At 71.9% G+C, this 57,671-nt stretch carries 51 protein-coding genes and 1 tRNA gene (1 of these 52 only partly in view); 16 read left to right on the top strand and 36 right to left on the bottom strand.

Annotation, left to right across the window (positions count from 1 at the left end):
• A protein-coding gene (locus tag DDW44_RS21185; protein WP_108907380.1) for a PepSY domain-containing protein crosses the window boundary here: on the top strand, positions 1–129 show its final stretch. Its footprint begins 537 nt before the window's first position; only the last 129 of its 666 coding nucleotides appear in the window; its start codon lies beyond the left edge, outside the window; the stop codon is at positions 127–129.
• A 326-nt stretch (positions 130–455) separates the two neighbouring features.
• Here the strand turns inward: DDW44_RS21185 and meaB are convergent, their stop codons facing one another.
• Both meaB and DDW44_RS21175 read right to left on the bottom strand, forming a co-directional pair.
• Positions 456–1,412, bottom strand: coding sequence for a methylmalonyl Co-A mutase-associated GTPase MeaB (meaB, locus tag DDW44_RS21180; protein WP_018891382.1), 957 nt, complete (start codon positions 1,410–1,412; stop codon positions 456–458).
• 26 nt (positions 1,413–1,438) lie between these two features.
• The gene (locus DDW44_RS21175; RefSeq protein WP_018891383.1) at positions 1,439–2,641 is read right to left on the bottom strand and encodes an acetyl-CoA C-acetyltransferase; all 1,203 of its coding nucleotides are present in this window, start codon (positions 2,639–2,641) and stop codon (positions 1,439–1,441) included.
• 148 nt (positions 2,642–2,789) lie between these two features.
• Between DDW44_RS21175 and mce the strand changes: the two genes are divergently transcribed.
• The 7 genes from mce to DDW44_RS21140 all read left to right on the top strand — a co-directional run bounded on the left by mce (position 2,790) and on the right by DDW44_RS21140 (position 12,529).
• Positions 2,790–3,230, top strand: a complete 441-nt coding sequence (mce, locus tag DDW44_RS21170; RefSeq protein ID WP_017946860.1) for a methylmalonyl-CoA epimerase — start codon at positions 2,790–2,792, stop codon at positions 3,228–3,230.
• A gap of 166 nt (positions 3,231–3,396) precedes the next feature.
• Positions 3,397–7,347 (top strand): polarized growth protein Scy, encoded by a 3,951-nt coding sequence (gene scy / locus DDW44_RS21165; RefSeq protein ID WP_108907379.1) that lies wholly within the window; start codon positions 3,397–3,399, stop codon positions 7,345–7,347.
• Between the two features lie 115 nt (positions 7,348–7,462).
• The gene (locus DDW44_RS21160) at positions 7,463–8,401 is read left to right on the top strand and encodes a coiled-coil domain-containing protein (protein ID WP_108907378.1); all 939 of its coding nucleotides are present in this window, start codon (positions 7,463–7,465) and stop codon (positions 8,399–8,401) included.
• A gap of 192 nt (positions 8,402–8,593) precedes the next feature.
• Entirely contained in the window at positions 8,594–9,544 is a 951-nt protein-coding gene (locus DDW44_RS21155; protein WP_017946863.1) for an ABC transporter ATP-binding protein, read from the top strand.
• A gap of 4 nt (positions 9,545–9,548) precedes the next feature.
• A complete protein-coding gene (locus DDW44_RS21150; RefSeq protein WP_017946864.1) occupies positions 9,549–10,328 on the top strand; it encodes an ABC transporter permease in 780 nt (259 codons plus the stop codon).
• Between the two features lie 165 nt (positions 10,329–10,493).
• Positions 10,494–11,702: an ABC transporter ATP-binding protein gene (locus DDW44_RS21145; protein WP_108907377.1), complete on the top strand. Its 1,209-nt coding sequence runs from the start codon at positions 10,494–10,496 to the stop codon at positions 11,700–11,702.
• On the top strand, positions 11,699–12,529 hold the full coding sequence (locus DDW44_RS21140; protein WP_108907376.1) for an ABC transporter permease: 831 nt from the start codon (positions 11,699–11,701) through the stop codon (positions 12,527–12,529). The genes DDW44_RS21145 and DDW44_RS21140 overlap by 4 nt, the downstream gene beginning before the upstream one ends.
• Positions 12,530–12,590: 61 nt before the next feature.
• On the opposite strand, the gene DDW44_RS21135 is transcribed toward DDW44_RS21140, so the two are convergent.
• Entirely contained in the window at positions 12,591–12,920 is a 330-nt protein-coding gene (locus tag DDW44_RS21135; RefSeq protein WP_026165124.1) for a hypothetical protein, read from the bottom strand.
• Positions 12,921–13,134: 214 nt separating this feature from the next.
• Here DDW44_RS21135 and DDW44_RS21130 point away from each other — a divergent pair, with 214 nt between their 5' ends.
• Entirely contained in the window at positions 13,135–14,175 is a 1,041-nt protein-coding gene (locus DDW44_RS21130) for an LLM class flavin-dependent oxidoreductase (RefSeq protein WP_027735095.1), read from the top strand.
• A 128-nt stretch (positions 14,176–14,303) separates the two neighbouring features.
• Here the strand turns inward: DDW44_RS21130 and DDW44_RS21125 are convergent, their stop codons facing one another.
• Positions 14,304–14,696: an SCO5389 family protein gene (locus DDW44_RS21125; protein ID WP_017946869.1), complete on the bottom strand. Its 393-nt coding sequence runs from the start codon at positions 14,694–14,696 to the stop codon at positions 14,304–14,306.
• Positions 14,697–14,978: 282 nt separating this feature from the next.
• Here DDW44_RS21125 and nucS point away from each other — a divergent pair, with 282 nt between their 5' ends.
• Complete coding sequence (gene nucS / locus DDW44_RS21120) at positions 14,979–15,641, top strand: endonuclease NucS (protein WP_017946870.1); 663 nt, start codon at positions 14,979–14,981, stop codon at positions 15,639–15,641.
• A gap of 646 nt (positions 15,642–16,287) precedes the next feature.
• Here nucS and DDW44_RS21115 read toward each other — a convergent pair.
• From DDW44_RS21115 to DDW44_RS21105, 3 genes are all read right to left on the bottom strand, one after another.
• On the bottom strand, positions 16,288–18,936 hold the full coding sequence (locus tag DDW44_RS21115; RefSeq protein ID WP_108907375.1) for an ATP-binding protein: 2,649 nt from the start codon (positions 18,934–18,936) through the stop codon (positions 16,288–16,290).
• Between the two features lie 214 nt (positions 18,937–19,150).
• A complete protein-coding gene (locus tag DDW44_RS21110) occupies positions 19,151–19,474 on the bottom strand; it encodes an STAS domain-containing protein (RefSeq protein WP_018891390.1) in 324 nt (107 codons plus the stop codon).
• Between the two features lie 231 nt (positions 19,475–19,705).
• Positions 19,706–20,554, bottom strand: a complete 849-nt coding sequence (locus tag DDW44_RS21105) for a 3-hydroxyacyl-CoA dehydrogenase family protein (protein WP_108907374.1) — start codon at positions 20,552–20,554, stop codon at positions 19,706–19,708.
• Between the two features lie 344 nt (positions 20,555–20,898).
• Between DDW44_RS21105 and DDW44_RS21100 the strand changes: the two genes are divergently transcribed.
• Positions 20,899–21,471, top strand: a complete 573-nt coding sequence (locus DDW44_RS21100; protein ID WP_108907373.1) for a cob(I)yrinic acid a,c-diamide adenosyltransferase — start codon at positions 20,899–20,901, stop codon at positions 21,469–21,471.
• Between the two features lie 170 nt (positions 21,472–21,641).
• On the opposite strand, the gene DDW44_RS21095 is transcribed toward DDW44_RS21100, so the two are convergent.
• Positions 21,642–22,259, bottom strand: a complete 618-nt coding sequence (locus tag DDW44_RS21095) for a hypothetical protein (RefSeq protein ID WP_108907372.1) — start codon at positions 22,257–22,259, stop codon at positions 21,642–21,644.
• Positions 22,260–22,411: 152 nt separating this feature from the next.
• Here DDW44_RS21095 and DDW44_RS21090 point away from each other — a divergent pair, with 152 nt between their 5' ends.
• From DDW44_RS21090 to DDW44_RS21080, 3 genes are all read left to right on the top strand, one after another.
• Positions 22,412–23,620, top strand: coding sequence for a sensor histidine kinase (locus DDW44_RS21090; RefSeq protein ID WP_108907371.1), 1,209 nt, complete (start codon positions 22,412–22,414; stop codon positions 23,618–23,620).
• Positions 23,617–24,255: a response regulator gene (locus DDW44_RS21085; protein WP_108907370.1), complete on the top strand. Its 639-nt coding sequence runs from the start codon at positions 23,617–23,619 to the stop codon at positions 24,253–24,255. The genes DDW44_RS21090 and DDW44_RS21085 overlap by 4 nt, the downstream gene beginning before the upstream one ends.
• Before the next feature lie 154 nt (positions 24,256–24,409).
• Positions 24,410–26,263 carry a glycoside hydrolase family 18 chitinase gene (locus tag DDW44_RS21080; protein WP_108907369.1) on the top strand — a complete coding sequence of 618 codons (1,854 nt, stop codon included), beginning with the start codon at positions 24,410–24,412 and terminating at the stop codon, positions 26,261–26,263.
• 161 nt (positions 26,264–26,424) lie between these two features.
• Here the strand turns inward: DDW44_RS21080 and DDW44_RS21075 are convergent, their stop codons facing one another.
• The 11 genes from DDW44_RS21075 to DDW44_RS21025 form a co-directional block, all read right to left on the bottom strand.
• On the bottom strand, positions 26,425–27,195 hold the full coding sequence (locus DDW44_RS21075; RefSeq protein ID WP_108907368.1) for a hypothetical protein: 771 nt from the start codon (positions 27,193–27,195) through the stop codon (positions 26,425–26,427).
• 305 nt (positions 27,196–27,500) lie between these two features.
• Positions 27,501–27,947 carry a DUF2550 domain-containing protein gene (locus DDW44_RS21070; RefSeq protein WP_037735415.1) on the bottom strand — a complete coding sequence of 149 codons (447 nt, stop codon included), beginning with the start codon at positions 27,945–27,947 and terminating at the stop codon, positions 27,501–27,503.
• A 140-nt stretch (positions 27,948–28,087) separates the two neighbouring features.
• Positions 28,088–28,459, bottom strand: a complete 372-nt coding sequence (locus tag DDW44_RS21065; RefSeq protein WP_017949942.1) for a F0F1 ATP synthase subunit epsilon — start codon at positions 28,457–28,459, stop codon at positions 28,088–28,090.
• Between the two features lie 186 nt (positions 28,460–28,645).
• The gene (gene atpD, locus DDW44_RS21060) at positions 28,646–30,100 is read right to left on the bottom strand and encodes a F0F1 ATP synthase subunit beta (protein ID WP_017949943.1); all 1,455 of its coding nucleotides are present in this window, start codon (positions 30,098–30,100) and stop codon (positions 28,646–28,648) included.
• Positions 30,100–31,017, bottom strand: a complete 918-nt coding sequence (locus DDW44_RS21055) for a F0F1 ATP synthase subunit gamma (protein ID WP_017949944.1) — start codon at positions 31,015–31,017, stop codon at positions 30,100–30,102. Before DDW44_RS21055 ends, atpD begins: the two co-directional genes overlap by 1 nt.
• A gap of 20 nt (positions 31,018–31,037) precedes the next feature.
• On the bottom strand, positions 31,038–32,636 hold the full coding sequence (gene atpA, locus DDW44_RS21050) for a F0F1 ATP synthase subunit alpha (RefSeq protein WP_018892818.1): 1,599 nt from the start codon (positions 32,634–32,636) through the stop codon (positions 31,038–31,040).
• A gap of 146 nt (positions 32,637–32,782) precedes the next feature.
• Complete coding sequence (locus DDW44_RS21045; protein ID WP_017949946.1) at positions 32,783–33,598, bottom strand: F0F1 ATP synthase subunit delta; 816 nt, start codon at positions 33,596–33,598, stop codon at positions 32,783–32,785.
• Positions 33,595–34,140 (bottom strand): F0F1 ATP synthase subunit B, encoded by a 546-nt coding sequence (locus DDW44_RS21040; protein WP_108907367.1) that lies wholly within the window; start codon positions 34,138–34,140, stop codon positions 33,595–33,597. Before DDW44_RS21040 ends, DDW44_RS21045 begins: the two co-directional genes overlap by 4 nt.
• 41 nt (positions 34,141–34,181) lie before the next feature.
• Positions 34,182–34,418, bottom strand: coding sequence for an ATP synthase F0 subunit C (atpE, locus tag DDW44_RS21035; RefSeq protein ID WP_027735301.1), 237 nt, complete (start codon positions 34,416–34,418; stop codon positions 34,182–34,184).
• 81 nt (positions 34,419–34,499) lie between these two features.
• On the bottom strand, positions 34,500–35,318 hold the full coding sequence (gene atpB / locus DDW44_RS21030) for a F0F1 ATP synthase subunit A (protein ID WP_027735302.1): 819 nt from the start codon (positions 35,316–35,318) through the stop codon (positions 34,500–34,502).
• A gap of 226 nt (positions 35,319–35,544) precedes the next feature.
• Positions 35,545–35,982 (bottom strand): Cg1360 family ATP-synthase-associated protein, encoded by a 438-nt coding sequence (locus tag DDW44_RS21025; RefSeq protein WP_027735303.1) that lies wholly within the window; start codon positions 35,980–35,982, stop codon positions 35,545–35,547.
• A gap of 507 nt (positions 35,983–36,489) precedes the next feature.
• On the opposite strand from DDW44_RS21025, the gene DDW44_RS21020 reads away from it, so the two are divergent.
• Positions 36,490–36,864, top strand: coding sequence for a hypothetical protein (locus tag DDW44_RS21020; protein WP_108907366.1), 375 nt, complete (start codon positions 36,490–36,492; stop codon positions 36,862–36,864).
• A gap of 73 nt (positions 36,865–36,937) precedes the next feature.
• Here DDW44_RS21020 and DDW44_RS21015 read toward each other — a convergent pair whose 3' ends face one another.
• The 17 genes from DDW44_RS21015 to DDW44_RS20940 form a co-directional block, all read right to left on the bottom strand.
• On the bottom strand, positions 36,938–38,278 hold the full coding sequence (locus DDW44_RS21015) for an MraY family glycosyltransferase (RefSeq protein ID WP_108907365.1): 1,341 nt from the start codon (positions 38,276–38,278) through the stop codon (positions 36,938–36,940).
• A 113-nt stretch (positions 38,279–38,391) separates the two neighbouring features.
• Positions 38,392–39,654: a serine hydroxymethyltransferase gene (locus DDW44_RS21010; protein WP_108907364.1), complete on the bottom strand. Its 1,263-nt coding sequence runs from the start codon at positions 39,652–39,654 to the stop codon at positions 38,392–38,394.
• A 166-nt stretch (positions 39,655–39,820) separates the two neighbouring features.
• Positions 39,821–40,471, bottom strand: a complete 651-nt coding sequence (locus DDW44_RS21005; protein WP_108907363.1) for an arsenate reductase/protein-tyrosine-phosphatase family protein — start codon at positions 40,469–40,471, stop codon at positions 39,821–39,823.
• 28 nt (positions 40,472–40,499) lie between these two features.
• On the bottom strand, positions 40,500–41,147 hold the full coding sequence (locus tag DDW44_RS21000; RefSeq protein WP_018892821.1) for an L-threonylcarbamoyladenylate synthase: 648 nt from the start codon (positions 41,145–41,147) through the stop codon (positions 40,500–40,502).
• Between the two features lie 139 nt (positions 41,148–41,286).
• Complete coding sequence (prmC, locus tag DDW44_RS20995; protein WP_206307189.1) at positions 41,287–42,168, bottom strand: peptide chain release factor N(5)-glutamine methyltransferase; 882 nt, start codon at positions 42,166–42,168, stop codon at positions 41,287–41,289.
• A 43-nt stretch (positions 42,169–42,211) separates the two neighbouring features.
• On the bottom strand, positions 42,212–43,285 hold the full coding sequence (gene prfA / locus DDW44_RS20990) for a peptide chain release factor 1 (RefSeq protein WP_018892823.1): 1,074 nt from the start codon (positions 43,283–43,285) through the stop codon (positions 42,212–42,214).
• A 104-nt stretch (positions 43,286–43,389) separates the two neighbouring features.
• A complete protein-coding gene (gene rpmE, locus DDW44_RS20985; RefSeq protein ID WP_017949958.1) occupies positions 43,390–43,614 on the bottom strand; it encodes a 50S ribosomal protein L31 in 225 nt (74 codons plus the stop codon).
• Positions 43,615–43,853: 239 nt separating this feature from the next.
• The gene (locus DDW44_RS20980; protein ID WP_108907361.1) at positions 43,854–44,942 is read right to left on the bottom strand and encodes an LCP family protein; all 1,089 of its coding nucleotides are present in this window, start codon (positions 44,940–44,942) and stop codon (positions 43,854–43,856) included.
• Between the two features lie 369 nt (positions 44,943–45,311).
• Positions 45,312–45,458, bottom strand: a complete 147-nt coding sequence (locus tag DDW44_RS32135) for a hypothetical protein (protein ID WP_166802702.1) — start codon at positions 45,456–45,458, stop codon at positions 45,312–45,314.
• Positions 45,459–45,645: 187 nt separating this feature from the next.
• Positions 45,646–47,439: a trypsin-like serine protease gene (locus DDW44_RS20975; protein ID WP_244224076.1), complete on the bottom strand. Its 1,794-nt coding sequence runs from the start codon at positions 47,437–47,439 to the stop codon at positions 45,646–45,648.
• Between the two features lie 271 nt (positions 47,440–47,710).
• A complete protein-coding gene (rho, locus tag DDW44_RS20970) occupies positions 47,711–49,711 on the bottom strand; it encodes a transcription termination factor Rho (RefSeq protein ID WP_206307188.1) in 2,001 nt (666 codons plus the stop codon).
• Positions 49,712–50,104: 393 nt separating this feature from the next.
• A complete protein-coding gene (gene thrB / locus DDW44_RS20965) occupies positions 50,105–51,022 on the bottom strand; it encodes a homoserine kinase (protein ID WP_017949963.1) in 918 nt (305 codons plus the stop codon).
• Between the two features lie 626 nt (positions 51,023–51,648).
• Positions 51,649–52,716 (bottom strand): threonine synthase, encoded by a 1,068-nt coding sequence (gene thrC / locus DDW44_RS20960; RefSeq protein WP_017949964.1) that lies wholly within the window; start codon positions 52,714–52,716, stop codon positions 51,649–51,651.
• A gap of 6 nt (positions 52,717–52,722) precedes the next feature.
• Positions 52,723–54,015 (bottom strand): homoserine dehydrogenase, encoded by a 1,293-nt coding sequence (locus DDW44_RS20955; RefSeq protein WP_017949965.1) that lies wholly within the window; start codon positions 54,013–54,015, stop codon positions 52,723–52,725.
• Between the two features lie 96 nt (positions 54,016–54,111).
• Complete coding sequence (lysA, locus tag DDW44_RS20950; protein ID WP_018892829.1) at positions 54,112–55,503, bottom strand: diaminopimelate decarboxylase; 1,392 nt, start codon at positions 55,501–55,503, stop codon at positions 54,112–54,114.
• A gap of 13 nt (positions 55,504–55,516) precedes the next feature.
• Positions 55,517–56,545 (bottom strand): ArgS-related anticodon-binding protein NrtL, encoded by a 1,029-nt coding sequence (nrtL, locus tag DDW44_RS20945; protein WP_108907358.1) that lies wholly within the window; start codon positions 56,543–56,545, stop codon positions 55,517–55,519.
• A 55-nt stretch (positions 56,546–56,600) separates the two neighbouring features.
• Entirely contained in the window at positions 56,601–57,026 is a 426-nt protein-coding gene (locus DDW44_RS20940; protein ID WP_037757822.1) for a response regulator, read from the bottom strand.
• A gap of 454 nt (positions 57,027–57,480) precedes the next feature.
• On the opposite strand from DDW44_RS20940, the gene DDW44_RS20935 reads away from it, so the two are divergent.
• A tRNA-Arg gene (locus DDW44_RS20935) sits at positions 57,481–57,552 on the top strand.
• Positions 57,553–57,671: the final 119 nt, after the last annotated feature.

The raw sequence follows: 57,671 nt of genomic DNA, 5'->3' as shown, positions 1-57,671 counted from the left end.
TCAGGAGCGGAGTCGGACAAGGACGGATCGGACGGCGACGGGTCGGACAGGGACGGGTCGGACGGCGACGGGCACGGCGACAGGCACGGCGACGCCTGCGACCGGGACGGGGACACCGACGGCGACTGACCATGCGGATCGGCCGTGGCACCGGACGGCGGACACGCGCCGCCCGCCGTCCGGGGGCCGTACCGGGAGGACCGGCCGGTAGGGGCCGGTACGGGCCGGGCCGGATCGGTACGGATCGGTACGGATCGGTAGGGGTCGATCCGGGCTGGTCCGGGTTCGATCCGGCCGGGGCGTCGCGGCGCCGGGCCGCCGGCCGGGACGGGGCGCGTCCCCGTGCCGCCGCCGTGGGCCGTCTTCGTGCCCCGTCTTCGTGGCCCGCCGCCGTGACCGGGCCCGCCCGGCGCCTCTGAGGCGGGCGCGCCCGGCACCGAGGCGCCGGGCGGGGCTCAGTCGCCGGTCAGGCCCGCCACCAGTTCGTCGGCCGCCGCGTAGGGGTCCAGTTCGCCCGCGACGATCCGCTCCGCGAGGGCGCCCAGGCGGCGGTCGCCGCGGAGGTCGCCGATGCGTTCGCGGAGGGCGGTGACGGCGATGGTCTCCACCTCGTGCGCGGCGCGCCGGGCGCGGCGTTCGGCGAGGACACCGTGCTCCTCCATCCAGGCGCGGTGCTTCTCCAGGGCCTCGACGACCTCGTCGACGCCCTGCGCCCGCGCGGCCACCGTCTTCACGATCGGCGGACGCCAGTCGCCCGGCCCCCGGGACTCGCCGAGGCCGAGCATGTGGTTGAGCTCGCGGGCGGTCGCGTCGGCGCCGTCGCGGTCCGCCTTGTTGACCACGTACACGTCGCCGATCTCCAGGATCCCCGCCTTCGCGGCCTGGATGCCGTCGCCCATCCCGGGCGCCAGCAGCACCACGGACGTGTCGGCCTGGGAGGCGATCTCCACCTCCGACTGGCCGACCCCGACCGTCTCCACGAGCACCACGTCGCAGCCGGCCGCGTCGAGGACCCGGATCGCCTGCGGCGCGGCCCAGGCGAGACCGCCGAGGTGGCCGCGGGTGGCCATCGAACGGATGTAGACCCCCGGGTCGGAGGCGTGCTCGGACATCCGCACCCGGTCCCCGAGCAGCGCACCGCCGCTGAACGGGGACGACGGGTCGACGGCGAGCACCCCGACCCGCTTGCCGGCCTTCCGGTACGCCGTCACCAGCGCCGAGGTGGACGTGGACTTGCCGACGCCCGGCGAACCGGTCAGGCCCACCACGTACGCGCCCCCGGTCAGCGGCGCGAGCTCCGCCATGACCTCGCGGAGCTGCGGGGACGCCCCCTCGACGAGTGAGATCAGCCGGGCCACGGCCCGCGGCCTGCCCTCCCTCGCCTGGGCGACCAGCTGGGGGACGTCCACCATCGTGCGTGCTCCGATCTCCGAGAGGCTTACTTCGCCGGCACGCGCACGATCAGCGCGTCGCCCTGGCCGCCGCCGCCGCACAGCGCCGCCGCGCCGATCCCGCCGCCGCGCCGCTTCAGCTCCAGCGCCAGGTGCAGCACGATGCGGGCGCCGGACATCCCGATCGGGTGGCCCAGGGCGATCGCGCCGCCGTTGACGTTCACCTTTTCCGGGGACACCCCGAGGTCCTTCATCGACTGCACGGCGACCGCGGCGAACGCCTCGTTGATCTCGATGAGGTCGAGGTCGGAGACCTCCAGGCCGTCCTTCCTCAGGGCGTGCGCGATCGCGTTGGACGGCTGGGACTGCAGCGAGTTGTCCGGGCCCGCGACGTTTCCGTGGGCGCCGATCTCCGCGATCCAGTCCAGACCGAGCTCCTCGGCCTTGGCCTTGCTCATCACGACCACGGCGGCGGCGCCGTCGGAGATCTGCGAGGAGGTGCCGGCCGTGATCGTGCCCTCCTTGGCGAACGCGGGGCGCAGCTTGCCCAGCGACTCGACGGTGGTCTCGGCGCGGATGCCCTCGTCCTTGCTGAAGACGACCGGCTCGCCCTTGCGCTGCGGGATCTCGACGGGCGTGATCTCGGCCTCGAACAGGCCGTTCTTCTGCGCGGCGGCGGCGCGCTGGTGGGACAGCGCGGCGATCTCGTCCTGCTCGGGACGGGCGATGCCGAGGCGGGTGTTGTGCTTCTCGGTGGACTCGCCCATGGCGATGCCCTCGAACGCGTCGGTGAGACCGTCGTGCGCCATGGCGTCGAGCATCCCGATCGCGCCGTACTTGAAGCCCTCGCGGGACTTCGGCAGCAGGTGCGGCGCGTTGGTCATGGACTCCTGGCCGCCGGCGACGACGATGTCGAATTCACCCGCACGGATCAGCTGGTCGGCGAGGGCGATCGCGTCGAGCCCGGACAGGCACACCTTGTTGACCGTGAGCGCCGGAACGCTCATCGGAATGCCGGCCTTGACGGCGGCCTGACGGGCCGGGATCTGCCCGGCGCCGGCCTGCAGCACCTGGCCCATGATCACGTACTGCACCTGGTCGCCGCCGATGCCGGCCCGGTCCAGTGCGGCCTTGATGGCGAAGCCGCCCAGGTCGGCGCCGGAGAAGGACTTCAGAGAGCCGAGCAGCCGTCCCATGGGGGTGCGGGCCCCGGCGACGATGACGGATGTGGTGCTGTTCGTTCCGGTCATGAGAGGCGATCCCCTTCCAGCACGGCGGCTGAGGAGTGAACGAGGGTTTACTCGAACTGTACTGAGCGGTCCGCGTTCGGGTCACCGGGCTGCGTGTGTGATCGCGCGCACGTTGCGTAACCACCACCGGGGGCGCTGCACTGGAGGCATGCTGACGCGAATCGACCACATCGGGATCGCCTGTTTCGACCTCGACAGGACCGTCGAGTTCTACCGGGCCACCTACGGCTTCGAGGTCTTCCACACCGAGGTCAACGAGGAGCAGGGCGTCCGGGAGGCCATGCTCAAGATCAACGAGACCTCGGACGGCGGGGCCTCCTACCTCCAGCTGCTGGAGCCCACCCGCGAGGACTCCGCGGTCGGGAAGTGGCTGGCCAAGAACGGCGAGGGGGTCCACCACATCGCCTTCGGCACGGCGGACGTGGACGGTGCCGCCGACGACATCCGGGGCAAGGGCGTACGGGTCCTCTACGACGAGCCGCGCATCGGTTCGATGGGCTCCAGGATCACGTTCCTGCACCCCAAGGACTGCCACGGAGTCCTCACCGAACTGGTCACTTCCGCCGCCCCCTCATCAGCGGAGCACTGACCGCCGGGATTCCCGGCCCGGTAGAGTGGGCCGCTCCGGGCCGGGGCCGGGCCGGGGCCGCGCCGCGTCCTCGTTACTGATCTGACACCATTCCCCCGGGGGGCCGTTCAGGCGAACGGCGCTCGTCTGTAGAGAGTTGCGACCAGGGGACGGATGGGACCGCGCAGTGCGGGGCTACGAACGCCAGGAGAGCCACCGAGCTGACGACGACCACCTCTCGCGGTTCGAAGCCGAGATGGACCGGCTGAAGACCGAGCGGGAGAAGGCCGTCCAGCACGCCGAGGACCTCGGATACCAGGTCGAGGTGTTGCGCGCCAAGCTCCACGAGGCGCGGCGCACCATCGCGTCCCGTCCCGCCTACGACAGCGCCGACATCGGCTACCAGGCCGAGCAGCTGCTGCGGAACGCCCAGATCCAGGCCGAGCAGTTGCGCTCGGACGCCGAGCGGGAGCTGCGCGAGGTCCGGGCCCAGACCCAGCGCATCCTCCAGGAGCACGCCGAGCACCAGGCCCGTCTGCAGGCCGAGTTGCACGCCGAGGCGAACCAGCGCCGCCAGCGCCTCGACCAGGAGCTGGCGGAGCGCCGGCAGACCGTCGAGGCGCACGTCAACGAGAACGTGGCGTGGGCGGAGCAGCTCCGCGCCCGCAGCGAGTCCCAGGCCCGCCGGCTGCTGGACGAGTCGCGCGCGGAGGCCGAGCAGGGACTCGCCGCCGCCCGCGCCGAGGCCGCCCGGGTCGCCGAGGAGGCCCGGCAGCGGCTCAGCTCCGAGGCGGAGACCGCGCGCGCCGAGGCCGAGGCGGTCCTCCTGCGCGCCCGCAGGGACGCCGAGCGATTGCTGAACGCCGCCTCCACCCAGGCCCAGGAGGCCACCAGCCACGCCGAGCAGCTCCGCTCCACCACGACCGCCGAGTCCGACCAGGCCCGCCAGCAGGCCGCCGAGCTCAGCCGGAGCGCCGAGCAGCGGATGCAGGAGGCCGAGGACCGGCTCCGCGAGGCCCGTACGGAGGCCGACAAGGCCGTCGCCGAGGCCAAGGAGGCCGCGGCCAAACTGCTCGCGAACGCCGAGTCGGCGAACGAGCAGCGGGCCCGCACCGCCAAGTCCGAGATCGCCCGGCTCGTCGCCGAGGCCACCAAGGACGCCGAGAACCTCAAGAGCGAGGCCGAGCAGGCGCTGGCCGACGCCAGGGCCGAGGCGGAGAAGCTGGTCGCGGAGGCGTCGGAGAAGGCCCGCACGGTGGCCGCCGAGGACTCCGCCGCCCAGCTCGCCAAGGCCGCCCGGACCGCGGAGGAGGTCCTGAACAAGGCGTCCGAGGACGCCAAGGACACCACCCGCAAGGCCGCCGAGGAGGCCGAGCGGATCCGCCGCGAGGCCGAGGCGGAGGCGGACCGGCTGCGCGCCGAGGCCCATGACACGGCCGAGGAGCTCAAGGGCGCGGCGAAGGACGACACCAAGGAGTACCGCGCCAAGACCGTCGAACTGCAGGAGGAGGCCCGGCGGCTGCGCGGCGAGGCCGAGCAGCTGCGTTCCGAGGCCGTCGCCGAGGGCGAGCGGATCCGCAGCGAGGCGCGCCGGGAGGCCGTCCAGCAGATCGAGGAGGCGGCGAAGACCGCCGAGGACCTGCTGACGAAGGCGAAGGCCGATGCCGACGACGTGCGGTCCAAGGCCACCACGGACAGCGAGCGCGTCCGCACCGAGGCCATCGAGCGGGCCACGACGCTGCGCCGGCAGGCCGAGGAGACGCTGGAACGCACCCGTACCGAGGCGGACCGGCTGCGCGCCGAGGCCGAGGAGCAGGCCGACGAGATGAAGGCCGCGGCCGAGCGGGCCGCGGCCGGGCTCCGCGAGGAGACCGAACGCGCCGTCGCCGCCCGCCAGGCCGAGGCCGCGGACGAGCTGGCCCGTCTGCACTCGGAGGCGGAGGCCCGGCTGGCGTCGGCCGAGGAGGCGCTGACCGGGGCGCGCGCGGAGGCGGAGCGGATTCGCCGGGAGGCCGCGGAGGAGGCCGAGCGGCTGCGCACCGAGACGGCCGAGCGCGCCCGTACGCTGATGGAGCAGGCCGAGCAGGAGGCCGAGCGGCTGCGGACCGAGGCCGCCTCCGATGCCTCGGCCTCCCGCGCCGAGGGCGAGGCCGTCGCCGTGCGGCTGCGCACCGAGGCCGCCACGGAGGCCGAGCGGCTGCGGACCGAGGCGCAGGAGACCGCCGACCGGGTCCGCGGCGAGGCCGCCGCGGCGGCCGAGCGGGTCGGCCAGGAGGCCACCGAGGCGCTCGCCGCCGCCCAGGAGGAGGCGAACCGGCGCCGCCGGGAGGCCGAGGAGACCCTGGGCGCGGCCCGGTCGGAGGCCGACCAGGAGCGGGAACTGGCCCGCGAGCAGAGCGAGGAGCTGCTCGCCGCCGCCCGCAGGCGGGTCGAGGACGCCCAGACCGAGGCGCAACGGCTGGTGGAGGAGGCGGACCGGCGCGCCACCGAGATGGTGTCGGCCGCCGAGCAGACCGCCCAGCAGGTACGGGACTCCGTGTCCGGTCTGCAGGAGCAGGCCGAGCAGGAGATCGCCGGGCTGCGCAGCGCCGCCGAGCACGCGGCGGAGCGCACCAGGACGGAGGCCCAGGAGGAGGCGGACCGGGTCCGCGCCGACGCCTACGCGGAGCGGGAGCGTGCCACCGAGGACGCCAACCGCGTCCGGGCGCGCGCCGACGAGGAGGCGGAGGCCGCCAGGTCGCTCGCCGAGCGGACCGTCAACGAGGCGATCACCGAGTCGGACCGGCTGCGCACCGAGACCTCGGAGTACGCCCAGCGGATGCGCACGGAGGCGGCCGACGCCGTGGCCTCCGCCGAGCAGGACGCGGCACGGACCCGGGCCGAGGCCCGCGAGGACGCCAACCGGATGCGTTCCGAGGCCGCCGCCCAGGCCGACCAGCTGGTGGCCGAGGCCACCGGGGAGTCCGACCGGGTCACGACCGAGGCGTCCGAACTGCTGTCGCTCGCCGAGCGGGACGCGGAGCGGCTGCGCGCCGAGGCCGAGCAGGTCAAGGAGGACGGCGAGCGCCAGGCCGAGGAACTGCGCGCGGCCGCCCGCTCGGACGGCGGGAGGATCCTGGACGAGGCCAGGAAGGCGGCGGACAAGCGCCGTGCCGACGCGGCCGAGCAGGCCGACCAGCTCATCGCCGAGGCCGGGGCGGAAGCCGAACGGCTGCGCGCCGAGGCGGCCGACACCGTGGGCACCGCGCAGCAGCGGGCGGACCGGGTCAGGGCCGAGGCGGAGCGGCTCCGCGGGGACGCGGAGCGGGCCGCCGAGCGGATGCGCTCGGAGGCGCGTGAGGAGGCCGACCGGCTGCTCGACACCGCCCGGAAGGACGTGGCGAAGCGCCGTGCGGACGCGGCGGAGCAGGTCGACCGGTTGATGGCCAAGGCGCAGGAGGAGGCGCTGCGGGCGACGACGGAGGCCGAGTCGCAGGCGGACACGATGGTCGGCGCGGCCCGCAAGGAGGCCGACCGGCTGGTCGCCGAGGCGACCGTCGAGGGCAACTCGCTGGTGGAGAAGGCCCGTACGGACGCCGACGAGCTGCTGGTGGGGGCGCGGGGCGACGCGACGGCCATCCGGGAGCGCGCGGAGGAGCTCCGCCGGCGCGTGGAGAGCGACGTCGAGGAGCTGCACGAGCGGGCCCGCCGGGAGTCCGCCGAGCAGATGAAGGCCGCGGGCGAGCGCTGCGACCAGCTGGTGAAGGCCGCTGAGGAGCAGCAGGCCGAGGCCGGGGCGAAGGCCAAGGAGCTGGTGTCGGAGGCCAATTCGGAGGCCGGCAAGGTGCGGATCGCCGCGGTGCGGAAGGCGGAGGCACTGCTCAAGGAGGCCGAGCAGAAGAAGGCCGAGCTGGTCCGGGAGGCCGAGAAGGTCAAGGCCGACGCGGAGCGCGAGGCCGAGCGCATGATCGCGGAGGGGAAGCGGGAGCTGGAGGTGCTGGTGCGCCGGCGCGAGGACATCCAGGCGGAGATCTCCCGGGTGCAGGACGTGCTGGAGGCGCTGGAGTCGTTCGAGGCGCCGGGCGGCAAGGACGGCGGCGTCAAGGCGGGGGCCTCGGCAGGGAGTACCCGTTCGAGTGGCAAGACCTCCGAGAGCTAGCCACCCGAAAGGCTGGACATTCTCCATATCAAACGGGCATCTGCTCGATGACACGCCGCTTGGGCGCCTAGGATTCCCTCTAACACCTCAGCCGGTCTCATTCGACAGGATCCCCATGAGCGACACTTCCTCCCCCTTCGGCTTCGAGCTCGTGCGGCGCGGGTACGACCGCGGTCAGGTGGATGACCGCATCACCAAGCTCGTCGCCGACCGTGACAGTGCTCTCGCGCGTATCACCTCGCTGGAGAAGCGCATCGAGGAGCTCCATCTCGAGACGCAGAACGCCCAGGCCCAGGTCAACGACGCGGAGCCGTCCTACGCGGGGCTCGGTGCACGGGTCGAGAAGATCCTCCGCCTCGCCGAGGAGGAGGCGAAGGACCTGCGCGAGGAGGCCCGGCGCGCGGCCGAGCAGCACCGCGAGCTCGCCGAGGGCGCCGCCCAGCAGGTCCGCAACGACGCCGAGGCGTTCGCCTCGGAGCGCAAGCAGAAGGCCGAGGACGAGGGCGTCCGGATCGTCGAGAAGGCGCAGGGCGAGGCGAACTCGCTGCGCGCCGAGGCGCAGAAGGACGCGCAGTCCAAGCGCGAGGAGGCGGACGCCCTCTTCGAGGAGACCCGGGCCAAGGCCGCCCAGGCCGCCGCGGACTTCGAGACGAACCTGGCGAAGCGCCGGGACCAGTCCGAGCGCGACCTGGCGTCGCGTCAGGCGAAGGCGGAGAAGCGTCTCGCGGAGATCGAGCACCGCGCCGAGCAGCTGCGGCTGGAGGCCGAGAAGCTGCGCACGGACGCGGAGCGCCGCGCCCGGCAGACCGTCGAGACCGCGCAGCGCCAGGCCGAGGACATCGTGGCCGACGCGAACGCGAAGGCGGACCGCATCCGCAGCGAATCGGAGCGCGAGCTGGCGGCGCTGACCAACCGTCGCGACTCCATCAACGCCCAGCTGACCAACGTCCGCGAGATGCTGGCCACGCTGACCGGCGCGGCGGTCGCGGCGACGGGGGTGTCGGCCGACGACGAGCCGGTGTCCCGCGGCGTCCCGGCCCAGCAGTCCCGCTGACGCCGTGGGCGCACGGCAGTGCGCCCCGTGTGCGCCCGGTGCCTTCGACGGCACCGGGCGCACACGCCTTCGGGCCTCCGCACGCCCATGCGCCGCTCCCCTGGCCCGGGTCGTTGTCCGGATGGTGAAATGTGGCCGTCCGTCCGCCCTATCGGGTGGCGTTTCCCCCGTATGCCCCCGTAGCGTGAACGCATGATCGAGCTCGAGGGTCTCACCAAGCGTTTCGGCTCCAAGGTCGCGGTCGACCGTCTCTCCTTCACGGTGCGGCCGGGCGTCGTCACCGGATTCCTCGGGCCGAACGGCGCGGGCAAGTCGACCACGATGCGGATGATGCTGGATCTGGACAACCCCACCAGCGGGACGGTCCGGATCGACGGCAAGCACTACCGGGACCTGCAGGAACCGCTGAAGTACATCGGCGCGCTGCTCGACGCCAAGGCGATGCACGGCGGGCGAACCGCGTACAACAACCTGCTCTGCCTGGCCCAGGCGAACCGGATCCCGGCGAGCCGGGTGGCCGAGGTCCTCGACACGGTCGGCCTCACCGCGGTGGCGAAGAAGAAGACCAAGGGCTTCTCCCTCGGCATGGGGCAGCGGCTCGGCATCGCCTCCGCGCTGCTCGGCGACCCGGAGATCCTGATGTTCGACGAGCCGGTCAACGGGCTGGATCCGGAGGGAATTCACTGGATCCGCAATCTGATGAAACAGCTCGCGGCCGAAGGGAGAACGATCTTCGTCTCCTCCCATCTGATGAGCGAAATGGCCCTCACCGCCGATCACTTGATCGTCATCGGACAGGGGCGGCTGCTCGCCGACACGTCGATGGCGGATTTCATCCACCAGAACTCGCGCAGTTATGTACGGCTGCGCTCGCCGCAGCAGGAACGGCTGCGGGACGTGCTCCACGAATCGGGCCTCACTCCCGTCGAGGCCGGCAACGGCACGCTGGAGATCGACGGCGCCACCACCGAGCAGGTGGGGGAGCTGGCCGCCGAACACCGCATCGTGCTGCACGAACTGAGCTCCCAGCGCGCCTCGCTGGAGGAGGCGTTCATGCAGATGACGGCGAACGCCGTGGAGTACCACGCGCACTCCGCCTCCGGTCACGGCCCCCAGTGGGCCCCGCGCGACAAGGGAGCCTGACCCAATGGCCTCGGTACCCGCCGTTCTGCAGTCCGAGTGGACCAAGATCCGCACGGTCGCCTCCACCACCTGGACCCTCGTCAGCGCCTTCGTGGTGACGGTCGCCGTCGGCGCGCTGATCTGCGCGCTGCTCGCCTCGACCTTCGACGACCTGCCGCCGGCCGAGCAGGCCACCTTCGACCCGACGCTGGTCAGCTTCTCCGGCATGGTGCTGGGCCAGCTCGCGATGGTCGTCTTCGGCGTGCTCGTGGTCGGCACGGAGTACAGCTCCGGCATGATCCGCACCTCGCTCGCCGCCGTCCCGCAGCGCGCCACCTTCCTGTTCAGCAAGATCATGGTGGCCGGGCTGCTGGCGCTGGTGGTGGGGACGGCGACCAGCTTCCTCAGCTTCTTCCTCGGCCAGGCCCTGCTCGGCGAGCGCGCCACCTCGATCGGCGAGGAGAACGTGCTGCGCGCGGTGATCGGCGGCGGGCTCTACATGGGGCTCATCGCGCTGTTCTCCATGGGCGTCGCGGCGATGCTGCGCAGTTCGATGCTCTCGCTCGGCATCCTGATGCCGTTCTTCTTCCTGGTGTCCCAGATCCTGGCCGCCGTCCCGTACGCCAAGGACGTGGCCCGCTACTTCCCGGACCAGGCCGGCTCGAAGATCATGCAGGTCGTGCCGCAGGCGATGAACAGCGAGGAGGTCCCGTACGGGCCGTGGGGCGGCCTCGGCATCATGCTGCTCTGGGTGGCGGCCGCGCTGCTCGGCGGCTTCGTGGTCCTCAAGAAGCGGGACGCCTGACCCGTATCCCGAGCGGGACGCCTGACCCGTATCCCGCCCGAACCGGAGCGGCCGTCCGCCTTGGCCGGAACCGTCAGCCCCCGGATATCCTCCTAACTCTTACGGGGGGCTGCGGCCGTGTGCGGCCGTGCCCCGACGACCTGACCTGTCGATGGGGCTGGAGCAATGATCGAGGCAGTCGGCCTGACGAAGCGCTACGGCGCCAAGACGGCCGTGTACAACCTTTCCTTCCAGGTGCGGCCCGGTGCCGTCACCGGCTTCCTCGGGCCTAACGGCTCGGGCAAGTCGACGACGATGCGCATGATCCTCGGCCTCGACCAGCCGACTTCCGGCCATGTCACGATCGGCGGCCACCCGTTCCGGAAGCTGCCCAACGCACCACGTCAGGTCGGGGCGCTGCTGGACGCCAAGGCGGTGCACGGCGGACGGAGCGCCCGCAGCCATCTGCTCTCGCTCGCCCAGCTGTCCGGCATCCCGGCCCGCCGGGTCGACGAGGTGCTCGGGGTGGTGGGCCTCCAGGACGTCGCCAAGCGGCGCTCCAAGGGCTTCTCGCTGGGTATGGGGCAGCGGCTCGGCATCGCCGCGGCCCTGCTGGGCGACCCTCAGGTGCTGCTGTTCGACGAGCCGGTGAACGGTCTCGACCCGGAGGGCATCCTCTGGGTGCGCAATCTGATGAAGCAGCTGGCCTCCGAGGGCCGTACCGTGTTCGTCTCCTCGCACCTGATGAGCGAAATGGCCCTCACCGCCGATCACCTGATCGTCATCGGACGGGGCCAGCTGCTCGCGGACATGAGCGTGAAGGACTTCATCGCGCACAACTCGGCCGGCTTCGCCCGGGTACGGACGCCGCAGACCGAGCCGCAGCAGCGGGAGAAGCTGAGCGTCGTCCTCACCGAGGCCGGCGGCCAGGTCATGCCGGAGCCGGACGGGGCGCTGCGGGTGACCGGCCTCGCGCTGCCCGCCATCAGCGACCTGGCGCACGACGCCGACGTCCGGCTGTGGGAGCTCTCGCCGCACCAGGCCTCGCTGGAGGAGGCCTACATGCGGATGACCCAGGCGGCCGTGGACTACCGCTCCACGGAGGACCGGAAGGCCGGTCTGATGCAGCCGCCGCCGACGGAGTACGACCCGTCCGCGCTACTGGTCCCCGAGGTGCCGCAGCAGGGCTGGTACGCCCCGCCGCCGCCCGGCCACAACCCGTACACGGCCGCTCCGCCCGCCACCGTGGCGCCCGGCCACAACCCGTACGCGACCACTCCACCGGCCGCCGCTCCGGCGGCACCTCCGGCGGCGCCCCCGGCCGACGCCGCCCCGCCGGCCCCGGCCGCCGCCCCCGCAGACCTGACCAAGAGCAGCACCGAGGACGCCCGATGACGACCCCGTACCAGCAGCAGGACGCGTACCCGCAGGGCGCCTACGACTCCCCGATCCCGGTCCGGGCGGCGCACCTCGGCGACGCGCTCGCCTCCGAGTGGACCAAGATCCGTTCGGTGCGTTCCACCGTATGGACGCTCGGCGTGATGATCGTGCTGATGTTCGGCATCGGTGTGCTCTCGGCCGTGGCGGTGTCCTCGGTGGAGCCCGAGGTGGGCGAGGAATCCGTGCTCAGCCTCGGCTTCTTCGGCGTCCTGCTCGGCTCGATCTGCGTCATCACACTGGGTGTGATGACCATCGCCTCCGAGTACGGAACCGGCATGATCCGCACCACCCTGACCGCCTGCCCCAGCCGCGCCCGGGTGCTGACGGCGAAGGCGACGGTCTTCTTCCTGCTGGTCTTCGTGATCACGACGGTGACCGCCGCGATCGTCGGCGCCCTGCAGACGGCGATCGTGGACGGGGGCGTCAGCACCGGTGAGGACTGGTTCCGGGCGACGGTAGGCGTCGGGCTCTTCGTCGGCCTGCTCGGACTGCTCTCGCTCGCCGTCGGCGCGCTGATCCGGCACTCCGCGGGCGCGATCACCGTCATGATCGGTGTGGTCCTGCTGCCGCTGGTGCTGGCACTGTTCATGTACACGGAGTCGCTGCGGCAGGTGCAGGAGTTCCTGCTCGAGTACTCCATCCCGAGCCAGCTGGGGGTGCTCTACGACACTCCCGTCACCGACCAGGGCCCGAACGGCTGGGAGCCGCTGTGGATCATGCTGGGCGTGGCGGGCGCGGCCATGGCCGCCGCCTACCTCTCGCTCGACCGGCGCGACGTCTGACCCTGCCGGACCGGGCTCCGGCGGCCGGACCGCGCCTCGGCAGCCAGCCGGGCCGGGCCGTTCAGTAGCGAGGCGCGTTGCGGGACCGCTGCACCCGGGAGGTGCGGCGGTCCTTCGCGTTCCAGCAGGCCCTGTGCCAGTGACGCCGGTCGTCCACCCCGCCGTAGTCGGGCCAGGCCACTACGTGCGGGGTGCCGGACGGGATCTCCTGGTCGCAGCCCGGGCAGCGGTAGCGCTTGCCCGCGGCGCTCGCCCCCGCGACGTGCCGGACCCGCCACTCCTCGCCCTGCCAGCTCTCGGACCGCTCCACCCCGCCGTAGCGGTCGGCCATGTCACCGGCGCGGTCGGTCTGCTTCTCCCCTCCGCGGGGGCGGTTTCTGCGCGGGGACACGTGACACCTCGGGAGCAGATGCGGACAGTTCACTCCCAAGCCTACGGTCCCGGGCGGCGGGTAGACGCCCCGTACGGCGCCGACCACACCACCCGCCGGGCCCGGTTACCGGAAAATCGCAACAACTTCACTCGCGGCCGTGCCTTTGGCACGTGTCAGACGTTGTTGCCTGTGTGGGGGGAATGCCGCGTCGGCCGCAAGGAGGCATCAGGCGATGCGCGTTGGAGCTTTTGTACTGGCCGCCCAGTTCCCGGGCCAGGGGCCCGGGGAGGCACTGCACCGGGCCGTGCGGTCCGCCGAGGTGGCCGAGGCCGCCGGACTGGACTCGGTCTGGCTGGCCGAGCACCACTTCGTACCGTACGGGGTGTGCCCGTCGGCGGTGACCCTGGCCGCGCTGCTGCTCGGCCGCACGGAACGGCTCAGGGTGGGCACGGCGGTGAGCGTACTGCCGACCGTCCATCCCGTGGCGCTGGGCGAGCAGGCGGCGCTGCTGCACCTCACGTCGGGGGGCCGGTTCTCCCTCGGCGTGGGCCGCGGCGGGCCCTGGGTCGATCTGGAGGTCTTCGGCGCCGGTCTCGCGGCGTACGAGAAGCACTTCCCCGAGTCGCTGGACCTGCTGCTGCGCTGGCTGCGGGACGCTCGGGTGGGGAGCGAGGGGGAACGATTCGCTTTCCGTGAGGTCCCCGTCGTGCCGCGGCCCGGCGACCTGATCGGCGCGGACGGCCACGGCCCCGCGGGCCCCGAGGTGATCGTGGCGTGCACCTCCCCCGCGACGGTGCGGCTGGCGGCCGAGCGCGGGCTGCCGATGCTCCTGGGGATGCACTGCGACGACGCGGAGAAGGCGGACATGGTCGCCCTGTGGCGGAGCCACGCCCTCGCGTCGGGCCACGCCCCGGAGACGGTGGCGGCCGCGGGCCATGTGTCGGCCGGCGTGGTGCAGATCGCGGACAGCCGCACAGCGGCCGAGGAGACCCTCACCAAGGCGATGCCGGGCTGGCTGAAGCAGGGCCTGGAGGCCCATGTGACGGTCGACGGGCGGCAGCGCGCGATGCGCGACCCCGTCCGCTACACCGAACTGCTGTGCCGGCTGCACCCGGTGGGACCGCCGAGGCTGGCCGCGGACCGGCTGGCGGCGACCGCTGAGCGCACCGGCATCACCCGGTTCGCGCTCCTCTCCGAGGGGTCGGGCGATCTGGCGGCGACGGAGGACAACGTACGGCGGCTGGGCGCCGAGGTGCTTCCGCTGCTTCGCTGAACGGGCCGACGCGCGTGCGGGCCGCACGACCGTGCGGCCCGCACGCCTCCCCCGGCCCGTCGTCCGGTGGAGGCTGCCGCCCCGGCATCCATGACGCCTCGCGCGATGCGGAGCGGCAGCGGAAGACATCAGCAGTCGCGCAGTTCGGGCGACTGGTTGAGCAGCTGGGCCCTTACGGACGTGAAGCGGGCGAGCCGCTCATCCACCGAGGAGTCCAACGGGAACACCGCGACGCGGTGGCAGTTCTGGAAGGCGAGCCGCACTCCGAAGTGCCGCTGCAGCGCACCCCTGATGGCGTCGCTCGCGAGTGCGCGCAACAGCTGACCACGTGCCTGCTCGTCCGGCGGCGGCGTCTGGTTGTCGGCGAACTCTCCGCCGTCCACCTTCAGCTGTGCCACCAGAGAACTGATCATCTCCCATGCGTAGGGCAGGGAGGTCCGGACGCAGTCGACGAATGCAGCTTCGTCGACCTCGCCTCGCTCGGCCTGTTCCAACAGCGCCGGTGAGACGTCGAGCGACATGGGTTCTCCTCTCGCGACCCCGCCGGGCGGGGTCTTACGGGCAGGGAAGAAGGCGGCGGCGTGTGCCCGGCTACGGCTCCGAAGACGACGCAGCGTGCACGACCGGCGACCTCCTGCATCCACGTTATGCGCGCTGTCTGGTCCGCACCAGGAGAATGGGAAGACAACCGGCCACCTGGCCAAGGGCACAAGAGGGGCGACCGGTAGGGACTCGGACAGGGGTTGCGGGCGGCGGCGGGACGAATCGCGCGCGAGGAGGTCGGTCGAGTAGCGTTGCGCACCATGCGTCTCGTCATCGCCCGCTGTTCCGTGGACTACGCCGGCCGGCTCACCGCCCACCTGCCCTCCGCTCCCCGTCTGATCCTGGTCAAGGCCGACGGCAGCGTCTCCATCCACGCCGACGACAGGGCGTACAAACCGCTGAACTGGATGTCCCCTCCGTGCACTCTCAAGGAGGGCGACGACAACGTCTGGACGGTCACCGGCAAAACGGGCGAGAAACTGATCATCACCATGGAGGAGGTCCTCCACGACTCGTCCCACGAGCTGGGCGTGGACCCCGGACTCATCAAGGACGGCGTGGAAGCGCACCTCCAGGAGTTGCTCGCAGACCGTATCGAGACACTGGGCGAGGGCTACAGCCTGATCCGCCGCGAGTACCCGACGGCGATCGGCCCCGTGGACATCCTCTGCCGGGACTCCGACGGAGCGACGGTGGCGGTGGAGATCAAGCGCCGCGGCGAGATCGACGGGGTCGAGCAGCTCACCCGCTATCTGGAGCTGCTGAACCGCGACCCCCATCTCGCCCCGGTCCGCGGTGTGTTCGCGGCACAGGAGATCAAGCCCCAGGCCCGCGTGCTGGCCACGGACCGCGGCATCGGCTGCGTGGTGCTGGACTACGACGCCCTGCGCGGCATCGAGGACGACAAGCTGCGTCTGTTCTGACGGGGTAGCGCGGGCGACCGGCGGTCACCCCGGCGGCCGCAGGCGCCGCCGTGGCGGGCCCGGGCACCGTGCGGGCGCGGGTACGGCCCAGGCACGGCACGGTGCGGGCGCGGGTACGGCCCGGTGCGGGCGCCGTACGGGCACGGTCACGGGACCCGGACCGCGGCTCCGTGCGGGCACGGGACCGGCGACAGCACGCGGCTACGTGCGGGCGCGGGACCGGCGACAGCACGCGGCTACGTGCGGGCGCGGGACCGGCGACCGGCACGTCGCGGGTCCACGCGCGGCACGCCTCCAGGGCCCGGAGCCGCCTCGGTGCGCGGCCGGGCGCGGTGCGGCGTCCCTCCCCGTTCGCCCGGGCGCGGTGCGGCAGGTGTCCCCGCTCGGCACGGGACACCGCCCGAGCGCCCGTCCAGCGCCCGGGCCCCTTCGCGCGCCGGCACGGAGGCACCGAATGGGCGCACGGCCGCGCGGCTCGGGGGACTCCACCGCGCCGGACGGGACCGCCCCCCGTACCGGCCGGATGCGCTCTGCCGCAGGACCGGACGCCCCCGGACGCCCCCGCACGCCACCCCATGCGAACACACGCGCCCGGACGCGACCGTCTGACGCGGCTGTCTGACGCGGGAGGCGCACCGGCGCCCGGTCAGGACGACGAACTGCTCGGCCCCGCCAGGCTGCCGCTGGGACTGCTCGTCGTGGCCCCCGGGCTCCCGGTGGAGGACGCACCGCCATCGGAGCTGCCGCCATCGGTGGTGCCGCCGTCCGCGGCCCCGCCGTCGGCCGTACCGCCGTCCGTGGTGCCGCCGTCGGTGGTGCCGCCGCTCGCGGCCCCGCCGTCCGTGCTGCCGCCGTCCGTGGTGCCGCCGCTCGGGCCCGTGGAGGTCCCGCCGCTCGGGCCCGTGGACGTGCCGCCGCTCGACGGCGAGCCGCCGGTCGAACCCGTCGAACCCGTCGACGTGCCGCCGCTCGACGACGGACCGCCCGTCGACGACGAACTCCCGCTCGTACCGCCGGTGGCCGACGACGAACCGCCGGTCGCCGAGCCGTTCGTACCCGAGCCGCCCGTCGAGGAACCGCCGCTCTGCGTCGCGGGATCGCCCGCCGAGCCGCTCTCGCCGGGCCGCGCGGTGTCCGGGGCCGCGGGTGCGCCCCCCGTACCGCCGGATGTGCCGTCCGCGGGACGGCTGGTGGGGGTGCCGGCTGGCTCGTCCGCGTCCAGGCCCTCGCTCCCCTCCCCCTCGTTCGCGGACTGCTCGCTGGTCACCCGGTCCGCCGGGGTCTCCTCGTCGGAGGCCGCTCCGAGGGTCACCATCGTGCCGAGGACCACGGCCAGCAGTGCGCCCGCTCCGGCCGCGACGAGGTGGCGCCGGGGGCCGGAGACGACGAGCCGGCGCGCCTCCGCGACCAGGCCGGCGGGCCAGGCCGGGAGCTGACGGCGGGCATCCGCCGTCTCGACCGGCGCGGAGACGGCCGTGACGCCCAAGGCCGGGAACACCGGCTCCTCGGCGCGAGCGGCGGGGGCCGCCTCGCCCTCCGCGCCGTCCGCACCGGGCGGCCGGGGGCCCTCCCGGTCGGTCACGAGCGCCAGCGCCCTGCGGCCGGCGACCGTGCCGCGCTTGTCGGCGAGCGCCCCGCGCATGGCGATGGACGCCTCGAGTTCGGCGCGTGCCCGGTCGAGGCTGCCCGAGCACAGGGCCAGTACGCCCAGCTCGTGGAGGAAGTAGGCCTCTTCGGCGACCTCGCCCGCCGTCCGGGCCGCCTCCTGGCCGGTTCGCAGCGTGCGCTCCCACGCCTGCCAGTGCAGTCCCGCCGCGAACGCGGGCGCGGCGCTGCGGGCCAGCAGCACGGCGGTACCGGCGTGCCCGGCCTCCTGGGCGGGCACCAGCGCGCCCAGCGCCGCGAGGATCGCGTCCGCCTCGCCGGACGCCCGCGCGGGCGTCACCGACGGGTGCCCCGTCCACCAGGCGTAGTGCCGGGCGGCCGTGTGGGCGCGTTCGAGGGCGCCCTCGGCGTAGCCGGCGGCCTCCAGCTGGGCGGCGACTCCGGCCGCCAGCCGGTAGCGGGAGCCGACGGGGCTGAGCAGGGCGCAGCCGGTCAGCTCGCCGAGCGCGGCGTCGGCGTGGGTGTCTCCGATGAGCGCCGGGAGGTGTGCCTGGTGCGGGACCTCGCCGCCGAGGGCGACCGCGAACCGGAGGGTGTCGCGGGCGGACTCGCTGAGCCGGGACGCGAGCAGCGCGGCGGGGGCGGCTCCTTCGCCGAGCGTGGGCAGCGGGGTGTCGATCCCGTCGCCGAAGACGCTGCCCTCGTCGTCGTCCTCGTCGCCGGCGTCATCGGTGGCATCGGCGGACCGCTGCGCGGAGCCGTTGCGCAGGGTGTCGCGCTGCCTCAGGAGCGCACCGGCCTGGACGAAGCGCAGGGGCAGTCCCTCCGACTCGAACCAGAGGTCGCCGGCCCAGTTCGCCTCCTCGTCGGTGAGCGGCCGCTCCACGGCCCGCTCCAGGAGTTCGAGCGCCGTGCCGCGGTCGAGCCCGGAGAGGAACACCTCCTCGACCTGGGAGCCCGCCGAGGGCGCCGGCACGTCGGGGGTCGCGGCGAGCAGGAAGGCGCATTCCGGGGTGGCGTCGAGAAGTTCGTCCAGGGCGCCGCCGCCGAACTCCAGGTCGTCGACGAGGACGACGGCACCGATCTCGCGGACGTGGCCCAGCAGCTCGGCCGGGTCGGGCCGGTGCAGCGGGGCGTCGTGGACGGCCGCGAAGAGTTCGTGGAGCAGCTCGGCGGGCGTGCGGTGGTGTCCGGAGAGGCGGACGACACCGTCGGGGGCCAGGTCGGCGCAGTCGGCGGCTACGGCGTCGAGCAGGGCGGTACGGCCCGATCCGGCGGGCCCGGTCAGCCGGACCGTGCGGCCGCGCCCCAGGAGGCGTACGAGCCGCTGACGCTCTTCCTGGCGTTCCAGCAGCGGCAGTGCGGGGGCGGCCGGTCCGGGCGGGACCGGGGGCCGGAGGGCGCGCCGCCGTTCCTCGCGTTCCCAGGAGGTGTGCCGTGCGGGCGCGGCGGGTCGCTCGCCGGGGCGGCAGGGCTCGATCTCGCTGCCGTCGACCGGGTTGACGGTGAGCGCGAAGTCGCCGGCGATCACGCGCACCGTGCGTGCCGGCGTGGCCTTCTGGTGGGCGAACTCCGGCGGCACCGCGTCGCGCGGCGGTCGGTGCCCGGTGCCCCCGTCCGTGCCGCCGTCGGCGCTGCCGTGGTCGCTGTCGTGGCCGTGGCCGTCCGGTTCCGGATTCTTCGGGTCCATGGTCAAAGCCCCCAGATGGCGTCTCGTGCGGAAGCCCCTCCGGCCGGCTGCACGTTCGCTGCCGCTTGTGGACCGGTGCCCGCCGTGTGGGTTGGTGAAGAGGCGGGCGACCGGAGCCTAGACGTTCGCCGGGCGTCGGGGAACAGCCGGGGTGCCGGGCGCCCAGGACGTCACGGTGTCGTGATGATTGTGCGCCCTGGCGCGTGTCGCCCGCTCAGACCCGAGGCAGGGACTCTGCGGCGATTCCGCCCTCGATGGCCAGGATGCGGTGCAGCCGGGTGGCCACCAGGAGCCGCTGCATCTGCGGCGGCACTCCGCGCAGCACGAGGCGCCGGCCGCAGCGGCCGGCCCGTCGGTGCGCGCCCATGATGACCCCGAGACCGGTGGCGTCCCAGGAGTCCAGACTGCTCAGGTCGAGCACGAGATCGCCCACTCCGTCGTCGACGGCCGCGTGCAGGACCGTTCGGGCGTCCGCCGCGCTCCGGACGTCGAGGCGGCCCCCGACGACCAGCTCGGCGTGGTCGCCCCTGATGTGCATATGCGCTCCCCGAGAGTGCTGTTGTCCGCCAGAGCCGACATGTGCGCCGATTGTCTGACTGTGCGTTCGACTGTCGCGTTCGACCGTGAGGTTCGACTGCCTCTTTGTTTGCACCAACTGACTGCCGTACGTGCAGAGAAGTTGCCGTCTGTAAGCGAACCGATACCGAATTCACCCGAAGGGGTGAAGGTGGGCAGGGGCGTACGGCCCCCGCGCACCCGGGGTCGGCGTTCAGTGCTTGTAGAAGCCCTGCCCGCTCTTGCGCCCGATGTCACCGGCGTCCACCATCCGGCGCATCAGCTCCGGCGGCGCGAACTTCTCGTCCTGCGACTCGGTGTAGATGTTGCCGGTGGCGTGGAGCAGGATGTCCACGCCCGTCAGGTCGGCGGTGGCCAACGGCCCCATCGCATGGCCGAAGCCGAGCTTGCAGGCGATGTCGATGTCCTCGGCGCTCGCCACGCCCGACTCGTACAGCTTGGCGGCCTCGACGACCAGCGCCGAGATCAGACGGGTGGTCACGAAGCCGGCGACGTCGCGGTTGACGACGATGCACGTCTTGCCCACGGACTCGGCGAACTCGCGTGCGGTGGCGAGCGTCTCGTCGCTGGTCTTGTAGCCGCGGACGAGTTCGCACAGCTGCATCATCGGCACCGGCGAGAAGAAGTGGGTGCCGACGACGCGCTCCGGCCGCTCGGTCACGGCCGCGATCTTGGTGATCGGGATGGCGGACGTGTTGGAGGCGAGCACGGCCTCGTCCCGTACGAGCTTGTCGAGCGCACGGAAGATCTCGTGCTTCACCTCGAGCTTCTCGAAGACCGCCTCCACCACGACGTCCGCGTCGGCGACCGCGTCGAGGTCCGTGGTCGTGGTGATGCGCCCCAATGCGGCCTCGGCGTCGGCCGCTTCGAGCTTCCCCTTGGCCACGAACCTGTCGTACGAGGCCTTGATGCCGTCGGTGCCGCGGGTCAGGGCCGCGTCGGTGACGTCGCGCAGCATGACGTCCCAGCCCGCTTGGGCGGAGACCTGCGCGATGCCGGACCCCATGAGTCCGGCCCCGATGACGGCGAGCTTCCTGGCCACTGCTGCACCCCTTAACGCACGTTTGCCTACCGGATCCCTGCGGAGGTTAGCGGCCGCGGGGCGCCGTGTGGCGGCGAAGAGATGCGCGTCACGTCTCGAATGACGGACATCACACCGGGGACCGGGTGGGCCGCCGGACCCGGGCCGTCCCAAGGGCTGTCCCGTAGTCACCGGCGGATCGGTGTGCGGCGTCGGACGGGGTGCGTCGCGAGGCGGAGGGTCGTCCTCATACCGGGCGTATTCGGGATACCGGGCGTATCCGGGCGGTCCGGCGACACAGCGAGGTGCCGCAGCCGCCTTCGTGCGCCCACTGGGGAATTCGGGACAGCCCGTAGGCTGGCCACATGGTCAATCTGACGCGCATCTACACGCGCACCGGCGACAAGGGCACCACGGCGCTCGGCGACATGAGCCGCACGAGCAAGACCGATGTGCGCATCTCCGCGTACGCGGACGCCAACGAGGCCAACGCGGCCATCGGTGCGGCCATCGCGCTCGGCGGGCTGCCTCAGGACGTCGTCAAGGTCCTCGTCCGGGTCCAGAACGACCTGTTCGACGTCGGCGCGGACCTGTGCACGCCCGTCGTGGAGAACCCGAAGTACCCGCCGCTGCGCGTGGAACAGGCCTACATCGACAAGCTGGAGGCGGACTGCGACCGCTTCCTGGCGGACCTGGAGAAGCTCCGCTCGTTCATCCTGCCGGGCGGCACGCCGGGAGCCGCCCTGCTGCACCAGGCGTGCACCGTGGTGCGCCGGGCCGAGCGCTCCACGTGGGCCGCCGTCGAGGTGCACGGCGAGACGATGAACCCGCTGGCGGCGACCTACCTCAACCGCCTCTCCGACCTCCTCTTCATCCTCGCCAGGACGGCGAACAAGGAAGTCGGGGACGTCCTCTGGGTGCCGGGCGGAGAGCGCTGAGCGCCGCCCCGCGAGGCCGCGGACGCGGCCGGCGGGTGGCCTTTCGGCGCTGTGCGTCCGCGGTGGTGACGGCGGGTGCACGGCCGGTCGGGGACGGCGGCGCCCGCTAGCCGGCGCTCGCCCGGCGGCACTCGGCAGCCGCCGCCCGCCCCCTGGCGCTGCCGCCGCCCCTAACCAAGCCCCCGGCCCGTCGGGCGCACCGGCTCGCGCCCGGCGCCGACCGGCCCGGGTCCGGACCCCGCCTCCGCGGACCCCCGAGGCGCACGCTTCGGGAAGAGGGCGTAGCTCAGTGCGAACACCCCGTGGACGGCCGCGATCCGCCACGCAGTGTGCATCCAGTCCTCCAGGGAGCCGGTCCGGGCGGGGTCGCCGACGTACCAGACGGCCGACTGGAGCAGACCGGTGGCGACGGCCGCGCCCACCGCCGTGCCCAGCCACACCCGGCCCTCGTGGCGGGCGCGCGCGGCGCCGTGGCGCGGGGGCTTCGCGGGCGGCGGGCCGCCGCCCAGGCGGTGCGCGGCGTGCCCGTCGAGCCACCTGACGGTCCGGTGGCCGTGGCCCGCGGTGTAACCGATGTAGAGCGCGGCGAGACCGTGCCGCCAGCTCGGCTCGGCCCCGTTCGCGAGGTCGAGCACCGTCACCACCAGCAGGACGAGCTCCAGCAGCGGCTCCATGAGCAGCAGGGCCAGCCCGGTCCTCGGCATCCGGAGCAGATAGCGGGTGGCCAAGCCGGCGGCCAGCAGCACCCAGAAGCCGACCTCGCAGACGACGATCAGCGTGACGATCACGTTGTTCCCCCTTCGTACCGGAGCCAGCCTGCCGCCGCGCCGGCTCCCGCCGCGTCGTCGCCGGTGAGGAGCCGCGACTGCATCCTTCGATGTACCCCGGCTCACCCCGGACGGGGAGGCCGGCGGCCCCACCGGGCGTGTTTCATGGGGCGGTGACCATTCCCCGTCCCCATCGCGACGACGTCCTCATCGCCGTCACCGGTCTCGCCGGCGGCCTGCTGCTGTGGTCGCTGGGGCTGCACACCACCGAGGGCGTCCGTCCGCTGTCCGGGCCGTGGACAGTGCTGGTCCCGCTGCTCGCCATGTCGGGTCTGGAGCTGCTGCGGCGGACCCTGCCGATCGCCGCACTCCTCGCCGGCACGGCCGCGATCACGGCGGACCAGTTCACGCCGGGGAGCATCGCGACGGTCCTGATGTTCACGGACCTCGTGTACGCGGCCGTCGTGTACGGCCCGCCGGCCTCGGCCCGGCGCATCCCCTACGCCACCGGGCTGATCACCGTCGGGGCCACGCTCTGCTCCCTCGCCTGGTTCCAGGAGCCGTCCGCGCTGCTCCTCGGCCTGGTGGTGGGACTGGTGTCGGTCGGCCCGGCCGCGACGGGCGCACTCGTGCGCGACCACCGCGAGGCCGCGGAGGCGGCACGGCTGCGCGCCGGGCAGACCGCGCTGCTCGCCGAGCTGGACCGCCGGGAGGCGATCACCGCGGAGCGCGCCAGAATGGCCCGGGAACTGCACGACCTGGTCGCCAACCACCTCTCGGCCATCGCCATCCACTCCACCGCCGCGCTGTCCCTGGACGAGCCGGCGACGACCCGGCAGGCCCTCACCGTCATCCGGGAGAACAGCGTGGAGGGCCTGGCGGAGATGCGGCGGCTGATCGGGCTGCTGCGGGACAGCGGCGACACCGCCGGGCCCGCCGTCGCCCCCACCCTGGCCGGACTGGACGCGCTCGTGGCCCAGGCCAACACCAACGGCGCCGCGAGCGGACTGGGCTGCACCCTGGACGACGCGATCGACGCGGACGCGGCACCGCCGGCCCCGGTGGCGCTCGCGGCCTACCGGATCGTCCAGGAGTCGCTCACGAACGCACTGAAGCACGCCGACGCGGGCGAGGTCGCCGTACGGCTCACCGGTGCTGCGGGCCGGGCGCTGACGGTGACCGTGACCAGCCCCTACGGCGGAGGGCCGGGCCCGCGCGCACCCGGCTCGGGCGCGGGCCTGGTCGGGATGCGGGAGCGGATCGCGCTGCTGGGCGGCGAGTTCGAGGCGGGCCCCGGGCCCGGCCCGGCCGGCGGCCCGGCGAGGATCTGGCGGGTGCGGGCGGTGCTGCCCATGGTGGACGACAAGGAGCCCGCAGCATGATCCGGGTGGTGGTCGCGGAGGACCAGAAGTCCGTCAGGGCCGGTCTGGTCCTGATTCTGGGCAGCGCCCCCGACATCGAGGTGGTGGGCGAGGCGGGGGACGGCGAGGAGGCGGTGCGGCTGGCCCGGGCGCTGCGGCCCGATCTCGTACTGATGGACGTGCAGATGCCGCGCCTGGACGGCGTCTCGGCGACCCGTCAGGTCGTCGGGGAGGGCCTTGCGGACGTCCTGGTGCTGACGACGTTCGATCTCGACGCGTATGTGTTCGGCGCGCTGCGCGCGGGGGCCGCCGGCTTCCTGCTGAAGAACACCGAGGCGCGGGACCTGGTCGAGGCGGTGCGCACGGTCGCCCGCGGTGAGGGCCTGATCGCGCCGGCCGTGACCCGGCGGCTGCTCGCGGAGTTCGCCGCTCCCACGCCCGTGCCGTCGCGGGACGCGGCCGTGCTCGACGTGCTGACGCGGCGTGAGCGCGAGGTGCTGTCCTGTCTGGGCGAGGGCCTGTCGAACGCCGAGATCGCCGTCCGGCTCCGGATGGCCGAGGCCACGGTGAAGACCCATGTGAGCAGGCTCCTGGGCAAGCTCGAGCTGCGCAGCCGGGTGCAAGCGGGCGTGCTGGCAAAGGAGTTGGGAGTCTGAGCACCCGAAGACCCGCACCCCCGCCGCTGGTCTGGACCTCTTGACGATTGGTCCAGACCTTCCTACGCTCGCCGCACACACCGCGGTGAGCCCCGCGGAGTGTTCTGTACGGACCGCCCCCAACCCGTCCGTCCGCGAACTCGAGGAGCACCCCTTGAGCACGAGCACCCCCCGCACCAGAACCCGCCTCAGGTCCAGAGCGACGGCAGGACTCACCGCCCTGCTGCTGCCCCTCGCCGCCATGGTCGGACTCGCCACGCCCGCCCAGGCGGCGACCGCCGCCACCGCCACCTACGCCAAGGTCCAGGACTGGGGCACCGGCTTCGAGGGCAAGTGGACGGTGAAGAACACCGGTACCACCTCGATCAGCTCCTGGACCGTCGAGTGGGACTTCCCCGCGGGCACGTCCGTCACCTCCGCCTGGGACGCGGACGTCACCTCCTCCGGCACTCACTGGACCGCCAGGAACAAGAGCTGGAACGGCACCCTCGCGCCCGGCGCCTCGGTGTCCTTCGGCTTCAACGGCGCGGGCTCCGGCTCCCCGTCCGGCTGCCGGGTCAACGGCGGCTCCTGCGACGGCGGCACGGTTCCCGGCGACAACCCGCCGTCCGCCCCCGGCACCCCGTCCGCGAGCAACGTCACCGACACCTCGGTGACACTGGGCTGGACCGCGGCCACCGACGACAAGGGCATCAAGAACTACGACGTCCTCCGCGACGGCACACGCGTCGCGACCGTCACCGGCCTGACCTACACCAACACCGGGCTCACCGCGGGCACCGACTACTCGTACACCGTGCGGGCCCGCGACACCGCCGACCAGACCGGCCCGGTCAGCGGCGCCCGCGCCGTGCGGACCACCGGCGGCGACCCGGGCCCCGGCCCCGGTCCCGGCTCGAAGATCAAGCTCGGCTACTTCACCAACTGGGGCGTCTACGGCCGCAACTACCATGTGAAGAACCTGGTGACCTCCGGCACCGCCGCCAAGATCACCCACATCAACTACGCCTTCGGCAACGTCCAGAACGGCCAGTGCACCATCGGCGACTCCTACGCCGACTACGACAAGGCCTACACCGCCGACCAGTCGGTCGACGGCGTCGCCGACACCTGGGACCAGCCGCTGCGCGGCAACTTCAACCAGCTCCGCAAGCTCAAGCAGCGCTACCCGCACATCAAGATCCTGTGGTCGTTCGGCGGCTGGACCTGGTCCGGCGGCTTCCCCCAGGCGGTCCAGAACCCGACCGCCTTCGCCAACTCCTGCTACAACCTGGTCGAGGACCCGCGCTGGGCCGATGTCTTCGACGGCATCGACCTGGACTGGGAGTACCCGAACGCCTGCGGCCTGACCTGCGACTCCAGCGGCCCCGCCGCATTCCGGAACATGATGCAGGCCATGCGCGCCAAGTTCGGCCCGAACAACCTGGTCACGGCCGCCATCACGGCCGACGCCAGCACCGGCGGCAAGATCGACAAGACCGACTACGCCGGCGCCGCGCAGTACTCCGACTGGTACAACGTCATGACGTACGACTTCTTCGGCGCCTTCGACGCGGACGGCCCCACCGCCCCGCACTCGCCACTCACCTCGTACGCCGGCATCCCGCAGCAGGGCTTCACCTCCGCGGAGGCGATCGCCAAGCTCAAGGCGCAGGGCGTGCCCGCGGGCAAACTGCTGCTGGGCATCGGGTTCTACGGCCGCGGCTGGACGGGTGTCACCCAGTCCGCACCGGGCGGCTCGGCCACCGGACCGGCCCCCGGCACCTACGAGCAGGGCATCGAGGACTACAAGGTCCTCAAGAACACCTGCCCCGCCAACGGCACCGTCGCAGGGACCGCGTACGCCCACTGCGGCTCCCAGTGGTGGAGCTACGACACCCCGGCGACCATCGGCGGCAAGATGGGCTGGGCGAAGAACCAGAACCTGGGAGGCGCGTTCTTCTGGGAGTTCAGCGGCGACACGGCGAACGGTGAGCTGGTGAGCGCGATCAACAACGGGCTGGGATAGCCGCGACGCCCGGCGACGCACGAACGGGGGTGGTGCACCGCACCACCCCCGTTTCGCGTACCGCGCCCCGTCTCCCGTGCTGCCTCGCTTGCTGTACCGCCTCGCTTCCCTTACGTCCCGGGGAGCGGACCGCTCCCCACCCCGCGACACACCCCCCGGGGCTAGACCGTCACCGGATACGACAGCAGCAGGCTCACGGCCGCCAGCAGGGCCGCCACCGTGAGCCCGAGCAGCACCCACTGCGCGCGCCCCGGCCGGGCCCGGCCGGCCACCGCCGCGAAGAACAGGACGAGGGCGAACAGCACGGCGGTCAGCACGTAGTTGTCCGACCGCTGGTTCGCCTGACGCGCCGTCGCCGACTTCCGATCGGCCTCCCGCACCAGGCGCTCGGCCTTCTCCTCGGCGGCGACTCGGTACTCCGGCATGTCGAACGGCGTCGACGGCGCCTTCGGGTCGGTCAGCGGACGCCTCATGAGCCAGGCGGACACGGCCGGCTCGAACTCGTCGCGGAACCGGTTGAAGAGGAAGCCGGAGACGCTGCCGGGGTCCGGTGTGTACATGCCCTGCGGCCGCTTCGACGGATCGGCGACGATCTCGTCGTTGAGCGCGGTGAGCCACTGGGTGAAGGTGATCACGTCGATGGTCACCAACTGGCCCGCCTCGGCCGAACTCCGTGAGGACTCGGTGCGCGCCGCGGACGCCTGCGCGTAGGAGTTCGCCTGCACACCGCTCCACTTGGCGCTCTGGAACCCGGCCCACGCGGTGCCGACCGCGGCCAGCGCGAGGATGATCGTCAGAAGGAGCTCGATCCGGTCCCTCCCGCGGCCCCTTTCCGCCGGCTCGTCGCCGCCGGGGCCCCCCGCCCCGTCACTCTCCCGGTCCGCTCCCCCGTCGTCCGTGCCCTCCCCGGCACGCCCGTCCGCTGCGCTCATGGCGGGAGCCTATGCGCGCAAAGGTCGGGAAAGTGCCGCGAACCGGCCGGCAGTCGCCCAAGCGGGGGGCGACGAGCCGAGCATCACCCGGATTCCGTAGGCCCCCATGCTCGGATCCGGCACTCAGCCCCGCGCGGGTCGGACATCGCGACGTCGACAGCCGGCGGCCTCAGGCTCAGGCCACATTGCCCCTCCCCCAGACTCCGTCCGGGGGCACCCCCAACCACCGAGGCCCCCTACTCAGGCCACATTGACCCTCCCCCAGACTCCGTCCGGGGGCACCCCCAACCACCGAGGCCCCCTACTCAGGCCACATTGACTCGTTGGCCGGGAGGTGCTGCCTCGAGCCAGGCGAGGAAGCCGGTCAGGGCGTCCTCGCTCATCGCCAGTTCGAGGCGGGTGCCGTGGTGCAGGCAGCCGAGGACGACCGCGTCCGACAGCAGCGCCAGCTCCTCCTCGCCCTCGGGCAGGCGCCGGGAGACCACCTCGATGGCCGAACGTTCCAGGGCGCGGCGCGGCCGGAGAGCGTAGGAGAAGACCCGGAACCACTCGACCCGGTCGCCGTTGTAGCGGGCCACGCCGTACACCCAGCCCTTGCCGGAGTGGTCGTCCTCGTCCGGCACGTTCCAGCGCAGGCTGCAGTCGAAGGTGCCCCCCGAGCGCTGGATCAGTCTGCGGCGCAGGCCGAAGACGAAGAGCCCGATCACCACCAGTGCGACGACCAGTCCGCTCACAAGCAGAGCGAGGAACATCTCCACCGACCTCCTCGCTTCGTCCCGTAGCGGAATACGACCTGTATCTGCGTCTGCACCTGCATTGCCTCAGCCGCGACCTGGTCTGGAGAAGTCCAGTCCGGGCCGCGGCTGAGAGTGGTTCATCGGCGGGAGTGCGCTCAGCGCACCGCCACCGCGCGCAGCCGAACCTCGGCGCGCCGCCCGGCGGCGGCGTCGTCCTCGGCCTTCGCGCGCTCCAGCGCACGCTCGGCGCGCTGGGCGTCGATCTCGTCCGCCAGCTCGGCGATCTCCGCCAGCAGCGACAGCTTGTTGTCGGCGAACGAGATGAAACCGCCGTGCACAGCGGCGACGACCGTTGCCTCGCTCGTACGGATGGTCACCGGGCCCGATTCCAGCACACCGAGCAGCGGCTGGTGACCGGGCATGACGCCGATGTCGCCGGACGTGGTGCGCGCGACGACCAGGTTGGCCTCGCCGGACCAGACCTGGCGGTCGGCGGCGACCAGCTCGACGTGCAGCTCAGCAGCCAAGAGTGGCTCCTCGGGTCACCACCCGGCGGTCATGCCGGGTGTTGGGTCATAAGTCTAATAGGGGCCCGGGCGCCGAAACGCCCGGGGCCGTCCGGGGCCCGCCGCGCGGGCGGCTGGTTCAGGACCCCGGGAGGGCGTGGGGCGGGGGGCGGGACGAGACCCGCCCCCCGTCGTGAGTCGCGTGACTCAGGAGACGCCGAGCTCCTTGGCGTTCTTCTTGAGGTCCTCGAGACCACCGCACATGAAGAAGGCCTGCTCCGGGAAGTGGTCGAAGTCGCCGTCGCAGATCGCGTTGAACGCGGCGATCGACTCGTCCAGCGGAACGTCCGAACCGTCCACACCGGTGAACTGCTTCGCCGCGTGGGTGTTCTGGGACAGGAAGCGCTCGACACGGCGGGCACGGTGGACGACCAGCTTGTCCTCCTCGCCGAGCTCGTCGATGCCGAGGATCGCGATGATGTCCTGGAGGTCCTTGTACTTCTGCAGGATCCCCTTGACGCGCATGGCGGTCGTGTAGTGGTCCTGCGAGATGTAGCGCGGGTCCAGGATGCGGGACGTGGAGTCCAGCGGGTCCACCGCGGGGTAGATGCCCTTCTCGGAGATCGGACGGGAGAGAACCGTCGTCGCGTCGAGGTGGGCGAAGGTGGTCGCCGGCGCCGGGTCGGTCAGGTCGTCCGCGGGGACGTAGATCGCCTGCATCGAGGTGATCGAGTGACCACGGGTCGAGGTGATGCGCTCCTGCAGGAGGCCCATCTCGTCCGCCAGGTTCGGCTGGTAGCCCACCGCGGACGGCATGCGGCCGAGCAGGGTGGACACCTCGGAACCGGCCTGGGTGAAGCGGAAGATGTTGTCGATGAAGAACAGCACGTCCTGCTTCTGCACATCGCGGAAGTACTCCGCCATGGTCAGACCGGCCAGGGCGACCCGCAGACGGGTGCCCGGGGGCTCGTCCATCTGGCCGAAGACCAGCGCGGTCTTGTCCAGAACGCCGGACTCCTCCATCTCGGCGATGAGGTCGTTGCCCTCACGGGTGCGCTCACCGACGCCGGCGAACACGGAAACGCCCTCGTGCAGCTTCGCCACACGCATGATCATTTCCTGGATGAGGACGGTCTTGCCGACACCGGCACCACCGAACAGACCGATCTTTCCACCCTTGACGTACGGGGTGAGAAGGTCGACGACCTTCAGGCCGGTCTCGAACATCTCGGTCTTCGACTCGAGGTCCTCGAACTTCGGGGCCTTGCGGTGGATCTCCCAGCGCTCGGACTCCTGGCCGTTCGCCTCCGGCTCGTTCAGCACCTCACCGAGGGTATTGAACACCTTGCCCTTGGTGAAGTCGCCGACCGGGACGGTGATGCCCTTGCCCGTGTCGGACACCGGGGCCTGGCGGACCAGACCGTCGGTGGGCTGCATCGAGATGGTGCGCACGACACCCTCGCCGAGGTGCTGTGCGACCTCGAGCGTGAGGGTCTTGCTGGTGCCCGGGTTCGCCGGGTCCGGCACCTCGACGTTCAGCGCGTTGTAGATCTCCGGCATCGCGTCGACGGGGAACTCCACGTCGACGACCGGGCCGATGACCCGCGCGACGCGGCCGGTGGCCACGCCGGCCGGAACGGTCGGCTCAACAGTGGTGGTCATTAGTAGTCACTCCCCGCGGTCGCGTCGGCCAGGGCGCTCGCGCCACCGACGATCTCGCTGATTTCCTGGGTGATGTCGGCCTGGCGGGCCGCGTTGGCAAGTCGGGTGTAGGTGTTGATGAGATCACCCGCGTTGTCGGTCGCCGACTTCATCGCCTTGCGGCGGGACGCGTGCTCGGAGGCCGCGGCCTGCAGCAGGGCGTTGTAGATCCGGCTCTCGACGTACCGCGGCAGCAGTGCGTCGAGGACGTCCTCCGCCGACGGCTCGAAGTCGAACAGCGGAAGGAGCTCGTCCTTCGCACCGCCCCCGGCCTCCGCCTCACCGAGGCTGAGCGGCAGCAGTCGGCCGTCGACCGGCGTCTGCGTCAGCATCGAGACGAACTCGGTGAAGACGATGTGGAGCTCGTCCACGCCGCCCTCGGCCGTGTCCTTCTCGATCGCCTCGATCAGCGGCGCCGCGATCTCCTTGGCGTCGGCGTACGACGGGTTGTCGGTGAAGCCCGTCCACGAGTCCGCGATCTTCAGTTCACGGAAGCCGTAGTAGGCCACGCCCTTGCGGCCGACGACATAGGTGTCGACCTCCTTGCCCTCGCCACGGAGCCGCTCGGTGAGCCGGGCGGCCGTCTTGATGGCGTTCGAGGAGTAGCCGCCGGCCAGACCGCGGTCGCTCGTGAGGAGCAGGACCGCGGCACGGGCCGGGGACTCCGCCTCCGTGGTCAGCGGGTGCTTCGTGTTCGAACCGGTCGCCACCGCCGTGACCGCGCGGGTCAGCTCGGTCGCGTACGGCGTGGAGGCCGCCACCTTGCGCTGCGCCTTGACGATGCGCGAGGCGGAGATCATCTCCATCGCCTTGGTGATCTTCTTCGTCGCGCTGACCGTCTTGATACGACGCTTGTAGACCCGGAGCTGGGCTCCCATGAGTCAGGTCCCTTCCGTCGTCACTTCGAGACGTTGACGGTCGCCGGAGCGTCCTCGCCGAGCAGCCTGCCGTCGGAGGTCTCGAACTGCTTCTTGAAGTCGGCGATGGCCTCGGCGAGCTTCTCGAGCAGGTCGTCGGACATCTTGCCGCCCTCGCGGATGGAGGTCATCAGCGTCTTGTGCTCGCGGTGCAGGAACTCGAGCAGCTCGGACTCGAAGCGGCGGATGTCCTCGACCGGGACGTCGTCCATCTTGCCGGTGGTGCCGGCCCAGATGGAGACGACCTGGTTCTCCGTCGGGTACGGGGCGTACTGCGGCTGCTTCAGCAGCTCGACCATGCGCTTACCGCGTTCCAGGGCGGACTTCGAAGCGGCGTCCAGGTCGGAACCGAAGGCGGCGAACGCCTCCAGCTCGCGGTACTGGGCCAGGTCGACGCGGAGCCGGCCGGAGACCTGCTTCATCGCCTTGTGCTGGGCGGAGCCACCGACACGGGAGACCGAGATACCGACGTTCAGGGCCGGGCGCTGGCCGGCGTTGAACAGGTCGGACTCCAGGAAGCACTGGCCGTCGGTGATGGAGATGACGTTGGTCGGGATGAACGCCGAGACGTCGTTGGCCTTGGTCTCGACGATCGGCAGACCGGTCATCGAGCCGGCGCCCATGTCGTCGGACAGCTTGGCGCAGCGCTCCAGCAGACGGGAGTGCAGGTAGAAGACGTCACCCGGGTAGGCCTCACGGCCCGGCGGGCGGCGCAGCAGCAGCGACACGGCGCGGTAGGCGTCGGCCTGCTTCGACAGGTCGTCGAAGACGATGAGGACGTGCTTGCCCTCGTACATCCAGTGCTGGCCGATGGCCGAACCGGTGTACGGCGCCAGGTACTTGAAGCCGGCCGGGTCGGACGCCGGGGCGGCGACGATCGTCGTGTACTCCAGGGCACCGGCCTCCTCCAGCGCGCCGCGCACGGACGCGATGGTGGAGCCCTTCTGGCCGATGGCGACGTAGATGCAGCGGACCTGCTTCGACGGGTCGCCGGAGCGCCAGTTGTCGCGCTGGTTGATGATCGTGTCGACGGCCAGGGCGGTCTTGCCGGTCTGGCGGTCGCCGATGATCAGCTGACGCTGACCGCGGCCGACCGGGGTCATCGCGTCGACGGCCTTGTAGCCCGTCTCCATGGGCTCGTGGACCGACTTGCGCTGCATGACCGTGGGGGCCTGCAGCTCGAGGGCGCGGCGGCCCGAGGTCTCGATCTCGCCGAGGCCGTCGATCGGGTTGCCGAGCGGGTCGACAACGCGGCCGAGGTAGCCCTCGCCGACGGCGACGGACAGGACCTCGCCGGTGCGCTGGACCGGCTGGCCCTCCTCGACGCCGCTGAACTCACCGAGGACGATGGCACCGATCTCGCGCTCCTCGAGGTTGAGGGCGAGGCCGAGGGTGCCGTCCTCGAACTTCAGCAGTTCGTTGGCCATCGTCGAGGGAAGACCCTCGACCTTCGCGATGCCGTCGCCGGCAAGGCTGACCGTACCGACCTCCTCGCGCGAGGCCGCGTCCGGCTTGTACGACTGGACAAAGTTCTCCAGCGCGTCCCGGATCTCCTCCGGCCGGATCGTGAGCTCCGCCATCTGGGTTCCCTGCTCTCCTTGTTGGGCCCGAAGTTTCTTTGGGGGTCTGGGGCTGTGTCCATGACGGCTCGCGCCGCGGGACCCCCAGGAATCCTCTGCGGCCCAACCGGGCCGCTCTAGCAAATTCTTTTTGACTTGGTGGCCGGTCAGCCCGCGAGGCGGCGCTGCGCCTCGGCGATGCGGTCCAGGACCGTCCCGTCGATCAGCTCGTCGCCGACCCGCACCGAGATCCCGCCGAGGACCTCGGGGTCCACGTCCAGGTTCAGGTGCATCTCGCGGCCGTACACGTTCGCCAGCACGGCTCCGAGGCGCTGCTTCTGCCGGTCGGACAGCGGTACCGCGGAGGTGACCACGGCGACCAGCCGGTTCCGGCGCTCGGCGGCGAGCTTGGAGAGGGACTCGAGTCCCGCTTCCAGGCTACGTCCACGAGGTGCCGTGACAAGACGGAGCACGAGCCGCTCGGTGACGGGGTTGACCTTGCCGCCGAGGAGGCTGCGGACCAGCTGCGACTTGGCGGCCGCCGTGGCGGTCCGGTCGGTCAGCGCGGCGCGCAGCTCCGGGTTGGACGTGACGATCCGGCCGAACCGGAACAGCTCGTCCTCCACGTCGTCCAGGGCACCGGCCTGCTGCGCTGCCGTGAGCTCGGCGGTGGCCGCCAGCTGCTCGAGCGCGTCCACCAGGTCGCGGGACTGCGACCAGCGGGAGCGGACCATCCCGGAGACCAGGTCGGCGGACTCGCCGCCCACCTGACCGCTCAGCAGCCGGGCGGCCAGCTCGGCCTTGCCCTCACCGGGCTGCGCCGGGTCGGTCAGGACCCGACGCAGCGACACCTCGCGGTGGAGCAGCGCGGTGACGGCGACCAGCTCCTCGGCGAGCTTCGCCACGTCGACCGACGTGCTGTCGGTCAGCGCGTCGAGACGCTCGCGTGCGGCGGCCAGTGCCTCGCGGCTCGCTCCGTTCATCGGGCAGCCTCGGCCTTCTCCTCGAGCTCGTCGAGGAAGCGGTCGATGACGCGGCTCTGGCGGGCGTGGTCCTCGAGGGACTCGCCGACCAGCTTGCCGGCCAGGTCGGTGGCGAGCTTGCCCACGTCCTGGCGCAGCGCCGAGGCCGCGGCCTTGCGGTCGGCCTCGATCTGGGCGTGACCCGCGGCGACGATCTCCTCGCGCTGCCGCTGGCCTTCCGCGCGCATCTCGGCGATGATCGCGGCGCCCTGCTCCGTGGCCTCCTGGCGCAGACGCGCGGCCTCGTGACGGGCCTCGGCGAGCTGAGCGCGGTACTGCTCGAGCACGCTCTGGGCCTCGACCTGGGCCGCCTCGGCCTTCTCCATGCCGCCTTCGATGGCCTCGCGGCGCTCTTCCAGAACCCTGTTGATGTTCGGGAGGAGCTTCTTGGCGAGGAAGAAGAAGACGATGGCGAAGGCGATCGTGCCGACGAGCAGCTCGGGGCCCGGGGGGAGGAGCGGGTTCTGCGCTCCCTCGGCCGCCAGCTGAAGGTTGGCGATCACATCAGTGCCTTTCGTCGATAAGTGGTCGGTGAGGGGTCAGATCACGGACCGTAAACGAACGGCATGACGATGCCGATGAGGGCGAGCGCCTCACAGAAGGCGAAGCCGAGGATCTGGTTGGCACGGATCAGGCCGGCGGCCTCGGGCTGACGGGCCAGGGCCTGGGTGCCGTTACCGAAGACGATGCCGACGCCGATGCCGGGGCCGATGGCGGCGAGGCCGTAACCGATGGAGCCGAGCGAACCGGTGACAGCGGCGAGGGTCTCAGTGGCAGCCATGCTGATTCTTCCTTTTCATTCACGGACCGGTGGGGGTTGGCCACCGGACGTTCTGGGGGGTGGGTGCGGGCGAGGTACGACTCAGTGGTGCTCGGCGAGAGCGCCCTGAATGTAGGAGCAGGCCAGCAGGACGAAGACGTACGCCTGGACGGCCTGGACGAAGAGCTCGAAGACGATCATGCCCATCGTCATCACGAAGGAGACGCCGGCGGCCGGGATCAGCCAGCTGTTCAGCAGGTACCAGGAGGCGACGGTGAACATCACCAGCATCAGGTGACCGGCGAACATGTTGGCGAAGAGCCGGACCGCGTGGGTGAAGGGGCGGACGAGCAGGTTGGAGAAGAACTCGATGAACGAGACCAGCCACTTGATCGGGCCGAGCGACGGGTCGTAACCGGTGATGTTCTTCCAGCCGCCGACGAAGCCGTGGCGCTTGAAGGTCAGCGACACCCAGAGCACATAGACGATCAGGGCCAGGACCATCGGGTACGCGATGATCGACGCCACCGGGAACTGGGCCAGCGGGATCACGGACCAGATGTTCATGATCCAGACGAAGAAGAAGATGGAGACCATCAGCGGGACGTACTTCTCGCCCTCCCGCTTCCCGATGGTCTCGTAGACGATCCCGCGGCGCACGAAGTCGTAGCCGGCCTCGCCGATCATCTGCAGCTTGCCCGGGACGACCTTCGCCCTGCCGAACGCCGCGTAGAAGAAGCTGACGACGACGAGCGTGGTGATCAGCGCGAGCAGCATCACCTTGTTGAACTCGAAGCCGCCGACGGTGGCGATCGGCTGGAAGAGGAAGGAGTGCAGGCCCGGCGCCGGAAAGCCACAGCCGTTGTCGGCCAGGATGCGGCAGCTCCAGTCAAAGGCGAGCGTGGTCTGTTCAGCACTCACCGCGGGCTCCTTCGGCGTGACGCATGGGTTCGGCAACCTCGTTGTGTCGGCGCGGCGCGCAGCCGCGAGTCGGCACCGGACTGGTGTTTCGGATGTGGGGGCGGCGGTCAGGCATCGAGGCCTCGCGATCGAGCAGGCGTCAGCTCAGATGCCCGCGCCCGCAGTGCCGCAGTTGGCACCGGACGATAGCAGTTTCTCGAACGCTCACTTATCCCGGCCCTACCCGTCACGCCGACGGCCCCGTCTTCTCGCCCCTGCGGGCTTCAGACGGCTCCGGTTCGACGTAGAGGATCTTGGCCTTCATATGGGCACGGGCCTGTGCGGCCACCCAGACGAGCGTCGACGCGACGATCGAGGCCGCGAAGGTCCTGGGGTTGAACAGGGTGGTGTCCTTGAAGGCGGCGACGAAGAGGAACAGCACGAGCAGCTGCGTCGTGTAGAGCATCAGCCCCATCGCCTGGAACAGCTGCGGGAAGTGCTTCGCGGTCCGCTGCAGGACCACGATCCCGATCCCCATGAAGAGGATGACCACCAGGGTGCCGACCGCCGCGCCGAGGGCCCCCTTGCCACCGGCGACCACACCGCTGACGATCGCGGCGATCACGCCGACGGCAGCGGTGGGCACGACGGTCTGAAGGAGAGTCCGGGCGTCGTTGGACGGCATGGCGGCAGCTCCGCTGGGTGGTGGGGCACGGGTGTCGTCGAGGACGAGCGTAGATCCGGTCCGAGGTGGGTCTCGGGTACCGAAGAGACCGTCGCACTGCGGTCCTTCGGCTCTGTCGCCGGTTCTCGTGAACCGTATCACAAACTATTTGAAGAGGTCTTTACCCGATGGTGTGCCAACTCTCACACATGAGAGTGAGGTCGCGCGTGTGTGCATGAAGTCTGGGCGATTTGCCTGATACAGGCGATTCCTCTTCACCCACGCGGGATCAAGCCATCCTGAATCTTCGCACCCGGCGGGCACCCGACCGCACGTCGCCAGCTCAGCCGGGCATGCCCCCATGCGCGCTTGATGCGCGTGAGCGACTGATCAGCCACAAACGGTTTGACGCGGCACCCGCCGCTATCGAATGCTCACTACCGGCAACGGGGGCGAACCTTCGTTCGATTGCTCTCCTGTCGTTGTCCGAGGTTCATCCGGTCTGACCAACCAGAAGGAGCTCTGTACATGGCAACAAAGCGTTCCACGTTCATCAGTGCCGTCACCACGGCCACTCTGCTGGCGGGGGGAATGGTGGTGGGCGCCGCGGCGCCCTCCGCAGCCGAGTCGGCACCGCAGTCGGTGGCCTCGGCGCAGGCGGCCCCGGCCGTTGCGTGCGGCACGACCATCAAGCGGCTGCCCAGCGGCGGAGGTCCCTTCCCGAACAAGAAGTGGGACATCTACTACCGCAACTGCGGCAGCACCACGGTGCAGAAGCGCGTCGACATCGCCAGGGGGCGTGACACGGTCTGCTCGAACATCGCCAAGGGCGCGACGAAGAAGTGGCACTACGAGACGGGCTACTTCGGCCCTGACTATCCGCGCAGCGTCGTGAGCTGCTGATCTGCGGAAGACACCGCGGCCGTCGGCCCCGCCTGGCGGGCCGGCGGCCGCGGCTGTGCCGGCTGGGCAGTGGCTACTTCCTCGCCGCCGTGAACCGCGAACGCGACCCGATCGCCGTCGCCCCGTTGATCCCCGCGGGCACCGGGATGCGCCCCTCTTCGGGACTCACCGCGGCAGCGTCGGCGGGATCGGCGAGGCTCCCCGCCGAAGCGGCCGCGGTGGCCGGCGCGGGTGCCGCGGGGCGCGGACGGCGGCGGTAGCGCGGCGGGACGAAGGACTCCGCCCAGCGCGGCGCCCGCGGGGTGAAGCGCGGCAGCAGCAGGAGCACCAGTCCCACGAAGCTCAGCACCACGATGGCGAACACGATCCACATCGAGGCGCTGTGGACCGAGTACAGCACGATCCCGAACGCGATCAGGGCCGACCAGAAGTACATGATCAGCACCGCGCGGCTGTGCGAGTGCCCGATCTCCAGCAGCCGGTGGTGGAGATGGCCGCGGTCGGCGGCGAACGGCGACTTTCCCTTCCAGGTCCGGCGCACGATGGCCAGCAGCAGGTCGGCCACCGGGATCGCGATGATCGTCAGCGGGAGCAGCAGCGGGATGAAGACCGGCAGCGCCGCATGGGTGGCTTGGCGGGTGCCGCCTTCGAACAGCTTCAGCGCGTCCGGGTCCACCTGGCCGGTCACCGAGATCGCGGACGCCGCCAGCACCAGGCCGATCAGCATCGACCCCGAGTCGCCCATGAAGATCCGCGCCGGATGCATGTTGTGCGGCAGGAAGCCCAGGCACATGCCCATCAGGACGGAGGCGAACAGGGTCGCCGGAGCCGCGGCCTCGATGCCGTAGCCGAACCACATCCGGTACGCGTAGAGGAAGAACGCCGCGGACGCGATGCAGACCATGCCCGCGGCCAGGCCGTCCAGGCCGTCCACGAAGTTCACCGCGTTGATCGTGACCACGACCAGCGCGACCGTGAGCAGCGTGCCCTGCCACTGGGTGAGGGAGACCGTCCCGACGCCCGGGATCGGCAGCCACAGGATCGTCAGGCCCTGCATCACCATCACGCCCGCGGCGATCATCTGGCCGCCGAGCTTGATCAGGGCGTCGATCTCGAACTTGTCGTCCAGTACGCCGATCAGCCAGATCAGCGCGGCGCCGGAGAGCAGCGCCCGCGGTTCGTTGGACAGCTCGAACACGCTGTTGAGGTTGCTCAGATGGTCGGCGACGAGGAGTCCCGCGCACAGGCCGAAGAACATGGCGATGCCGCCGAGCCGCGGCGTCGGTTCACGGTGGACGTCACGGGCCCGGATCTCCGGCATCGCTCCGGTCGCGATGGCGAACTTCCGCACCGGTCCGGTCAGAAGGTAGGTCACCGCGGCCGCGACGCAGAGCGTCAGCAGGTAATCACGCACGGGCTGCCCCAGAGGAATCGCTGGCCATCTCAGCCCCACACACTAGCTTTGTTGACCACATGCTTGAGGACATACCAGCGGCCCGGACGGTTGCAGGTCCCTCGCGTCTGCCCTCAATAGGGCGGAAACCTTCCGGCCAGATCCCGTACTTCCTCGCGTACCCGGGGGATCGCCTCGGAGTCGGCGCGCAGCGCCGTGGTGAAGAGCACGGCGATCCTCGCCATCTCGGCCTCGCCCATGCCCTGGGTGGTGACCGCCGCGGTGCCGAGGCGGATGCCCCGGCCGTCGCCGTACGGCAGCGCGCAGGTGTCGAGCACCATTCCGGCGGCGGCGAGCCGTCCCCGCGCCGAACGGCCGTCCACGCCCAGCGGTGCCGGGTCCGCGGTGATGAGATGGGTGTCCGTGCCGCCGGTGGTGACCGCGAAGCCCTCCGCCTCCAGCCCCTCCGCGAGGACCCTGGCGTTGGCGACGACATGGTGGGCGTAGCCGGCGAACCTCGGTGTCGCCGCCTCGCCGAAGGCGACGGCCTTGGCGGCGATCGTGTGCATCTGGGCACCGCCCTGGGTGAAGGGGAACACGGCGCGGTCGATCCGCTCCGCCAGATGGCTGCCGCAGAGGATCATCCCGCCGCGCGGTCCGCGCAGCACCTTGTGCGTCGTGGCGCACACGACGTCCGCGTACGGGACCGGGCTGGGGGCCGCTCCCCCGGCGATCAGGCCCATCGGGTGGGCGGCGTCGGCGATCAGATAGGCCCCGACCTCGTCGGCGATCTCCCGGAACACGGCGTAGTCGGGGTGCCGGGGGTACGCGATCGATCCGCAGACGATGGCCTTGGGGCGGTGCTCGCGGGCGAGCCTGAGGATGTGCTCGTAGTCGAGCAGTCCCGACTCGGCGTCGACGCCGTACGGGACGAAGGTGAACCAGCGCCCGGAGAAGTTCGCCGGAGAGCCGTGGGTGAGATGCCCGCCGAAGGCCAGGCCCATGGCGAGGACGGTGTCCCCCGGCCGCAGCAGCGCCGCGTACGCCGCGAGGACCGCCGAGGAGCCGGAGTGGGGCTGCACATTGGCGTGCTCGGCGCCGAAGAGGGCGGTGGCCCGCTCGACCGCGATCCGCTCGGCGGCGTCGACGAGTTCGCAGCCGCCGTGGTGGCGTGCGCCGGGATAGCCCTCGGCGTACTTGTTGGCGAGCGGGGAGCCGAGCGCCGCGAGGACCGCGGGCGAGGTGAAGTTCTCCGCCGCGATCAGCTGGAGGCCCTCGGCCTGCCGGGCCGTCTCGGCGAGCACGATCTCGGCGATCTCGGGGTCCTGGCGGCGCAGGATGTCGAGGTCCGCGGGCGCGATCGGGGTGCGGGCGGGTGCGGGGGTACTGACCGGCATCGTGGTCTCCCGGCCTCACGAGGGGTGTACGGCCCCTCCAATGTAGGCCCGGGCACGTCCGGCCGCCCGGTGTCCCGCGGCCCGGACCCGCCTCGTTCGGCCGTACGGGCCACACGGGCCCACGGGCCCGTGGGCCGCCGCGACGGCCCGCCCCGGCGTTCTGCCGTCAGCGGCGGGCGGGGACGCCCGTCAGCGCCGTGAGCACGGGGTCGAGCGCCTGGTGGATCTCGTCGCCGATGGACCGGAAGAAGGTGATGGGCCCCCCGTACGGGTCGTGGACCTCGTCCGCCTCCGCACTCGGCGCCAGCAGCCAGCCGCGCAGTGCCGCGGCCGCCCGCACCAGGGCCCGGGCGCGCTCGACGACGCCGTCCTGGTCGGGGTCCGGCAGGGTCGCCGGGTCTATCGCCCGCACGAGCCGGGTGAACTCCTTCAGCGTGAAGGTGCGCAGACCCGCGGAGTGCCCCATGGAGATGACCTGTGCCCGGTGGTCGCGGGTGGCGGTGAGCACCAGATCCGCCCGGATGACGTGCTCGTCGAGCAGCTCGCGCCCCACGAAGCCGCTGGGGTCGGCGCCGAAGTCGGTGAGGACCGTCGCGGCGTTCGCCTCCATGGGAGCCCCCTCGTGGCCCCAGGTGCCGGCGCTCTCCACGAGCAGCCCGCCGGCGAGGGGGTCGCCGAGCCGGCGGCTCAGGGCATACCGCGTCAGCCGCTCGGTGATCGGCGAGCGGCAGACGTTGCCGGTGCTGACGTGGAGGATCCGGAATGTGCCGCCGGCGGCGGCCGTACCTTCTATGCCACGCCCCTCAGGGACGGTCACTGTGCCGGCCCCCGGCTGTTCGCTCCGGTCACGGCGCCACCTCGAGGTCGGGTACGACCTTGCGGAGCTCGTCGGCCTCCAGGGCGCCCGCGCGCAGCAGGACCGGGACGTCGCCGGTGACGTCGACGATCGAGGACGGCACATTGCCGGGCGTCGGGCCGCCGTCGAGGTACACGGAGACCGAGTCGCCGAGCATGTCCTGCGCGGCGTCGCAGGTCTCGGGCGCCGGGTGGCCCGTGAGGTTCGCGGACGACACGGCCATCGGGCCGACCTCGGTGAGCAGTTCGATGGCGACCGGGTGCAGCGGCATCCGGATGGCGACGGTGCCACGGGTGTCCCCGAGGTCCCACTGCAGCGACGGCTGGTGCCGGGCGACGAGCGTCAGCGCACCGGGCCAGAACGCGTCGACGAGCTCCCAGGCCTGCTCGGAGAAGTCGGTGACCAGACCGTGGAGCGTGTTCGGGGAGCCGATGAGGACGGGGGTGGGCATGTTGCGCCCGCGTCCCTTGGCCGCCAGGAGGTCGGCGACGGCCTCGGAGCTGAAGGCGTCCGCCCCGATGCCGTAGACGGTGTCGGTGGGGAGCACCACGAGCTCGGCGCGGCGCACGGCCGAGGCGGCTTCGCGCAGGCCGGTGGTGCGGTCCGTCGCGTCGTTGCAGTCGTATCGCCGAGCCATCAGCGGGCCTCCTCGTTTTCGGTCACTCGGTTCTTCGTCCGGCTCTCGGCCGGGAGGACACCCACCGGGGCGGTCGGGTGTGCGCCGGCGGTCTCCTGCGCGCGGCTCCCGGGCGGCCGGGACCTCGGCGCGGTTCGCCTCACGGCAAAGCCTTGCGGGCCGTCGCGAAGCGCGGGCGGTTGTTCAGGTCGGGGTGGTCGGCCGCGTCGGCCCAGCCCGCCTCCTCGCTGAAGATCCAGGGCACCTGGCCGCCCTGGGTGTCGGCGTGCTCGACGACGACGAGGCCGCCCGGGCGCAGCAGCCGGTGGGCGGTGCGCTCGATGCCCCGGATGGTGTCGAGGCCGTCCTCACCGGAGAAGAGGGCCATCTGGGGGTCGTGGTCACGCGCCTCGGGGGCCACGTACTCCCACTCCGTGAGCGGGATGTACGGCGGGTTGGAGATGACCAGGTCGACCTGCCCGTCGAGTTCGGGGACGGCGGAGAGGGCGTCGCCGTGGTGCACGGTGACCCGGGACCCCTCGGCGTTCTTCCGGGTCCAGCCGATCGCGTCGTCGGACAGCTCCACGGCGTGCACGCGGGAGCGGGGCACCTCCTGGGCGATCGCCAGCGCGATGGCGCCCGAGCCGGAGCACAGGTCGACGACGAGCGGCTCCACGACGTCCATGGCACGCACCGCGTCTATGGCCCAGCCGACGACCGACTCGGTCTCGGGACGCGGCACGAAGACGCCGGGGCCCACCCGGAGCTCCAGATAGCGGAAGAAGGCACGTCCGGTGATGTGCTGCAGCGGCTCCCGGGCCTCGCGGCGGGCGACGGCCTCCCAGTAGCGGGCGTCGAAGTCCGCGTCCTCGACCAGGTGCAGTTCGCCGCGCTTGACGCCGTGGACGAAGGCGGCGAGCTCCTCCGCGTCGAAGCGCGGTGAGGGCACGCCGGCGTCGGCCAGCCGCCGGGTGGCCTGGGCCACCTCGGCTAGCAGCAGGGAGCGGGGGGACCGGGGTCGTCCCCCGGGGAGCGACTGCACGCTGGTCCTCCGGGCTGGGCGGGGTCGTTCGTGGTTCCGCGGCTCACGCCGCGGCGAGCTTCGCGGCGGAGTCGGCGTCGACGCAGGCCTGGATCACGGCGTCCAGTTCCCCGTCGAGCACCTGGTCCAAGTTGTACGCCTTGAAGCCGACGCGGTGGTCCGAGATGCGGTTTTCCGGGAAGTTGTACGTACGGATCTTCTCGGAGCGGTCGACCGTTCGGACCTGGCTGCGGCGGGCGTCGGCGGCCTCCTGCTCGGCCGCCTCCTGGGCCGCCGCGAGAAGCCTGGAGCGCAGGATACGCATGGCCTGCTCCTTGTTCTGGAGCTGGCTCTTCTCGTTCTGGCAGGAGGCGACGACACCGGTCGGGACGTGCGTGATGCGCACGGCGGAGTCGGTGGTGTTGACGGACTGGCCGCCGGGCCCGGAGGAGCGGTAGACGTCGATCCGCAGATCGTTGGGGTTGATCTCCACGTCGATCTCCTCGGCCTCCGGGGTCACGAGGACACCGGCGGCGGAGGTGTGGATGCGCCCCTGGGACTCGGTGGCCGGGACGCGCTGCACCCGGTGCACCCCGCCCTCGTACTTCATCCGTGCCCAGACGCCCTGGCCCGGCTCGGGCGTCGCGTTGCCCTTGAGCTTCACCGCGACCTGGACGTCCTTGTAGCCGCCGAGCTCGGACTCGGTGGCGTCGATGATCTCCGTCTTCCAGCCGACGCGCTCGGCGTAGCGGAGGTACATCCGCAGCAGGTCGCCGGCGAACAGCGCCGACTCGTCGCCGCCCGCCCCCGCCTTGATCTCCAGGATGACGTCCTTGTCGTCGCTGGGGTCGCGGGGCACCAGGAGCAGCCGCAGCTTCTCGGTGAGCTCCTCGCGCTGCTTCTCCAGCTCCTTCACCTCGGCGGCGAAGTCCGGGTCGTCCGCGGCGAGTTCCCGGGCCGTCCCGATGTCGTCGCCGGTCTGCTTCCAGGAGCGGTAGGTGCCGACGATCGGGGTCAGCTCGGCGTACCGCTTGTTGAGCCTGCGCGCGCGTCCCTGGTCGGCGTGGACCGAAGGGTCGGCGAGCTGCTTCTCCAGGTCGGCGTGCTCGCCGACCAGTTCCTCGACCGCTTCGAACATCGGATGCTCCTGGTTTCGTGACGCTGGGTGGCTGCGGGAGAGACGGCAAAGCGCCGGTCACGGCCGCCCGCACAGGGGCGGCCGTGGACCGGCGCAGTGGCTCGCTACTTCTTGGCGGAGCCGGCAGCCTTGCCGAAGCGGGCCTCGAAGCGGGCCACACGGCCACCGGTGTCGAGGATCTTCTGCTTGCCCGTGTAGAACGGGTGGCACTCGGAGCAGACCTCGGCACGGATGGTGCCGCCCTGGAGGGTGCTGCGAGTGGTGAACGACGCGCCGCAGGTGCAGCTCACCTGGGTCTCGACGTACTCGGGGTGGATGTCGCGCTTCAAGGGTTTCTCCTAGTTCCGGGAGGGCGCCGGGTCGCACGCGCGGGATGCGCGCACGTGAACCGGGGCCGACGTACCAGTCTGCCAGGACCGGCCGTATCTCCCAAAACCGGGGGTCACCGCCGGGTATTCCCGGCTGCGGGGCCTGCCGCGGCCCCTCCGGGTCCCGGCTCCCCGGGACCGGGCCCGCCCCCGGCACCGGCACCGGGCCAGCCCGCCGGCACCGGCACCGGACCAGTCCGCTACTCCACGATGCCCGCGGCCTGCCCGTCCGCGGTGCCCTCGGTCACGGAGGCGGGGATGGGCAGGTCCGCGCGCAGCGCCGCCCACACCTGCTCGCTCTGCTTCTCCAGGGGCACGACGCGGTTCGGGTCCCGTTCGTCGTACGCGACCGGCAGGGTGATCATTTGAACGTCGTCGGCGCCGAGGCCCTTGAGGCCGTTCGCGAAGCCCACGAGCTCCTGGACCGAGTCGAGCTCGGAGTCGGGCGTGATCGCCTGCGTGGCGGTGTCGACCAGGTCGTACAGCTTCTTCGGGTCGCTGAGCACTCCCACGTCCTTGACCTGCTGTATCAGCGCCTTGACAAAGGCCTGCTGCAGCTGGATCCGGCCGAGGTCGCTGCCGTTGCCGACGGCCTTGCGGGTGCGCACCAGCCCGAGGGCCTGGTCTCCGCTGAGCGTGTGCGTGCCCGGCGGGAGGTCGAGATGGCTCTTGGAGTCGCTGATCGCCTCGGTCGTGGTGATCTCCACTCCGCCGAGCTCGTCCACGAGCTTCTTGAAGCCGGTGAAGTCGACCTCCAGGTAGTGGTCCATGCGGATGCCGGAGATCTGCTCGACGGTCTTCACCGCGCAGGCCGGTCCGCCGACCTCGTACGCCGTGTTGAACATGGCGCGGCGCTCGCCGGGGACGCTGTCGCCCCTGCCGTCGGTGCAGCGGGGCCGGTCGACGAGGGTGTCGCGGGGCACGGAGACGACGGCGGCCTTCCGGTGCCCCTCGTATATGTGCACGATCATCGCCGTGTCGGAGCGGGCGCCGCCTTCGTCCCTGCCGTACTCGCCGTTCGCGCCGGCCCGGGAGTCGGAGCCGAGGACGAGGATGTCCATGGAGCCGTTGTCGACGTCGTCCGGGCGGTCGCTGCCGAGCCGGCCGCTGATGTCGACGCCCTGGATGTTGCCGTCGAGCTTGAGGTAGACCCAGCCGAGCCCCGATCCCCCGGCGAGTACCAGCCCGGCCACGGACCACGCGGCGAGCCTCGCGGCCCGGCGCCGCGCGCCGGCCGGCCTGCGGCGGTGGCCCGTCCCGCGTATTCGGCCCTTGCTCTGGTCCTCCATGGCTCCCCAAGTCCTCGTAGGTCCCGATACCCCCGGCCGCGGCCTTCAGGCGTGTTTCGTCCGGCCTGTCAAGCTTTGTTACTCCACCAGTGAGACCGGCGAGGAGCGAGAAGGGTTGCACGGGCAGCTGAGAACTCCGTGAGAACCGGCCGTGCCCGCGGCACGGAACACGGCGGGGTACGACCCTGCAGTGGCCTGCGGCCCGTTCACGCGTCCGCGTTCCCGACGCGGGGGCCCCTCGGCGTCCCCGGAGCGGCAGACGCGCCCCGGTGCGAGCGCCGCGGCCGACCGGCCTCGCGCACCCACGACGGTGGCCCCGGTCCCCTCACGGACCGGGGCCACCGTCGAGGTACGGGCCCCGAGAACGGGCTACTTCTTCAGACGCAGCTCGAACGAGCATCTCAGCGTTTGACGGTACAGCCGTCCGCCCTGGCGATACTCATATCCGCACACCGTCGAGTTCTCCTTCACCTCGCCGGTGATCAGGAGCTGCGCGACATGGACGATGTCGCTCACCGCCCTCGCCCTCACCGTGAATCCCGGGGAGTAGTCCCGCAGCTCGTGAAGCCCGGGGGTATGCGGACCCCGTCCTCGAGGAGCCACGGGATTCCCTCCGGCCGGAGTGCGCATGCCGAGCGGGTCCGCCAAGCACAGTGCCCACCCCACGAAGGGGGTGGGCACTGAACGGGCTTACGGGCGCCGGTCAGCCGAACAGGTTGTACGCCTGCCAGCCGGTGCCGAAGTCCTTGCGCGTGGCGAAGATCCCGCCGGTCGGGGCGCTGCTGCCGTTGCCCGGGTACAGCCAGAGCTTGCCGGTCGTGTCGCGGGCCAGCAGGTCCGCGTGGCCGTCGCTGTTGACGTCACCGACGGTGATCAGCGCGTTGAAGCTGCCGGGGGTGAACTTGCCGACCAGCCGGCGCGCCTCGAACGGGGCGGAGACCTTGCCGGTACCGCGGAGGAGGTACGTGGAGCCGTCGGCGGTGCGGGCGAGGACGTCGGGCTTGCCGTCGTTGGTGAAGTCGCCGTGGCCGCGCACCATGGTGTACTGACCCCAGCCGGTGCCCACGGTGACCGGGGCGGAGAGACCGCCGTTGCCCTTGCCGGGGTAGAGGTAGAGCGTGCCGGCCGAGTTGACCGTGAGGAGGTCCGGCAGCTCGTCTCCGGTGAGGTCGCCGGGGATCACGAACTGCTTGTTCTTGCCCCAGCCGGTGGAGATCAGCTTGCGCTCGGTCTTGCCGGTGGCCACGACGTAGTGGTCCCAGTACACATAGCCGTTGGACGCGCGGAGCAGCACGTCCTCGTGGTCGTCCCGGTCGAGGTCGCCCTGGATCGCCATGTTGTGGCCGGCGAACTTGCCGTGGTTGAGCGTCCGGGCCAGCGAGGTGACCTTGGAGGTCCAGCCGAACAGCGTGCTGTCCGAGGTACGGCGCGCCAGCAGGTCGGCCGTGTGGTCGCGGTTGCGGTTGGCGTCGTCGACGCGGGCCTGCATCGGGGCGGAGTAGGCGGACACCTTGGCGTACACGCCGTACTTCCCGGCCGCCGAGCAGTCCACGTCGCCCCAGGACACCAGGCCGACGAGCCTGCCGCCGACGACCAGCGGGCCACCGGAGTCACCGTTGCAGGTGGTCTCGGTGGTCTCGTCGTCGCCGGTGGGCGCGGCGCCGGCGCAGAGCATGCGATCCGCGACGAACTCCACCGCGGTGTCCGTCGGGGTCGGGTAGGCGGCCTTGCAGTCGCTGTCCGAGACGATGTCGGCGTCGGCGACCTTGAGCTTGTCCGACCCGCTGTCGGGCACGGTGGAGCTCGTACGGCCCCAGCCGTAGACCTTGCCGTCCAGGCCCTCCTTGTAGAGCGCGTAGTCGTTCGGCTGCGCGATCGGCAGTGCGGGGACGGAAACCGCCTTCTCCAGCGTGAGCACGGCCACGTCGTTGTTGAGCGTGTACGGGCTGTACAGCGGGTGGTTCCACTGGCGCTTGACGTTGACCGCGACACCGCCGTGCAGGTCGCCGTTCTCGGAGGGCATCCGGTCGGTGCCGACCACCACGACGCCGTCCGAGTACCACTTGATGCCCTTGACGCAGTGCGCCGCGGTGGCGACCTTCGTCGGGGCGATGACCACACCGCCGCAGAAGTAGCCGCCCTGGCTGTCCCAGAAGTGCAGCTGGGCCATCCACGGGGCGGCGGAGATCGTCGTCTCCTTGCCGCCGATGATGCGCGCGCTCGGTGCGGCCTTGGCCGCGGAACGGGCCGCGGGCTTCGCCGTCTTGGTGCGCTCGGCGGCGGCCATCGCCTTGACCGCGCGCTGGGCGAGTTCCTGCTGCGAGACCGGGCTGGACTGCGTCGGCTCCAGGCTGATCGGCGTCGCCTCGCCCGCCTCGGCGGAGCCCGAGCCGGTGATCGCGATGCCCGCGCCGGTCAGTGCGACGACCGCGGCCACGGCCGGTATCGCGAGCTGGGTACGGCGCTTGTGCCGGCCACCACGGGTGCGTGTCTGCACTCGGTAACCCCTTGGGTCGAACCGGCAGTGCGCGACCGCCCGCCGGGAAAGGATCCAGGTAGTGGCGGGGTATGACGAGCACGCGGGCAGCACGGTTCACGAGGCCTTCCGGCCTCGGCGGTGCCACGCAGTGGATTCCCCCCCACTTCGATTGGGTGATGATACGCGCGTCAACAGCCGTTTGACCAGTGGACTGTGGGATTCCCGGGACAAGCGAACCGCCCCGTCACCTCGGGGGTGACGGGGCGGTTCGGTTCGCGCTGACGGGACGTCAGTCGCCGTTGCCCGGCGTCGGCGTCGTCTTCTGGATCTGCAGCAGGAACTCGGCGTTCGACTTGGTCTGCTTCATCTTGTCGAGCAGCAGCTCGATCGCCTGCTGCTGGTCGAGGGCGTGCAGCACCCGGCGCAGCTTCCAGACGATGGCGAGCTCCTCGCCGCTGAGCAGGATCTCCTCCTTGCGGGTGCCGGACGCGTCGACGTCCACCGCGGGGAAGATGCGCTTGTCGGCGAGTTTCCGGTCGAGCTTGAGCTCCATGTTGCCGGTGCCCTTGAACTCCTCGAAGATCACCTCGTCCATGCGCGAGCCGGTGTCGACCAGCGCGGTGGCCAGGATGGTCAGCGAGCCGCCGTCCTCGATGTTGCGCGCGGCGCCGAAGAAGCGCTTCGGCGGGTAGAGCGCGGTCGAGTCGACACCACCGGACAGGATGCGGCCGGAGGCCGGGGCCGCCAGGTTGTACGCGCGGCCCAGCCGGGTGATGGAGTCCAGCAGGACGACCACGTCGTGGCCCAGCTCGACGAGGCGCTTGGCGCGCTCGATGGCCAGTTCGGCGACCGTGGTGTGGTCCTCGGCCGGGCGGTCGAAGGTCGAGGAGATGACCTCGCCCTTGACCGACCGCTGCATGTCGGTGACCTCTTCCGGCCGCTCGTCGACGAGGACGACCATCAGATGGCACTCGGGGTTGTTGTGGGTGATCGCGTTGGCGATCGCCTGCATGATCATGGTCTTGCCGGTCTTCGGCGGGGCCACGATCAGACCGCGCTGGCCCTTGCCGATCGGCGACACCAGGTCGATGATCCGGGTGGTCAGCACGCCCGGGTCGGTCTCCAGACGGAGCCGGTCCTGCGGGTAGAGCGGCGTCAGCTTGTTGAACTCCGGGCGGCCGCGGCCGGATTCGGGCGCCATGCCGTTGACGGAGTCCAGGCGGACCAGCGCGTTGAACTTCTCGCGGCGCTCGCCCTCCTTGGGCTGCCGGACCGCGCCGGTGACGTGGTCGCCCTTGCGCAGGCCGTTCTTGCGGACCTGGGCGAGGGACACGTACACGTCGTTCGGGCCGGGCAGGTAGCCGGAGGTCCGGATGAACGCGTAGTTGTCCAGGATGTCGAGGATGCCCGCGACGGGGATCAGCACGTCGTCGTCGGCGACCTGCGGCTCGCCGCCGAACTCCTCGCGGCCGCGGCGGCCACGGCGGTCGCGGTACCGGCCGCGGCGCCCGCGCCGGCCGCCCTGCTCGTCGTCGAAGTCGTCCTGCGGGCCGCCGCCCTGCCGCTGCTGGCCGCCCTGCTGCTGGCGCTGGCCGCCGCCCTGCTGGTCGTCGCCCTTGCCGCCGCGGCGGTCCCGCTGACGGTCGCGCTGGCGGTCGCCGCGCTCACCGCGCTCACCGCGGTCGCGCCGGCCGTCCCCGCGCCGGCCCTCGGCCGTGTCGGTGGCGGCCTCGGCCTTGGCCTCCGGCTGCCCCTCGGTCCTGGTCTCGGCCCGGACCTCGGTCTTGAGGTCGCCCCTCGGCTCGGCCTTGGCCGCGTCCGCCTCCGGGCTGCCCGCGGGGGCGGTGGCCCGACGGCGACGGCGCTCGCCCGCCGGGGCGTCGTCGCTGGCCGGCTGGCCCGGGATGTCGATCTGCTGCTGGGCGGCGGGGGACTCGGCCTTCGGCTCGGCGGTGGCGCCGTCCTCACCCGTACGGGCCTTGGAGGTGGCGCGCCGCTTCGGCTTCGTCTCGGCCGCGCCGCCGCCCGCCTCGGCGCCCTTGGCGGGGGCTCCTCCGGCGGCCTGCGCCTCCTTGATGACCTCGATCAGCTGGCTCTTGCGCATCCGCGCGGTGCCCCTGATGCCGAGGCCCGAAGCGACCTGCTGGAGCTCGGCCAGGACCATGCCCTCGAGGCCGGTGCCGGAACGGCGGCGCCGGGAGGTGGTGCCAGTGGCAGCACCTGCGGCGGGCGCGGCGGTGTCGACACTGCTGTCGGCAGTCACGCCCATCAGATCGGTGGTGTCGCTCACGAAGGGTCCTTCCCTGGAGCGGACGTCGGCCTTCTGGCTCGGCGACCGGTTGTGCTGTCCGACGCGGTCCTCGATCTTTCTGATCGCGGACCGGAGCCGGGGCGGTGGTCCGCCGGGGTACGGCGGAGAGATGTACGTGCAGGGCCCGGCCCGAGTTCCCCCTGCTCGGCCCTCTCTTCGGGAGAAGCGAGGGGTGTCGTGCCGGTTCCGGAGCGTGCTCGAAACTGCTCAGGCAGGCTGCTCAGGCAGTTGGGGAGGCTCCCGGAAGAGTGGTGGTCCCGGAAGGGGACACAAAGCACCGCGCCACAAGATTGTGGGGCTGCGTACTTGAGGTTAACACTACCGGCTCCAACAAACATTCCCCCTCTCTGTCACCGGCAATCCCGTGTCGGGCTACGGAGCCAGCGGGAGCACACTCGCTCCCGCGGCGTCGAGTGCGAGCCTGTTGGCCGCCCAGCCCTCGCCCGCGAGCCGGGCCACCTTGTCGGCCGTACCGTCCTCGGCCAGCGCGAGCACGGTGGGGCCCGCGCCGGAGATGACCGCGGGGACCCCGTCGGCGCGCAGCCGGTTGACCAGGTCGACGCTCTGCGGCATCGCCGGGGCGCGGTACTCCTGGTGGAGGCGGTCCTCGGTGGCGGGAAGCAGCAGCTCGGGGCGCCTGGTGAGGGCCTCGACGAGCAGCGCGGCGCGGCCCGCGTTGACGGCGGCGTCCACATGCGGGACCGTGCGCGGGAGCAGCCCGCGGGCGGTCTCGGTGAGAACGGGCCTGCTCGGCACGAAAACCACCGGAACGATGGATTCGGATGGGTCCAACCTGATCGCGCGGGCCGCTCCGGCGTCGGTCCAGGCCAGGGTGAAGCCGCCGAGAAGGCAGGCGGCGACGTTGTCGGGGTGGCCCTCGATCTCGGTGGCGAGCTCCAGCAGTGCCGCGTCGTCGAGCCGGGCGTCGCCCCCTATGGTCACCGCGCGGGCCGCCACGATGCCGGCGCAGATGGCGGCCGACGAGGAGCCGAGGCCGCGGCCGTGCGGGATGCGGTTGGCGCAGACCACCTCGAGGCCGCGGGGCTGCCCGCCGAGCAGGTCGAAGGCCGTGCGCAGCGACCGCACGAGCAGATGGCTCTCGTCGCGGGGCAGCGTCTCGGCGCCCTCACCGGCGATGTCGATGTGCAGCCCGGAGTCTGCGACGCGGACGACCACGTCGTCGTACAGGCCCAGCGACAGGCCGAAGGCGTCGAAGCCCGGCCCGAGGTTGGCGCTGGTGGCGGGCACGCGCACCCGGACGGCGGCGGCGCGAAACGCGGGACCGGCCATCGATCGACGACTCTCCTTGCTGGTTCTGATCGGTTTCTGATCGTTTCCGATTGGCGCTGATCTCGAGGATCTTTGCGATCGGATGTGATCGACTCTAATCGGCTCTGATCGGCGTGATGACGATGCGAAGACGGGAAGACGGGAAGACCCACGGGCCGGTGTCGACGGCGACCGCGGCGAGCGCGGCGGCGGGGTTGCGTACAGCCTATCCAAGGAAGGTTGTGCGGCGACATAGGGCGCACGGGAGGCGCACGATGCGTGTCGCACTCCCCTTCGTGCCCCTGCGGCGCGTCCGGGACGACGCGCCGTCCGTGCCTGCCGCTCTCGCGTACGGCCCGGGCGGGTGACCTCCGGCCGCCCCCGCCGCCGCGCGTCCGCCCACACGACCGCCTGCGCAGCCACTTCCTCTGCCACCTGCGCGACCGCCTCCGCCGTCCGCGCACGAAGGCGTACGCGATCCGGTGGGGCGGCGGCCGGCGGGTGCGGCGCCCGCAGGTAGGTGGGAGGCACGTCCGCACCGGGTACGGCGCGGTGCCGCGGCCCCGTACGACCGGCGTCCGCGCCCGCCCGGTACCCGTCGCGCGGCACCGGGCACCGCCCCGCGGGCGGAACCCGGCCGGAGCGGCTCAGACGAGCCCGAGCCGCTCCGCCGCCGCGGCGGCGTCCACCGGGACCGTCAGCGGCTGGGGCGCTCCGGCGACCGCCCAGTCGGGGTCCTTGAGGCCGTTGCCCGTGACCGTGCAGACGATCCGCTGACCGGCGTCGACCTTGCCCTCCTCGGCGGCCTTGAGCAGGCCGGCCACCGAGGCGGCCGAGGCGGGCTCCACGAAGACGCCCTCACGCGAGGCCAACAGCTTGTAGGCACGCAGGATCTGACGGTCAGTCACCTCGTCGATGAAGCCGCCCGACTCGTCCTTGGCCGCCACCGCGAGCTCCCAGGAAGCCGGGTTGCCGATCCGGATCGCGGTCGCGATCGTCGACGGGTCCTTGACCACCTCGCCGCGCACGATGGGCGCGGAACCGGACGCCTGGAAGCCCCACATACGCGGAGTGCGGGCGGACACGCCGTCCGCCGCGTACTCCCGGTAACCCTTCCAGTACGCCGTGATGTTGCCGGCGTTGCCGACGGGCAGCACATGGACGTCCGGCGCGTCGCCGAGCGCGTCGACGATCTCGAAGGCGGCGGTCTTCTGGCCCTCGATCCGGACCGGGTTCACCGAATTGACCAGCGCCACGGGGTAGTTCTCGGAGAGGCCGCGGGCCAGCACCAGGCAGTCGTCGAAGTTGCCGTCGACCTGCAGGATCTTCGCCCCGTGGACCAGCGCCTGGCCCAGCTTGCCCATCGCGATCTTGCCCTGCGGGATCAGCACCGCGGACACCATCCCCGCACGGCCCGCGTAGGCCGCGGCGGACGCCGAGGTGTTGCCGGTGGAGGCGCAGATGACGGCCTTCGCGCCCTCCTCCTTGGCCCTGGTTATCGCCATGGTCATCCCGCGGTCCTTGAACGACCCGGTCGGGTTGGCACCCTCGACCTTGAGATAAACGTCACACCCCGTGGCCTCGGAGAGGGACTGCGCGGCGACGAGCGGCGTACCGCCCTCGCCGAGCGTGACGACCGGCGTGGTGTCCGTCACCGGGAGCCGGTCGCGGTACTCCTCGATGATGCCGCGCCACTGGTGAGTGCGAGTGCTCATGGGTCCCTACTCTCCTTCAACCCGCATGATGCTGGCGACACCGCGCACGGTGTCGAGCTTGCGCAGCGCCTCGACGGTCCCCGAGAGGGCGGCGTCGGGCGCGCGGTGGGTGACGACGACGAGCGATGCCTCGCCGTCCTTGCCCGTCTGGCGCACCGTGTCGATCGACACGCCGTGCTCGGCGAAGACCGTCGCCACCTGGGCGAGCACGCCCGGCTTGTCGGCCACGTCGAGGCTGATGTGGTACCGCGTCACGACCTCGCCCATGGGGCTCACGGGCAGCTGCGTGTAGACGGACTCGCCGGGCCCCGTCGCCTCGGCGAGCTTGTTGCGGCAGACGGCGACCAGGTCGCCCAGGACGGCGGAGGCGGTCGGCGCACCGCCGGCGCCGGGGCCGTAGAACATCAGCCGGCCGGCCGCCTCGGCCTCGACGAACACCGCGTTGTACGCCTCGCGGACGGACGCCAGCGGGTGGCTGAGCGGAATCATCGCCGGGTGCACCCGGGCCGTGACCGACCTGCCGTCCGCCGCCCGCTCGCAGATCGCCAGCAGCTTGATGGTGCAGCCCATCTGCTTGGCGGAGGCGAAGTCGGCGGCGGTGACCTCGGTCATGCCCTCGCGGTACACGTCGTCCAGGCGCACCCGGGTGTGGAAGGCGATACCGGCGAGGATCGCCGCCTTGGCGGCGGCGTCGAAGCCCTCGACGTCGGCGGTCGGGTCGGCCTCGGCGTACCCCAGCGCGGTGGCCTCGTCCAGCGCCTCGGAGTAGCCGGCGCCGGAGGTGTCCATCTTGTCGAGGATGAAGTTCGTCGTGCCGTTGACGATGCCGAGGACCCGGTTGACCTTGTCGCCGGCCAGGGACTCGCGCAGCGGCCTGATCAGCGGGATCGCACCGGCCACGGCCGCCTCGAAGTAGAGGTCGCGGCCGTGTTTCTCGGCGGCGGCGTACAGCGTGGCGCCGTCCTCGGCGAGCAGCGCCTTGTTCGCCGAGACGACCGAGGCGCCGTGCTCGAAGGCGGTGGTGATCAGCGTACGGGCGGGCTCGATCCCGCCGATGACCTCGACGACCACGTCGATGTCGCCCCGCGCGACGAGCGCCTTGGCGTCGGTGGTGACGAGTTCCTGCGGGATCCCCTCACGGACCTTGGAGGGGCGGCGGACGGCGACCCCGGCGAGTTCCACCGGGGCCCCGATCCGTGCGGCGAGGTCGCCGGCGTGCGTCGTCATGATGCGCGCCACCTCTGAGCCGACCACTCCACAGCCCAGCAGCGCCACCTTCAGCGGACGCGTACGCATCATCCGACCTCGATTCCTTCATCAAGCAGGGTGCGAACCAGTCTCACCCACCGCACGGGGCTTTCCTCGCCTCGTCCGGATTCTGAGACATATATTTCATTAACCGACATCCAGACGCAGGAGATCTTCCTCCGTCTCACGCCGGACGATCACCTTGGCCTCGCCGTCGCGCACGGCGACGACGGGCGGGCGGAGCGCATGGTTGTAGTTGCTGGCCATGGAGCGGCAGTACGCGCCGGTCGCCGGCACCGCGATCAGGTCTCCCGGCGCCAGGTCGGCGGGCAGGAAGGCGTCCCGTACGACGATGTCGCCGCTCTCGCAGTGCTTGCCGACGACGCGGACCAGCATCGGCTCGGCGTCGCTCGCGCGCGAGACCAGCGCCACGCTGTACTCGGCGTCGTACAGCGCGGTGCGGATGTTGTCGGACATGCCGCCGTCGACGCTGACGTACGTCCGCAGCCCGTCGAGCGGCTTGATCGTGCCGACCTCGTACAGCGTGAAGGCCGTCGGCCCGACGATCGCCCGGCCCGGTTCGACGGAGATGCGGGGCGTGCGCAGGCCGGCCGCCTCGCACTCACGGCTGACGATCTCGCCGAGCGCCTTGGCGATCTCGTGCGGCTCGCGCGGGTCGTCGGCGGAGGTGTAGGCGATGCCGAGACCGCCGCCGAGGTCGATCTCGGGGAGCTCGACGCCGTGCTCGTCGCGGACCTCCTTCAGCAGCCCCACCACCCGGTGGGCGGCCACCTCGAACCCGGAGGTGTCGAAGATCTGCGAGCCGATGTGCGAGTGGATGCCGGCGACCTCGAGCCCGTCGAGCCGCAGGGCCCGCCGGACCGCCTCGGCCGCCTGGCCGCCGGCGAGCGCGAGGCCGAACTTCTGGTCCTCGTGGGCGGTGGCGATGAACTCGTGGGTGTGCGCCTCGACCCCGACGGTGACCCGGATCAGGACGCGCTGGCGCCTGCCGAGCGACTGCGCGACGTGCGCGACGCGGACGATCTCCTGGAAGGAGTCGAGGACGATGCGCCCGACCCCGGCGGCGACGGCCCGCTCGATCTCCTCGACGGACTTGTTGTTGCCGTGGAACGCGATCCGCTCGGCGGGCATCCCGGCGTCCAGCGCCGTGGCCAGCTCGCCGCCGGAGCAGACGTCCAGGTTGAGCCCCTCCTCGTCGAGCCAGCGCACGACGGCGCGGGAGAGGAACGCCTTGCCCGCGTAGAACACGTCGGCGTCCTTGCCGAAGGCGTCGGCCCAGGCGCGGCAGCGGGCGCGGAAGTCCGCCTCGTCGAGGACGTAGGCGGGGGTGCCGAACTCCTCCGCGAGCCGGGTGACGTCGATACCGGCCACGCTGACGGCGCCGCCGGGACCGCGGTGCACGGTACGCGACCAGACCTTCCCGTCGAGCGCGTTGAGATCGGCCGGCGGGGCGGCGTAGTGGCCCTCGGGGAGGACGTCGGCGTACCGGGGCCCGGCGGGGTGTGCGGAACGGCTCATTCTTCTCTCACATCTACAGGTGTTCGGGTGCGCTGATGCCGAGCAGGGCCAGGCCACCGGCCAGCACCGTCCCGGCGGCTTCGGCTAGGGCCAGCCGGGAGCGGTGGGCGGCCGAGGGTTTCTCGTCACCGACGGGCAGCACGGTGTGCTGGAGGCCGAGCAGGGCATCGGCGGTCGCCTCGAGGTGACGGGCGAGGCGGTCGGGGGCGCGCAGCCGGGCGGCGGACTCCAGGACGGCGGGGTGGTCGCCGAGAGCGGCGAGCAGGGCGGAGGAGCCCGCCCCGCCTGCGGCGGAGACGACGGCAGCCTGGTCCGCATCGCCCGGGGCGGAAACGTCAGGCTCGTACGAGACGGGGATGCCCAGCCGACCGGCCGCACGCACGAGGGCCCGGCTGCGGGAGTACGCGTATCGGACCCGGAAGAGCGCGTTCGGCTCCTTCTGTACGAGGAGGGCGGCGGCCGGCAGGGGCTGGTCGTGGGCGGCGGGCCGGAGCAGCGCCCAGAGAGCGGCGTCACGGCCGGCGCGCTCGAAGACCGCGTCGTCGCGGGCGGGCAGAGCGGTGATCCGCTCCCTGCCGTCGGGCTCGACGGCGGCCGCGGCGCCCTGGGCCCCCAGCAGCCGCACGACGGTGTCGGTGATCACCCGGGCGCGCAGCTCGCGAACGGGCGCGAAGCCGAAGCGGACACCGGAGAGGGCGGGGCCATGGCCGTACTCCAGTCCCCGCTCGCCGATGGTTCTGACGAGCCCCGCGGCCGGGTCCGCGCCGAGGGTGAAGTTCAGGAATCCGGGACCGGTGATCTCCACACGGGCGATGCCGGGGCTGCCTGCGATGCGGGATCTGATCGCCTCGGCGACGTCGCGTGCCTGCCGGCCGGCGGGCCCGGCGAGCCGGAGCGCGACATTGGTGGCGTAGTCCCCGCGGCCTCCGGGGCGGGGACGCTCGACCCTGATCCGCTCGGGCACGGGTGCGTGCAGGGCGCCCTCCTCGACCGCGCGGCGCACGGCGCCCAGCACGGTACGGGAGAGGTCTGCGGGGGTCACGGGACAAGCGTATGGGAGGGAGGGGGTGTGATCGCGAACCGGTTTCGCCATCCGGTCAGCCCCTCGCGCTCCCCGCCCTCCCGGCGCCATGCCTGCCGTCTACGGACGGCGGGCCCTCCCCGTACATCAGCCGCCGGACCAGCCGGACCAGCTCGGCGGGTTCGAAGGGCTTGGCGAGAAAGGCGTCCACACCCGCGGCGATGCCCTTGTCGACCTCGTCCTGGGTGCAGGCGCTGATGATCGCGACGGGCACGCGCGCCGTCCTGGGGTCCGACCGCAGTCGCCCGGCGGTCCGCAAGCCGTCGAGCCGCGGCATCACGACGTCGAGGGTGATCACGTCCGGCCGCACCTCGTGGACGACCTCCAGGCACTCGGCACCATCGGCCGCGGTCACGACCTCGAAGCCCTCCAGCTCGAGATTGACCCTGATCAGCTGCCGAATGACCCTGTTGTCGTCGACGACGAGGACCCGGCCGGACACGCCTGACACAACTCGAGAGTAGGTCCGCGAACGCGTCCGCGTCCGGCTTTTCCCCACTTCTGACCCGTCCGGGGGGCGCGAGGGGGTGCGCCGCGGGCGGGTAAAGGGCCAGCGGAGGGCGAAACGTCGGCCGTGGATGCACCGGTTCCACCTGCTCCACCGGTTCCACCGCGCCCCGGAGCCGGGCGTGTTCGGGGCGCGCGGGGAGGTGCGGAGGGCCCGGGTGCGCGGAGGTCACTTACGGCGGGGGCAGCTCCCTTGGTCGGCGAGGGCGGGTGCTTCGGGGAGGAACACGGGAGCGCGGCGGGGTGGGCGGTCCTGAGGGATCGGGAAGGCCGATGAACCGCCGCGGACGCTCTGCGACGGTCCCTCGGTCACAGGCTGGAAATACCTGTTCACGGGCACCCCATCGGAGCTGGTAGGGTTCTACCCGTCGCCGCCGAGAGCGGCGGACGCCCCCGTAGCTCAGGGGATAGAGCAACGGCCTCCGGAGCCGTGTGCGCAGGTTCGAATCCTGCCGGGGGCACTCGCCCAGGATCAGCAGAGATCATGCGCTGACCAGGGCGGATGCCACGTATGAAGAGCGGGACCCGGTCTCACTGGGTCCCGCTCTTTGTCGTCGGTACTCGCGGATCGCGATCACGA

The organism is Streptomyces tirandamycinicus (assembly GCF_003097515.1).
In the GTDB taxonomy this organism is placed as follows: domain Bacteria; phylum Actinomycetota; class Actinomycetes; order Streptomycetales; family Streptomycetaceae; genus Streptomyces; species Streptomyces tirandamycinicus.
This window is presented reverse-complemented; position numbering and strand designations above follow the sequence as displayed.

Coding starts and splice junctions, on each gene's coding strand:
- meaB (WP_018891382.1), bottom strand. CDS start 1,412: ATGGTGGACGTCCCCCAGCTGGTCGCCCAGGCGAGGGAGGGCAGGCCG.
- DDW44_RS21175 (WP_018891383.1), bottom strand. CDS start 2,641: ATGACCGGAACGAACAGCACCACATCCGTCATCGTCGCCGGGGCCCGC.
- mce (WP_017946860.1), top strand. CDS start 2,790: ATGCTGACGCGAATCGACCACATCGGGATCGCCTGTTTCGACCTCGAC.
- DDW44_RS21160 (WP_108907378.1), top strand. CDS start 7,463: ATGAGCGACACTTCCTCCCCCTTCGGCTTCGAGCTCGTGCGGCGCGGG.
- DDW44_RS21155 (WP_017946863.1), top strand. CDS start 8,594: ATGATCGAGCTCGAGGGTCTCACCAAGCGTTTCGGCTCCAAGGTCGCG.
- DDW44_RS21150 (WP_017946864.1), top strand. CDS start 9,549: ATGGCCTCGGTACCCGCCGTTCTGCAGTCCGAGTGGACCAAGATCCGC.
- DDW44_RS21145 (WP_108907377.1), top strand. CDS start 10,494: ATGATCGAGGCAGTCGGCCTGACGAAGCGCTACGGCGCCAAGACGGCC.
- DDW44_RS21140 (WP_108907376.1), top strand. CDS start 11,699: ATGACGACCCCGTACCAGCAGCAGGACGCGTACCCGCAGGGCGCCTAC.
- DDW44_RS21130 (WP_027735095.1), top strand. CDS start 13,135: ATGCGCGTTGGAGCTTTTGTACTGGCCGCCCAGTTCCCGGGCCAGGGG.
- DDW44_RS21125 (WP_017946869.1), bottom strand. CDS start 14,696: ATGTCGCTCGACGTCTCACCGGCGCTGTTGGAACAGGCCGAGCGAGGC.
- nucS (WP_017946870.1), top strand. CDS start 14,979: ATGCGTCTCGTCATCGCCCGCTGTTCCGTGGACTACGCCGGCCGGCTC.
- DDW44_RS21115 (WP_108907375.1), bottom strand. CDS start 18,936: ATGGACCCGAAGAATCCGGAACCGGACGGCCACGGCCACGACAGCGAC.
- DDW44_RS21110 (WP_018891390.1), bottom strand. CDS start 19,474: ATGCACATCAGGGGCGACCACGCCGAGCTGGTCGTCGGGGGCCGCCTC.
- DDW44_RS21100 (WP_108907373.1), top strand. CDS start 20,899: ATGGTCAATCTGACGCGCATCTACACGCGCACCGGCGACAAGGGCACC.
- DDW44_RS21085 (WP_108907370.1), top strand. CDS start 23,617: ATGATCCGGGTGGTGGTCGCGGAGGACCAGAAGTCCGTCAGGGCCGGT.
- DDW44_RS21075 (WP_108907368.1), bottom strand. CDS start 27,195: ATGAGCGCAGCGGACGGGCGTGCCGGGGAGGGCACGGACGACGGGGGA.
- DDW44_RS21070 (WP_037735415.1), bottom strand. CDS start 27,947: ATGTTCCTCGCTCTGCTTGTGAGCGGACTGGTCGTCGCACTGGTGGTG.
- atpD (WP_017949943.1), bottom strand. CDS start 30,100: ATGACCACCACTGTTGAGCCGACCGTTCCGGCCGGCGTGGCCACCGGC.
- DDW44_RS21055 (WP_017949944.1), bottom strand. CDS start 31,017: ATGGGAGCCCAGCTCCGGGTCTACAAGCGTCGTATCAAGACGGTCAGC.
- atpA (WP_018892818.1), bottom strand. CDS start 32,636: ATGGCGGAGCTCACGATCCGGCCGGAGGAGATCCGGGACGCGCTGGAG.
- DDW44_RS21045 (WP_017949946.1), bottom strand. CDS start 33,598: ATGAACGGAGCGAGCCGCGAGGCACTGGCCGCCGCACGCGAGCGTCTC.
- atpE (WP_027735301.1), bottom strand. CDS start 34,418: ATGGCTGCCACTGAGACCCTCGCCGCTGTCACCGGTTCGCTCGGCTCC.
- DDW44_RS21025 (WP_027735303.1), bottom strand. CDS start 35,982: ATGCCGTCCAACGACGCCCGGACTCTCCTTCAGACCGTCGTGCCCACC.
- DDW44_RS21020 (WP_108907366.1), top strand. CDS start 36,490: ATGGCAACAAAGCGTTCCACGTTCATCAGTGCCGTCACCACGGCCACT.
- DDW44_RS21010 (WP_108907364.1), bottom strand. CDS start 39,654: ATGCCGGTCAGTACCCCCGCACCCGCCCGCACCCCGATCGCGCCCGCG.
- DDW44_RS21000 (WP_018892821.1), bottom strand. CDS start 41,147: ATGGCTCGGCGATACGACTGCAACGACGCGACGGACCGCACCACCGGC.
- prfA (WP_018892823.1), bottom strand. CDS start 43,285: ATGTTCGAAGCGGTCGAGGAACTGGTCGGCGAGCACGCCGACCTGGAG.
- DDW44_RS20980 (WP_108907361.1), bottom strand. CDS start 44,942: ATGGAGGACCAGAGCAAGGGCCGAATACGCGGGACGGGCCACCGCCGC.
- thrB (WP_017949963.1), bottom strand. CDS start 51,022: ATGGCCGGTCCCGCGTTTCGCGCCGCCGCCGTCCGGGTGCGCGTGCCC.
- thrC (WP_017949964.1), bottom strand. CDS start 52,716: ATGAGCACTCGCACTCACCAGTGGCGCGGCATCATCGAGGAGTACCGC.
- DDW44_RS20955 (WP_017949965.1), bottom strand. CDS start 54,015: ATGATGCGTACGCGTCCGCTGAAGGTGGCGCTGCTGGGCTGTGGAGTG.
- lysA (WP_018892829.1), bottom strand. CDS start 55,503: ATGAGCCGTTCCGCACACCCCGCCGGGCCCCGGTACGCCGACGTCCTC.